This window comes from Pleomorphochaeta caudata (assembly GCF_055395745.1).
Genome location: NZ_AP042458.1, coordinates 2,998,920 through 3,056,590 on the forward strand (window position 1 = coordinate 2,998,920; position 57,671 = coordinate 3,056,590).

The following is a 57,671-nucleotide window of genomic DNA, read 5'->3' on the forward strand; positions in this document are numbered from 1 at the left end:
ATAACAAATAATTCAATTGATTTTTTACGGTATTTCATGGTAATAATATATTGAGTATAATATTTCCAAATAAATTTCAACTATCTTCTATCGATATTTTATATTTTAAGCACATTATAATATAATTCCATCACATTAAGATAGTAATGAAAAATAAGGAGTACAAATTGGATAACAAAAGAATAGTAATTTTAGGTGGAGGTTATGCTGGTGTTCATGCAGCAAAGAAACTCGCCAAAGGATTAAAAAAATTTAAAGATAGAGTAGAAATAACTCTTATCGACAGACATAAATACCATATTCTGATGACAGAATTACATGAAGTTGCTGGAAACAGAGTAGACGAAGATTCAGTTAAAATCTCTTTTGACAGAATTTTTGCTGGTAAACGTGTAAATGTTGTAAGAGATGAAATTCAAACTGTCGACTTTAAAGAACAAATCTTAAAAGGAAATAAAGCATCATACCCATATGACCAACTCATCATAGCATCCGGTGCTGAATCCACAGATTTCAATATTCCAGGTATTAAAGAACACGCTTTCACAGCTTGGGGCTTACAAGAAGTTCTTCGCATCAAACGTCATATTATGGATACAGTTAGAAGTGCAAGTTACATAAGTGACCCAGAAGAAAGAAAAGAAAAACTAACATTTGTAGTAGCAGGTGGTGGTTTTACTGGTGTAGAAATTACAGGTGAATTACTTGAATGGCTACCAATTCTTTGTGAAGAATATGGTGTTGATCATGATGAAGTAACCCTTATGAACATTGAAGCTTTAGGTAGTATTTTAAACATGCTTCCTGAAAAACCAAAAAATAAAGCTCTAGCATACATGAAAAAGAAAGGTGTTATTGTTAGAACTAACAGCCTTATCGTAAAAGCTGATGCCGATTCTATCACTTTAAAAGATGGTACTGTAATTAAAACACATACATTAGTTTGGACTTGTGGTATTAGAGGAACAACTTTCTGCCATAACTTAGAAATTACAGAAGGTAGAGTTCAACGTAAGCAAGTTGATGAATTCATGAAATGCCCAGATTATGATAATGTTTATCTAGCAGGGGATGGTGTTTGGTTTATGGAAAATAATCGCCCTCTTCCTCAAATTGTTGAAGCTGCTGAACAAACAGCATCTACAGCTGCTGATGGTATTATTAATGCTATTAGAAAAGAATTTGGTGCAAAAGTTAAACCTGTCAAACCTTACAAATCAAACTTCCATGGTTATATGGTAAGTATTGGTGGTAGATACGCAGTTTCCCATACTATGAACATGTCATTATCAGGATTTCCTGCAATGGCAATCAAACACCTAGTTAATATGTACTATCAAGCAGGAGTTTGTGGAATCAATGGTGCTTGGGGATATTTCAAACATGAAATCTTAAATATTAAAAATAGAAGATCTCTTATTGGTGGTTTTGCATCTTATAAACCTCAAGGTTATTGGTTTGCATTCTTAAGAATTTACTTAGGTGTTATGTGGTTAATTGAAGGTATTGGTAAGATCAAAGAAGGTTGGTTAACAGATACCACAGGATCTAAAGTTTACTGGGGTGCTCCAGCAGCTAATGCTGTAGGAGATGCTGTAAGCTCTGCTTCAACTGCTGTTGCTGAAACTGCAACTAAAGCTGTTGCTGCTGTAAGTTCTGCGTCAACCGCTGTTGCTGATGCAGCTGCTCAAACTGCTACTGCAGTTGGAGAGACTGTTCAACAATTTGCTCCACCACTACTAAAAGAACCATTAGCATTATTTACTTGGATGAATACACACCTTGTAGCTCAAGCTCCATACTTCTTCCAAATCATGATTACTTTAGCTGAATTTGGAATTGGTCTTGCATTAATTGGAGGACTTTTCACAGCACCTGCTGCAGTTGTTTCTTTAGGACTATCATTTATGTTCTTAATAGGAGCTATGGCTGGTAAAGAAATTATTTGGTATATGGCAGTATCTATTGTTATGATTGGTGGAGCTGGAAGAGCATTTGGTCTCGATTACTGGGTAATGCCTTGGATTAAGAAGATTTGGAACAAAATCCCATTTGTTAAAAAGCTATACATCTTCATGGATGAACCAGTTTATACAAAGAGACAAATGGAAAGAAAATTAGCTAAACATAAGGATATAACAATCTAATATGAGTGATTTTTGGAAAGATGAGCCATCGATTGAAGCAAAACTTCAAGAGGTGAGCTCACTAATATTAACTTCTATTGAACAATCAAATTACTTTATTAGAGACTTATTAATGGATAGAGTAACAAAAAGCGGGAAAATGATTCGTCCCGCACTTGTTATTATTGGTTCTAAGTTAGGAGAACAAGAAAGAGAAGAAGAAGCTTTAAGAGTAGCTAGTGTATTAGAAATGATTCACATTGCGTCCTTAATCCATGATGATATCATCGATGGAGCAAAAACTCGTAGAGGAATTGCAACTCTTAACTCTAGAGTTGGAACAAAACAAGCTGTTCTTGCTGGAGATTATATGCTAGCTAGAGCAATGAGTTTAATCAAAGGGGAAAGAGGTGATCTTGAAGCAAGTGTAGTTACAAATGCTTTTAGTCGTCTATGTGAAAGTGAATTAATCCAAGATGCTGATGTTGGTAACTTTTTAATTTCCTCATCTGAATACCTTCGCCGTATTGGTGGAAAAACAGCAGCTTTATTTGCCTTAAGTGCATATTCAGGTGCTGCAGTAACCTCTGGCGAAAAATATCAGCAACATCTATTACATAGAATAGGATATTGCTTAGGTATTGCTTTCCAAATTAAAGATGACATTCTTGATTATACAGGAAATGCCGATAAATTAGGCAAAGCAGTTGGCTTAGATGTTCAAGTTGGAATTCCAACCTACCCTCTAATTGCTGCATTAAAAATAGAATCTAATAGTAATTCAATAGAGAAGCCTTTATATGAATTAGTAAAGGAAAAAAAGTTATTATCTAAAAAAGAAAGTAAAAAAGTTGTTGAGTTAACACTCTCTTTAGGTGGAGTAGAAAAAGCAGAAGAATTAGCTCAAAAATATATTAATAGAGCATTTATAGATATTGCAAAACTCGACAATAAAGAAGTTCAAACATTACTAACTTCTTTATTTACTAAATTATCTTTTAGAAATACATAAATAAGATTATAGTTTATAAACTATATTAATTTAATAAACAGCTATTTTATATTCTTTTAAAGGAAATAAAATAGCTGATTTTTTATAAGAACATTAGGACAACACCAGTTACTGAAATTAATGTCCCACATATCTCTAAAATTCTTATATGCTTTTTCAAAAATATTAGTTCATATATCAATATAAAAATAGGACTTATTTGGACAATAGCAGTAACCAACCCTATTGGTGCATAATTAAATGAACTAAGTAATAAAGACATACCAATTATTGGACCACTTATTGCTGCTATTACTAATAGAGAAAAATACTTTTTATCTTTAAAACAGAGAAAATCGTTTTTAAATTCTTTTCTAAAGAATATTGCAAATATTGCAGCACCTAATAACCCACCAATCATTCTAATTGTATTAGTACTAATTGGACCTAAATTTGACATCGCACCTTTTGCTAAAATATTAGATGTTGCTTGAAATACTGCAGCTAAAAGAGCAAATATAACACCTTTTAGTTGATTTTTTTTCTTATTATTATCTACTTCTTTCTCTTTGGCTAAGATTAAAATAATAACCCCACTTAAAGTAATCAGAATAGAAATCATCTCTAAAACTGATAAAACCTCTGTAAAAAAGAAATATGAAAGAATAGAATTAAATATAGGATTTAATGTCATTATTACCATAGATTCTCTAGGTCCAATATTTGTAAAAGCCCAAAAAGAAAAAGAATCACAGAAAAAATATCCCAATAATCCAGATAATAAAAGAATTCCCCAATTAAATAGATTTGCCTGAACAAAGAAGTTTCCTTCAGTTAAAAGAGCAACTACTAATATAATTGGTACAGCTATCCAAAGCCTAACATGAACTGTAGCTCTGACTGATACTTTATTTCCTAAATATGAATAAATAATGGAATTTTCTGCATAAGCAATAGCTGTTATAATTGCAAATATTTGCCCTAATAATAAATTGGAATTCATCTAATATTCCCTGCACTTTTTTATGAATAATTAAACCTAGCACAATCCAATAATTATTACTATATAATATTTAATTATTAATATTTAAATAAAAGAAATAAAAAGCATCTGTAATGGAATAACTATAACTAATGATACAGTTGTGATAAACCAACCAGCATTAGCCAAATCTAAGTCTAAATCATAAATAGCTGGAGGCACTAATGCAATAAAACCAACGGGAACCGAAGATAAAATAAGAACTACTTTTAATGGAAGTCCATTATCGATATTATTAAAGCCCAATAAATAAGCAACAGAAGTTGCAACTACTGGCATTAAAATAAATTTAACCATTGCAATTAAAGCTGCAGGTTTTAAATAATTTTTTATTTTACTAAATTTCATTGCCATGCCTATTGAAGATAGCAACAATAAACTTCCAATAGGAATTATTACTGCATTTAATTGGCTATAAAAGGTTGGACGTGGAATTTTTAATAAATTCAAAATTAATCCAACTATAACACTAATTATTGCAACTAAAACATATGGATCTTTAATAATTTGAACAAATCTATTTTTTGTATCATCAGTTTTCATAGTTGAAGAAAAACTTTTTGCAACAGGAAACCATAAGGCATAATAAATAACTTGCTCAAATAATTTATATATAGGAACAAGTGCAAAAGCTTTTTCTCCTAAAAAAACAAATACAATTAGAGCACCAGTAGATCCAATATTACTCATACTACAACAACTAAAAAAAGCTCCAGCTTGTTTATTATTATATTTTAGTATCTTAGTAAGCAAAAGAGATGAAAAACCTCCAGCAAATAATGTAAGAACTCCAACTAAAGGTAAAAATACAATACTTAAATCATTAAAGGCAAAATCCCAAAGAGCGCCCACAGTAGAAATTGGAAATAAAACTAAAAGAGCAATAGCTTGAAGTATCCTTCTTTCTTTTGATAAAGTTTTATCAGCTTTAATAATACCTTTGAGTGTTAGTCTTTGAATTATATAACCTATAATCAACCCAAATGTAATAATGGATAAAGAAAATAATAATTTTGCCATCAAATCCTCGCTATTTAATTCTTTAGTATATAAAGAGTATTCTTATATATAATATTTAAAATATCAACAATGTTGATTAATATTTAATTAATTTGTTTCAACATTTGAGAAAATAAAAATTAGAAAATTTTAATCAAAAAAATAATTTTTTTAAGATTTTACTTGCCAAAGGCTATAAAACAGTTTAAAAGATTATAAATCAGTCTTAATTATCACTACTAAAATAAAAATCATGTAACTATTTATTGAAATATTTAATACTTAAATTATTTAAGTGTCGAATATTTATATTTTAATTAGGATAAGAAAAGGAGTTTATATGAATAGAGAAGAATTTACTCAAGCTGAAGAAGCAATGCTTAGGGAAATAGAAGAATACAATCAAGAAAAAGAAAAAATACGAATAATGCTTGGAAAATTAGGTGGGAAGAATTTTTCTAAGGTTGATGCTATTGTTAACATAGTTTTTCTTACTATTATCCTTAGTCTATTTACACTAGAAATGACTACTCATTTTTTACCACCATTTATATCCCTAGAAATAAGTGTTTTATTAGTATCTATAAAAATTGTATTTATGATGCATCATCAATATAAAACAAACCATTTCCAATTTTGGATTTTAAATACTATCGAGTTTAAAATTAATGCAATGCATTCTGAATTAAGAGCACTGGAAAGAAAAATCACAAATCAAGAATCTAAAAAAAATTAATGATTAGCAGCAAAAAAGGCATCTACTTTGATGCCTTTTTTAATTATAAGCTTTCACTTTTTATATAAAGAGCTCTCTCTAAATAATTAGTAGTTAAAATATCTACATTACTATTAATTAAATCTCTTATATTTTCTTCATTATCTACAGTCCAAGCATCAATAAAATAACCACTCTCATGTAATTTTTCTATTGTCTCTTTATCTAAGGCTAATGGCAAAACTCCAGGAGCTTTGCTCTTTTTTAAATCATAATTAGCTTGATCAACTAGAGAAGAATCAAGTTTTTCTAATTGGAAAGAAAATGGGCCAACATATTTTGTTCCAATTTTTTCTGCCTTATTAATTATTGCATTAGCTTTATCATCACTAGGCCCACTCATACATGCTTTATCTTTAATTAACAATAAAGCAGGAATTTTAGAATCAGATTTCATTACCTTAGAAATCGCTGATTTGGAGAAGCTTATTATAATGGTATTTTCATTCATTTCTGTTTTATATAACATATCTATCACATCATCGACAATTGTACTAACCTTTATCTCAAGAACAGCAATCATGTTATTTTCTTTTAAGAAAGTTAAAGTTTCAAATAGTGTCGGGATTTTTTCACCCTTATATTTTGGATCTTTCCAGCTACCGGCATCTAACGTAGATAAATAATCATAATTTAATTGATTAACTTTACCAAAACCATCAGTTGTTCTATTAACACTATCATCATGAATTACAACTAATACTCCATCTTTACTCTGATGAACATCAAACTCACAAGCATTTGCTCCAACATTTAATGCAGCTTTAAATGCACTTATTGTATTTTCCGGAGCAATCTCAGCATAACCTCTATGGGCTGCTATTAAAGTCCCATTATCCTTTACATATTCCTTTAAAAATTGTGAAGTGTTATCAACTTTTTCTGTATGACAACTTATAATTAACACAGAGATTAAAGCTAATATGCCAATAAAAAATGAATTAATTTTGTGGTGAGAATTCTGCACTACTATATCCTTAAATTTTAAAACTTTTATCAAACAAAATTATATTTTTTTAATAAATAGATTATAATAAAAGATTAAAATGGGATTATTCATATGTCAATGAATATCTATTTCTTTAATATAAAATAAGGAAATAAAACAAGTAAATAAATCAAAATTTTCTAGTTGTAAATTGATAAATAATTGATAACAAGAAACCAAATTAAAGCATCATGCTTTAACCTTTTGTTTCTTAAAATTTGTTTGCTTAAAAATTTCTCCAACAAATGTTGAACCCAAAATTAATAAAGCTCCTAGCCATTGTGCTATAGATAAACTCTCACCTAAAATAAAGAGACTTAATAGAATTCCAAATACAGGCTCAAGATAACTAAAAACAACTATATCAATAGATTTCATGTGATGATATGTTGAGAAATATAGATTATAAGCAATACCAGTGTGAACAACTCCTAAAATAATTGTCAAAACTAAAGCTCTCATATCTAAGGATACTAAATTTTCTACAAGACCTTGATTAATAATAAAAGGTAATAAAACTAAAGAAGCTGCACACATTTGAATAAAGGTTGCAGTATTACTTTCTAATTTAACTGACATTTTTCTATTCATTAGAACTATTATTGCATATAAAATCCCAGATACCCCGCTCATTAACAAGCCAGACATAGAACCACTATTTTCACTTGAATTACCAACTATCAAGATCAAACCAAGAAAAGCTACTCCAATAACAATTGTTTGAGTTATACTCCCCTTTTCTTTTAATACAAATGGCGCTAAAAGCATTACATAAACAGGGCACATATTATATACAATTACAGCTGATGCTATTGTTGTATGTTTATATCCATAAAATAAAGCAACCCAAGCTAGTGCTATAAGAGCTCCAGATATTGCATATAGCAAAACACTTTTTTTATCTAATTTTAATAAACTTTTTTTATTTGGAACTAATGTTATTAAAATGGGTAATGCAATAACAGATCTGCAAAAAGCAAGTTGTATTGAACTTAATGGGATATATCTAGTAAATAGCCCAATGCTTCCCCACAACATCATAACAATAATTAGTTTTATTTTGTTCAATTTTATAAACTCCAGAATTTTTATATTATAATAAATATTTAAGTTATAAATGTATTGTATAAAATTGAACAATAGGGATTAAGTTATAAAATCTTATCTAAATATTTTTGCGGGGTAACTCCATTCATTTTTTTAAACTCACGAATAAAGTGTGCTTGATCATAAAATCCTAATAAATCACAGATATCTAAAACACTAGTTCCATCAAGTAAATACTGCTTAGCTTTTGAAACTTTTAATTGCAACTGATAAGCCATAGGAGTCGTATTATATTGTTTTTTAAACTCTCTAATTATTTGGAATCGAGTTTTATTAAATTCTTTTTCTAACATATCTAAAGATAGTTTTTCTTTAAAATGGTTATCAATAAAATCTTTTACTACAAAAGCCTTATTTTTATTATCTTCAGGAGGAGTTTTAATCAAATCATTTAAACAAATCAATAAGTCAATTAATTTTTCTTCTCTTACACTTTCATTATCTTCAGAATTTATGTACTTTATAAATTTATCAATTATAATAGCATCATTTTTATCTATTTTTTCAGCAGTATTAAAATCTAAAAACTTTTCATAGAATATAGGCTTAATATAGAGCATATCAAAACCCCAATTCTCTAAATCATCTGGGGTACATAAATGACTAAGAAAAGGTGGAATAATTACACCATCACCTTTTTTAAAGGTTATTGTTTTCTCTCCTAAAACAACTGTAGTGCTACCCTCTCTAATAAAACCAATAGAAAGTTCATGATGCAAATGTTTTTTATCACATTGCTTAGTATTACTACAACTCTTTAGCTCCACACAACCATGAATAATTTCTAAAAAATCAACATATGTTTCTTTATTCATTTATACAACCTTTATGGCAATATCTATTATATCAATCAACGAATCTAAAATTACTACACTAAAATTATTTATAAAAATTAAATAACCACTTACTTCAAATATAACTATTAAATTAAGAAATCGTCCACAAATAACTTAGAAATAAATCATTTTATTGTAAAACTAATAAAGAATTAAACTAACATAATTCAATTATCAAAATTATTCAAAAAAGACAGTTATAAAAAAAATTTATAGCCCTTTTATTCTTCATTTATATTAATTTCATTGATTTAACACCTCTATCAATTAATATCTATTTTATCGATATATTATATCCGAATAATCTGTTTTACTATCATTCTCAACTATGCTATTTTGAAGTATCAATCGATTGAAGAAATGGCTAGGAGGTGAGATATGAATATTGGATTTTCTATAAATAACAATATTGAAAGATGCTCACAAGAAGATATTAATTTTTTTAAAGGGATTCCCGTTGCCAATATAGGTGATTGCATGAATAGAAACTCATGTCTAAGTGCTGAATTGATACCGGCGAATAAGAAAAAGCTATGCGGAAATGCATATACAATAAAATCTGTTGCAGGAGATAACTTACTTCTATACTATGCAATAGAAAATGCTCAAGAAAATGATGTATTAGTTTACAGTGCTGATGGCTATGATAATAGAGCTATTTGTGGGGAATTAATGTGTACTTGGGCAATGAAACGCAAACTTGGTGGAATAATCATAAATGGCGCTGTTAGAGATATTGATGCATTAAGTGAACTTGATTTTCCTGTTTACTATAAATCAGTTTCTCCAAATGGTCCTTATAAGAATGGCCCTGGTGAAGTAAATTCACCTCTTGCTATTAGAAATCAAGTAATTAACCCAGGAGACCTCATTGTTGGGGATTCTGATGGAATAATTTGCATACAACAAAAATACATTCCAGAGCTCAAAGAAAAAGTTCAACAAGTACTAAAAAAAGAAGAAAAAATCTTTGAAGGAATTATGAAAAACAATACTTTTGAAACCGATTGGGTTTATGAAATACTCAACAAAAATCAGATAACATATTAAGGAGGCTTCTGATGACATTTACTTTTGATGTAATACAAACTGCAGGTATAGCAGGTTTAGTTTTTTTTCTAGGAACATATATTAAGAATCGCGTTAATTTCTTTAAGAAATTTTTCATTCCAGCACCAGTTATTGGCGGTATTTTATGCTCATTTCTAATTTTCTTTATTGGATTTGCTGGTGTAAAAGTTAATTTTGATAAATCTCTTCAAAACTTCTTTATGGATATCTTCTTCACATGTATTGGTTTTACTTGTAGCTTTAGTGTTCTTAAAAAAAGTGGTAAACGTGGTGCTATATTAGCTGTTGTAGCAGTTCTATTTCTTATAATTCAAGATTTAGTTGGTGCTGGCCTTGCTGGTTTATTTGGTTTAAATAAATTGTTAGGTGTTGCAATGGGATCAATTTCAATGAGTGGTGGTGTTGGTAGTGCTGCTTCCTTCGGACCTTCTCTTGAACAACTTGGAGCTCAAGATGCAACTACTATTGGTGTTGCCGCTGCAACTTTTGGTTTATTATTAGGTTCATTAATTGGTGGCCCTGTTGCTAAAAAATTAATCTCAAAATATAACCTTAAATCTAGTGGTGAAGAAAACAAAGCTGAAGAAAAAGTTACACACGAATTAAGCATTAATCAAATCCTATTTACAACTATTTTAATTCTTGTTGCAGCTTTCTTAGGAACATATATTCATAAATTATTATTATTAACAACTCTTAACTTCCCATACTATGTAGGTAACCTATTTGGTGGTTTAGTTGTAAGAAATATTTATGATAACAGCAAATATCATTTAAGAACTGAAGAAGTTAAGCTAGTAAGTACAATTTCTTTAGATTTATTCTTATCTATGGCTTTAATGACTCTAAATATTAGTGCACTTGTTTCTTTAGCTATTCCAATGATTGTTATCTTAGTTACTCAAGCATTAGTAATGATTATTTATGCATATTTTGTAACTTTCAGAACTATGGGAAAAGACTACGATGCTGCTGTTATGGCTGCAGGACATTGTGGTGTAGGTCTTGGACAAACTCCAAATGCTATAGCTAACATGTCATCTGTTATTGAAGAAAATGGTCCAGCTCCAGAAGCTTGGTTTACTTTACCTGTAGTAACAGTTATTTTTATTAACATATTCAACCCTGTTATTATCACATTCTTCATGACACTATTTTCATAAGATTTAAATAAATAATATTTATTTCAATATACAATAGTTTTACTATTTTCCTGATTTGGCTAATACATAATATTAAATTCTATGTATTAGCCTTTTCTTCCATTTTTATCTGAAAATTAGGTTGCTCCATCCAAGGTTCAAAAACACAAATATCTTTTTGAGTTTTAACATATTCTTCTAACTGTTGAATAAAATTATTAAGTATAATATGTTTTTCATTTGAAATATTTCTATTTATTAGCATATAGCAATAACGTGGTGGAGGATTTACTTCTAAATGATAATAATTAATATCAATATATTGTTTTAATATAGTAATAACAGACATAGGAGCTAATGCCCACCTTTCTTTAGAATCTAAATATTGAGCTAACATTGAGCCGGTATTTACTTGTACATACTTTCTACAATCTGGATTAAAAAATCTATTATGCCAAAGTTGAAAATCAGGAGCCCATTCAAGATAAATCTCTTGCCTAGCATCTAATTTTTCAATTGGGTAATAATCATAATAATCACCACCAGTTTTACTAATTAAGTACATTAATTCTCTATAAATAGGTCTTGTAATTACATTTTCTTTTTTTATTTCTTTTAGAGTAAAGCCAATATCAACCTTATTTTCTGCTACCAAATTATAAATTTCATCAGAGTGGAATGTTTTAATATTTAATTGAATGTGTTCATTTCTATCAATATAATTTTTAAAGAATGGTACTAAAGTATAATTATTTACAGAGTCTACACTAGCAATAGATAAAATTTCTGTATTACAAAGTTTATTAAGATCTTTTGCTTCATTCTCTATTCTTAAAATTGCATAAGCCAGTTCAACAAATTTCTCCCCCATAGGAGTTAAAACTATTTGATGCATACCTTTTTTTCTAATAAATAATTTAGTTTCCAATTCATTTTCTAACTCTATCATTCGATTAGAAAGTGCAGATTGAGAAATATATAGTGTTTTAGTTGCTTTAGTTATTGAACCTTGTTTTACTATTTCTAAAAATGATTCTATTTGTATTGAATTCATTATTAACCATTCCCTATTTTATTAATTATATTAATATGACATTATCATAATAAAATTCAATAAAAAAGAGCAGACCTTCATCAAAGGGAAAAGTAGATATAATTTAAATTAAATAAAAATTTAGAAAATTAATAAAGTAAAACTTCATATATAGTATTTATCTCAATGCTTAATTTAAAAGATTTTTTACAGAGTCTCTTATTACAAGCTCTACATCTAATTTTATATTTGGTTTCTTAATTATCTCTTTTTTAATGAGTTTCATTAACATAGAAACTGCAATACGACCTTTATCACTAGAATTTTGATGAATAGTTGTTAAATGTGGTTGAATTATTCGAGAAAAAATGTTGTCGTCAAAACCTGTAACTGAAATATCATCTGGAATTTTTAATCCATGATCTTGTAAATAGTTTACAGCTTCAGCAGCATAATAATCAGAAGAAAAAATTAATGCTGTATATGGCATTTCTCGTTTAGCAATCTGAGAATAAATATTGTATCTTTCACTTTTTTCTTTTGATAAGAAAATTCTATTGCCTCCATTAAAATCAATATTATTGTCTTTTAATGCTCTCTGACAACCTTTAAATCTAAGCGAATCAGTACCAGATACAAACGTATCATTTGTAAAGAATATTACATCCTTATGTCCCATAGATATTAAATACTCAGTGATTAAATAACCACCTTCTTCATCTTTAAGCCCAACATTATGATAAATATTCTCATTAAAATCAAAATGTGAATCAATAAAAACTACAGGAGTTTCGACACTATTATTAATTATTGGAGCAATCTTCTCGGGAACCCATATAAGAATAAGTCCTGCGAGCTTCCAAGTTTTTGCTAACCTTATTACTTCTTCTTCACTATTTGTTGTTTGTAACATAAGGAAATAGCCCATTGCATGGATAGATTCTTCAATAGCTCCAATTACTGCGGATGAAAAAGGATCTTCTAGTACTGTTTCATTCCAACGAGGCTCCATAAACATAATAACACCAATTATTCTTGAATCATTTCGACCTAGAATCATTGCCCCCATATTAGGAGTGTAATTACAACTTTTAATATAGCTTTCCACTTTTTTTCTAGTTTCATCAGAGACTTTAGAATAGTTTTTATGAATAACATTAGTAACTGTTGTTGGACTAACACCCGCTTTTTTAGCTATTTCTTTAATAGTTGACATCATTTTACCTTATAAAATTATTATTTATATATTTATCTTTTATACAATAATAATAAAGAAGAAGAAAGATATACTTTCTTCTTCTTGTGAATTAATTAATTTAAGTAGCCGAGCCATTTATTTTGAATAGTAATCATTCTATCTACTAACTCATCAAGATTAGAAGCTTTATTTACAACAGGATTAGCTAATAATGCTTGAATAACATATTTTTTGCTTTTGTTTATTATTGCTTCAGCAGTTAAATCATAAACACCAGAATATGATCTAAGTAATGCTAAATAACCTTTTGGAATATTATCAAATTTAATTCCATTAACTCCATCTTTATTAATAATAGCTGGAACTTCGATAACAACCCATGAAGGTAAATCTTCAATTAATCCATTATTTGGAATATTTACAGCAGCCTCTTCATATCCAGAATTAGATTCAATTCCATCTATAATTGGAATAACTCTTTCTGTAGTTTCCATTTTTATTTCTGAGAAAACACGTTTTGATAGAATAGTTCTGTAATAATCATAGAAATCTAAAATTCCTCTATGATCAACAATATCCCAAGCCCAACCTAAATATTCACCAAAATGACTATCTACAGTTATTGGAAGAAGATTATAATTCTTTAACATTAATCTAGCTATATGACGATCTGCCCAAGTATAATTACTTTCTTTTTTACTAATTTCTTTTGAAAATTTTTCTTCAGATTGTAATTTCCCTGTAGCTAAATATTCATCATAAATATCACTATAGCCAGGTTCTTTTTCAAAGAATGCATTTGCTTTTTCTAAAACTTCTGGATATAAATCTTTTCCAGTCTTTTTATCTTTTAATTCTATCATACAACTAAAGTGATTTAATCCAGCTGCTCTAAAATGTAAATCATTAATATTCTTATCAAGCATAGGAGGAAGCCATTTATTTAACCAGCCAATTTCATGGCACATACCAATAAATTTAGCTTCTGGATAAACTCTATGTACAGCAGTACAAATTGCAGTCATTGGATTTGAAAAATTAAACACATAAGCATTTGGACAGATTTCCATTACATCTTTCATAATTTCAAGTATTACTGGAATAATTCTTAATGAATGAAATACCCCACCAGGACCGCCATTTTCTCCATATACTTGATTAATTCCATATTGTAGAGGGACTTTCCAATCTTGATCCCATAATTCAAATCTATTACCAACTTCAATTGAAGATATAACATAATCAGCATCCTTTAACGCTAATCTTCTATCAGTTGTTGCTGTGACTTTATTTGTTAGAGAATGTTCTTTAATAAAGTTTTGAGTATTTTCTAAAACAGAATCTAAGGCTTTTTGGTTAATATCTAATAAAGTAACCTCACAACCCTTTAAAACGGAACTGTTAAAAATATCCCCGAGCATACCATAACCGAACTGGACGGAACCAGCACCTATTAAAACAATTTTCATATAATTGTCTCCTTTAAATTATTTAATTGACCCTTCTACCATTCCTTTAATAATATATCGTTGAGCAAATAAATAAAGAACGATAATTGGCAGCATGGCAATAAGAGTGGATGTCAAGATTAAATCCCATTGCTTCAAATAAGCCCCAGCAAATGCTGTTACTGCAATAGGAATAGTTTGAACTATACCATTAGATCCTAAAATTAAAACTGGAAGCAAATAGTCATTCCAAATCCAAATTCCATTTAGAATCAATACTGTAATAATAATGGGTTGAAGTAAAGGGAATATAATTATAAAGAATATTCTACCCCTAGGACATCCATCAATCGTTGCAGCTTCTTCAAGTTCATATGGAATACTTTTAATAAACCCATGAAATATAAAGATTGATAATGGAGCTCCAAACCCCAAATATGCAAAAACGATACCTGGAACAGAACCTAATAACCTAAAGTTTAAAAATGTTCCAAGAATTCTTAACCAACGGACTAAAGGATACATTAGAACCTGGAATGGAATTACCATAGCTGATACAAAAATCATAAAGATAATTGTTGCCCAAGCAGTTTTATTTCTCACTAAAACCCAAGCAGCCATAGATGAAAAAATTGCTAAAACTAATATTGAGAAAAATGTAATGACTGTACTATCAACAAAAGCTCCTAAGTAATCTACCGTTGAATTATTAAATATTAATGAAATATTTACAAATAATTGTTTCCATGAGGAAGGCCTTGCTATTGCATTAAATATAATTTCTTTCGAGGTTTTTGCAGAATTTATTACTACTAAAACAAAAGGAATTATAAATAAAATAAATAAAAAGATTGTAAATATTTCTAGAAATACTAAACCATATTTATGTAATATATATTTGTTTTTATTTGTAATTGGTTTGCTCACATTTCCACCTCTTTTCTCTTATTTATTGAAACTTGTAGTAAAGAAACAATAAGAAGAACTATAAAAAGAATTACAGCCTTAGCCTGTGCTTCTGCCATTTGATTTGCTGCTGCAGTATTAAAAATATTCATAGCAAGCAATTCACTAGCTTTAACTGGAGCTCCTAAAAATCTTGTTGCTGGACCACCATTTGTTAAAGTTAAGTTCATATCAAATTGTTTAAAAGAAGTAGTCAATGTTAAGAACAACGAAATTGTAAATGCATTCGCCATCATAGGAATAAGAATTTTAAATACTCTTGTTGGATATTTTGCTCCATCAACATCAGCAGCTTCCATAAGTGAAGCAGGGATGCTTTGAATAGCAGCTACAAATATTAACATAATATAGCCTGAATATTGCCAGGTATTAACTACAGCCATAGTCCAAATAACAGTATTTGCTTGACTCAAAAAAGATGTTTCAAGAAATTTAATAGACAAGGCTGAACCTAAATCAACTAAAATATTGTTAAAAATAAATTGCCAAATATAACCTAAAACAATTCCTCCAATTAAATAAGGTACGAAAAAACCAGCTCTATAAAAATTTCTTCTTGGGATTTTACTAGTTACTACTAAAGATAGTACAAAACTAACAATATTAACAAAGATTACATTTATAAAAGTAAAAAGAATTGTTATAAGAAAAGAATAAATAAAATTTGGATTGTGAAATAGAAACTTAAAGTTAGCGAACCCAACAAAATTAATATCATTACTAATTCCATTCCAATCTGTCATTGAATAATAAAGACCAAAGAAAAATGGGATAATAATAACCATCACGAAAGCAAATACGGTTGGTGCTAAAAAAAGCACATTGATAAAACGATTTTGTTTCATTAATTACAACTCCTGTTTTCATTTAGAAAGTAACTCCTGTAGAAGATTCTACAAGAGTTACTTAAACGTGTGCTTATTTTAGATTTGCAACAGCGTTATTCATATCACTAATAAATTGATCTACATTGTCTGGATTTTGAGCAAATAAATCGAAGATTGGTCCAAAAATATTTTGACCAGCACCATCAGGAAGCATTCCAAAGAATACACCATAGTTGCCACCCTTAGCATTTGCAGCCATTAAAGCTTGGCTAAGTTGTCCAGAAGGTTCAAGTGTAACAGATTTGAAAGCAGGAATCATTCCAGCTTCATTTACCATATATTCATTACCTTCTTTAGTCATAGCAATTGAAGTTAAGAATTCTTTTGCTGCTTCTTGGTTAGGACTTTGAGAATTTACTACATACCAGCTTGGAGCAAATAAGAATAAACCTGTTTCTTCAGTATCTAAGAATGCATGAGGAGCATAACCAACTTTGAAATCAACACCCAATTGTGCTAAGTTAGGATCTACCCAGTTACCTTGATGTAAGAAAGCTGTTTTACCTTGAGCAAATGATCCAACTTGATCATCATAACTACCATTTAACAAGATTTGTTGATCTGCATATTTAAATAATAATTGAAGATATTTTGTGTATTGCATAAATCTTTCTTGATCTAATTCACCATTAAGAGCTTTGTCAATAATTGATGTATCATCAAAATCAAGACCACCGCCCCAATATACAGCTAAGTTATGTTGAGCAGCTACCCACCACATTCCGCCTGCTACAGAAGCAGCCATTGCTACAGGAGCATCAATTCCTAATTCAGCTTTTTTAGAATCTAAAAGTTTGAAAGCTTTTTCATATGCAGCTCTAGTTGTAAGAGTAGCAGGGTCAATTCCTGCTTTTGCTAAAATATCAGCATTATATGCTAAACCATAACCTTCGATTGAAACAGGGAAACCAACTACTTTACCATTAGCTTTAAATGCTAAATCAGTATCACTAACCCAAGGTTGATCACTTAAATCTGCAATATAATCTTTCCAAATATCATAACCGCCTTGACCTTCAATAACAAAGATATCTGGCATTTGACCTGATTGTAATTTTGCTTTTAAAGCTCCACCGTAATCTCCACCACCCCCAAGTGTTTCGACTTTTACAGTTACGCCATCATGTGCAGCAGAATACTCTGCAGCATAAGCATCAATAGCATCTTTGATTTCAACTTTTAATTGAAACATGTTAACAGTAGTATCTTTTGATTCCTCAGTAGTTCCTGAACCAAAAACGTTGCCAGCAGTCATTAAAGCAAACACTATTGTGCATACAATAACTTTTGAAAATACTTTTTTCATTTTTACCTCTTTTTTGTTTGTATTTTTTGTTGCAAGTAGAAAATATATTAGTAGGTGTTGCGCAACACTAATTTTATTATAACACTAATAAACTAGATGTCAATGAAATAAGTTTTCTAATTTATTTACCTAATATATTGGAAACAAAAATGTACAAAAATATGAAATTACTTGGATTATGTAATTTATAAGACTAATAAGAACATCAATTTACACTTAAAAATAAATTAAATATTATAAATTCTATTAAAGAAAATTTTTCATATAAAAAAAATTCATTTATAAATTAATAATAAGCATTAGCAACGCCATATAATGCCTGGTCATGAATAAACCCCTCATATTCCAATTGCTCAATTAATTCTTTTTGAGAAAAAGAATAACAATCAAGGTATGTCTTAGCTGATAAAATTGCCTGCTCATTCCAATCTGCTCCACAATGATTAGCTCCATAAGTAGCATCAGAAGTTGAGAACCCTTCATATTCTAATTGTTCAACTAAACCTAAATAAGAAAAAGCAGCATATCGTAAATAACTCTTAGCCTTATCAACTACTTGTTCTGATGAATCAATATATACTTGATTTACACCATAAATAGCTTGAGCTTCAGTGAATCCTTCATATTCAAGTTGTTCAATCAAACCTTGCCTAGAAAAAGAAGTAAATTCTAAATATGATTTAGCTGAGAATTCTGCTTGTTCGTTCCAATCTGCCCCACAATTATCCACACCATAAGTTGCCTCAGAAATAGTAAATCCTTCATATTCTAATTGATCTATTAACCCTGTGTAAGAAAACGACATAAAATTTAAATATGCCTTAGCACTTTTGAGAGCATTACTTTGACCGATTGTTTCAGCATAAAGTGATGATAAAAATACCAAATAAATTAATATAAAGATAAAAAATTTTTTTGCTTTTCTATTCATTTCAATCCCCCCAATAATAAAATTTTATTTACATTCTAATATTATTATATTAGCTAACTATCAGTTTGTATATAAATTTTAATTTTAATCATTAGGTCTTTTAGAATTAATAGAACGAAAGTTTATTATAAACAGACTCAAGTCCATAATAAATTTCGCTACTAAAAACAGCAGCGAAAAATTAGTTTATTTATTATAAAATTTTATTTTTTAAATCTCAACAACCTTTATCATGTTGGTTCTTCCAGGAGAACCAACAGGAACACCTGCTGTAATAACAATTTTATCCCCTTCTTGAATGTATCCAATAGTTTGAAGATATCTTGGTGCAATTTCAAAAAGTTCATCTAGAGACGTTAAAGCAGGAATTAATATTGGTGAGACTCCCCAAGAGAGTGCTAAACGTTGAACTGTTTCTTTTATTGGACTGTATGCAATAATTGGAACAGCTGGTCTATATTTAGATATAAGACGAGCAGTACCACCAGAATGAGTAAAACAAGTAATATATGAAGCTTTTATTTCCATAGCAAGTTCACGTGTTGCAACACCTACTGCTTCAGTTGTGCTTTTCTTTCTATTAATTTCAATATCTTCCTGGTTCAATCTTTGATCTAATACAATTCTATGATAAGTAAGGCTTGCTTCAGTATAAGTAATTATTCTCTTCATAATCTTTACAGCTCTAAGTGGATAATCTCCAGCAGCTGTCTCTCCAGATAACATAACTGCACTAGTTCCATCCAATATAGCATTAGCAACATCTCCAGCTTCAGCACGAGTAGGTCTAGGATTAGTAATCATTGATTCAAGCATTTGAGTTGCAGTAATTACTGGAATACCTACAATATTACATTCTCTTATCAATGTTTTTTGGATTACAGGGACTTCCTCAGCAGAGGTTTCTACTCCAAGATCTCCTCTAGCAATCATAACAACACTAGTTTCTGTGATAATATTTGCTATATCAGTTACGGCTTCAGGTTTTTCAATCTTTGATATAATAGGTATTTCACGACCATATTTTTTATACATGAATTTCTTCAATGCTATAACATCTTGAGCACTTCTAACAAAGGATAGAGCAACAAAATCAAGATTATTTTTAAAGGCAAAATCTAGGTCTTTTTCATCCTTCTTTGTATAAGAAGAAAGGTGCTTTAAAGCTGCTTTTGGTAAGTTTACACCTTTTCTAGGTTTAACAGTTCCTCCATCAACAACTTCGGTGGTAATAACTTTTTTATCAATATCAATAACTCTTAAAGCAATAAGGCCATCATCGATTAGAATTCTATCCCCATTGGATATTTCTTCGTGTAGGTATGGATAATCAATACTAATTAATTCTCTATTTCCAACACAAGTGTCTGTGGTGATTTTTAAAGTTTCTCCTTCATTTACTTGAAAGGAGTCAACTTCAAGTTGTCCAATACGAATTTTTGGACCTTGTAAATCCTGAAAAATAGCTACAGGAATATCTAACTCTTCTGAAACTTGGCGTGTCCAATCAACAGTTCTCTGATGTTCTTCATGATCTCCATGACTAAAATTGAGCCTTATAACTCTTGCCCCGCATTTGATGATATCACGTATCATCTCATAACTTCGTGAAGCAGGTCCTATGGTTGCAACAATCTTAGCATTAGTTGTGTTATCTTTCATATATCACCTCTTATATATATGATATGGCATATATTTTTCATAAACAAGAAGTTTTTCTGAGAAAACCTATAAGATATTTATCATAAATATGAAAATTTTTATTTTTCAAATATTAGTATAATGTTTTATTAGACCCATTTTAACTTTCTAAAAATAAATAATTGGATGAAAAATAAAACTATCAATATTGCACAAACTATTATAAAAGCAAAAGGAAAAGTAGAACCAGGTATTCCATTAACATTTATCCCAAGTAATCCAGTTATAAAACTAAGTGGCAAAAATATTACAGAAATTATTGAAAGTCTATAAAGTATCTTATTAGTATTTCTTGCTAATAAAGTTTCTATTTCATCAAGCGCTATCATAGTTCTCTCTCTAGCGACTTCTAACTCTTCAACATATCTAGTTATTTTATCTGCATTGTCAATTAAATTAGCTTTCTCTTTTATAGAAAAGATATTGTTCTTTTGTGAGAGTTGAAATAATACTTCTTTTTGAGGATACAAATATCTCTTTAATTTAATAATCTGTTTTCTGACCTGACTAGATATTTCATCATTGGTAAGTTGTTTTTCAAAAACATTATCTTCAATGTCTTCTACTAAATCATTTATATTTGTAACAGACTCTGAAATTCGATTAGAAATTTTATCTATTAATCTAATTAATAATTCATTAGAACTAGTAGGTGCATTATTATCTAATATTTCATTTTCTAAATCTCTTATAGCTTTAACATTTTTTTTAAAAACAGTTATAACTCTATTTGATTCAATCCAAATTCTAAGAGAAACCATATCATCAGGTTCTTCTTTCGGATTTAAATTAATTGCACGAAGGATTAATAACAATCCATTGTTATGCTCAAAATACCTAACCCTAGTATCATTGGCTAATAAAGAAGATGCAACTATATCATCAACATTAGCCCTTTCTTTTAAAAATGTATTATTAGATATTAAATTCTGGTCTAAATTTATCCAGATAAAACTATCTTTGAAATTATTAATATCATTTATTTCAATCTTATTATAATCATTTTTTTTTGAAATTGAATATGCAAAATTATTTTCCATCATTTTTACCTCACTCCTATACTATGGGATATAAATCTTGAATAGGAAAGAAAAAAAACTTTAATTACAATAATTAGTATCCTTTTTTATTGTTATAGTTATTCAAATCTAGTGTTTATATATTTACTTCCACTTATATACAATTTCGACTATAGTCGAAATAATTAGCTTTTTATATATTATTTCGATTATAATCGAAACAGCCATTGATTTCTGAAAGTTTATCGATGCAACAATTCATAAATTTATAACATTTTTCAAAAATTAAATTATTGTAAAAATATTGATGAGTGTAAACTATTTTTTATTCCAACTATCAACATAAGTTTTAATCTAAAATAGAATTTAAATGACTTATAAAAAGGAATAACACAATGAAAAGAACTATAACTTTACTCATAACATTAATCTTAACAACAACTACAATTTTCGCAGCATCTGCAAATATTAATTTAAAAAATACTATTGAAGAAACTTCAGTTGTTTATAAACTATTCTATAATAATGATATGATTGATAATGAAGAAAAATCTTATGAAATTAATATATTACAACCATTAACTGAAGGTGGAAACACAAACCCATTTTTAATTTATGCTTCAAGTAATATGAATAAAGATTTATCAATAAATGTTAATGTTGTCCCAGATTCTTTTAAAACAACTATTAATAATAAATCTAAAATAATCAATTCTAATATTACCCCTACAGTTTTCTCCCCTTTAGCATATGACACGCTTTCCGCAGGAAAACACGAAAATGAAATAGTTTATGTATTTATATTATCTTGGAATGGGAATAAAGATTTAGTAGCTGGGGATTATGTAAGTAATGTAAATATTGAATATTCAATAAACTAATTTTATTTTAACAGAACTTTGAACATCTTATAGATAATCATTAGATAATTTGTGAAATTTTTCTATATTTTCACAGCCTTTTCAAATATAAAGTATTGCTTAATAAATATTATTACATAGTTAAAATTAATAATTCAAAATATGTTTTATCTTTAGAGCATTATAACTTTAGCCAAAATGGAATAATTCATAAAAATTTAATTGACTTTTTATTGAAAGAAAAATGAAAAAACTAAAAAATAATTTATTTATTGGCTTAAATAATTTTTATTATAAGATGTAGCTATTCCTTCTAATAAAGAATCAATATTAATGGAATATTGACTTATATTCATTCCAACAGCAATACAATCAATTGCAAAACCTGCAATACAAGCATATCCTGCCCAATCAGGAAAAGTTATATTTTCTGGATCAGAATCATTAGAAGTTATATAAGGCATAAAAAGTAATGGAAACCCGATTCCAATCATGATTAAACTTTTTTTATTAATATTATTAAATTGTTTTACTTCTTTTAATAAAGTTTCCATTAATATTTCAGTATTTCTATCTAAATAGGTTTTATCAAGTGCATCATAAAATTCTTTTACCTGTTTTGTTCTTGTATATCCTACATTAAATTCCATATTATAAACTTTCCCTTTATAGACATAACGTTGAGGAATATATTTCCCTTTAGTTGGCCTTGGATAATATTGAATTAAATTATATGAAGAAGTTGATTTTTGTTGAATTTCTTTATCTACATCTACTTGTTTTTTAAAAGAAGCTATTGAAGAAATATCATATAAAGATGAAGTACCATCTTGTTTTTGAAACTTTATTGTCCCATCCTCTTCATATGACAATATATCACCAACTAATACAGATCCATCTTTTAAAATTATTAAATCTGAACTGAATACAGCACTAGAAATAAATAATAAAAATAAAATTAATGTAATTACTCGTTTTCCTATCATAAAATAATTATAACACATATAATAATTGTTAGAAAAGTAATTTTTATTAAAAGACTTTTAACAAAATAAAAATAGAAATAATAAAAACAATCTTTCTCACCTTATAAAATCGTCATAACATATAAAAAAACGGTTAAAAAATCTCTAATAAAAATATTAACTCTAAAAATAAAGTATCTATTATTATAATTATTTATTTATTAACCAATTTTGAGATTCTTCTTTTATATTTACTAAATTTGAATAAAGTCCCTTTTCTTTCATTAATTTTTTATGAGGGCCTTGTTGTACAATTTTACCATCATCTATAACTATAATATTATCTGCATTTTTAATTGTATTAAGCTTATGAGCAATCATTACAATTGTTTTATTTTGAGTTAATTCATCTATAGCAGATTGTAACAACAACTCATTCTCAGAATCAATATTGGAGGTTGCTTCATCTAATATAACAATTGGAGCATCTTTCAAAATTGCTCGGGCAATAGATATTCTCTGTTTTTCCCCTCCTGATAAAGTTGATCCCCCTTCTCCTATAAAAGTAGAATAACTATTGGGAAGTTTATTTATAAATTGATCACAACAGGCTTTTTTTGCAGCTTCAACTACTTCAACATGAGAGGCCGTTGGCTTTGCAAATTTTATATTGTTTTCTATTGTATCAGCAAATAAGAATACATCTTGAAAAACAATACTCATTTGATTCATTAAAGACTTTAAAGTATAAGATTTTATATCACATTCCCCAATTTTAATTATCCCTTTATCTACATCCCAAAACCTAGCTATTAAATTACACAAAGTTGTCTTTCCAGATCCACTAAGGCCTACAATTGCAGTTGTTGTTTTGTCATAAAAATTTACTGAGATATCTTTTAATATTGATTTTTTATTATATGAAAAAAATACATTTTCAAACGAAATATCATGCTTTATTGGTGCTAAATCTTCCCCATCTTCACCTAACTCATCAATAACATCAAGTTCATTAGCTCTATCGATTGAGCTACTTACTAGTCTCAACAAAGCCATCTTGCTACCAACTGATTCTATTTGTGAAAATACAATAAAAGACAAAATAATTGACATAATTGATAAAGATAAATTAAAACTTCCATTTAAATAAAATTTGATGGATATAATCATAATTAAAACACTAAAAATATTTATTATAATCTTTTGAACAATATTATATGGAGTAAAAAGCTTTTCCATATCTAAACAACTTTTTCGATTTATTTCAATTTCATTTATAATTTTCTTATCACCAACTCTAGTGATATTAAATGATTTTATGACACTCATCCCATTAACATGTTCTAAAAAAGCTTCAACTAGTCTAGTATCCGAGTCATGTCTCTTATCTGCTAAACTCACTGATTTTTTTTCCATTGATGCTGCAACAAATAAATATAGGACAAACCCTATTAAAATAATAATGGCAATCCTATAATCTAAGATGAATACACTTAGTACTAGAACAACTGAATTTATAAATCCTGATAATATAGTTACTAAAACCATTGGTGCAGAATTTTCTACATTATCCAAAACAGTAGTAGCTACAGCTGTAATTTGAGACAAGCTTTTATCATTAAAATAACCTAATGGGATGCGCTTTAATTTATCACCAATAAATATACGCTTGTTTGCTGTCATAAAATATCCCGCATGAGTTTGATTTAGTTGGGCAAAATAATTCATAATTGTTCTACCTAAAATACTACTAATCAATAATAATGATATTAAAATAACCTTTGAATAATTAAAGTCTAAGTTTATTATTATATTAATAACAAGATATATAGAAATAATTTGAAACATATAAAAAATTGAAAATATAAATTCAAATATTATAGATTTTTTAATTTGTTTTTGTTCTGATTTTGCAAAAACCCAAATTTTCATCAAAGCTTCTATCATCTTATTTATCCTTTTCTCTCTATATGTGATTCCCACATTTTTCTATATAATTTATTAGTCTTTAATAAATCGTTATGTGTTCCACGTCCAACTAAAGTTCCATTATTAATTACAAAAATTTGATTAGCTTTAACTATAGTAGAAAGTCTATGAGCGATTATTAAAACAGATTTTTTCTTAATTAAATTACCTATCGCTTTTTGAATTATTGCTTCATTTTCTGAATCAATATACGCTGTAGCTTCATCCAAAATGATAATAGGGGCATTTTTTATCATTGCCCTAGCTATAGAGATACGTTGTCTCTCACCACCTGAAAGGTGTGATCCAAAACTACCAACCATAGTATCATAACCATTCTCCAAATTTTTTATAAAAAAATCACATCCAGAATCTATTGCCGCTTGCTCAACCTGTGCATCAGTTGCTAAGAGATTCCCCATTCTTATATTTTCTTTTATTGTTGTATTGAATAAAAAATTGTCTTGAGAAACATATGCAAATAAATCATATATTTGGGTTAAAGGAATATCTTTTATATTTATACCGCCAATAGTAATGGCACCTTTCTCAACATCCCAAAAGCCTCCAATCAATTTAGCAATAGTAGACTTTCCTCCTCCGCTTGGACCTACAAAAGCTGTGGTTGTCCCATATGGAATATCTAAACTAATATCATGTAAAATTTCTAAATTTTTTAAATATCCAAAAGTAATATTTTTTATTGAAATATCTAAATTAGGTAACAATATTTCTTCTTTCTTATGTAATTGTTCTGGAGAATTTAAAATTAAATCTATCTCATCAATAATTGTTTTAACTCGTGAAAAAGTATCAATAAAATTTAAAGCCTCTAATAAAGGCCCTGCAATACCTAAAGATAAAATTATAGACATGATAAATGTATAAATAGATAAACTTCCACTATTATAAAATATTAGACCAATTGGAAGCACAAAAAGCATAGTTGTTGGTGCGAAATTTTTTGATAGGGACATAGGTAATTGACAACTCTTCATCCAATCATAATAGTATTGAGCAGTATCTAAAATCCTATGTTTATATTGTGTATAAGATTTTTCATTCTGATTAAAAGCTTTTATAACTTCAATACCATTTATATATTCAACTATACTAGAATTCATTAATTGCGTTTTCTCTACTGATTTGTAATATTTTTTAGAATAATCTTTCATTACAAATTTTAAAAAAAACAAACCAATTGGAATTGATAATACAGATATTATTGCCATCTTCCAATCTAAAATTATTAAATAAATTATTATTAAAATTGGTCCTAATATATTCGAAATCATTTCAGGTAACATATGAGCTATAGGAGGTTCAATACTTTCTACTTGATCAATCACTATTTGCTTAAATTTTCCACTTGGAATATTTTGAATACTTCCTAAAGACATTTTTGGCAATTTTTCTATTACTTGTAATCTAATATTTTGTATTATTTTAAATGCTGATTTATGTGATAAAGAAAGAGATAATGAATACAAAATAGTTTTAAGGATATATCCCAAAAAAGCTATTAAACACCAGTTCATATAAAAGTTAATATTATGATTATCTAATAACAAATTTATAATAATTTGTGCAACACAATAATAAGGTAAAATTCCAAAAATAACGGCTATAACTGCAATAAATATAGATAAGATTAATCTAGTGTGTTCATTTTTTGCAAACTGCCATAATCTCTTAAGATAATTTTTACTCATCAATATCTCCTAATTCAATTTGTTTCTAGATGGAATTCTTTTTATAGGAGATACTGAGACAACACCACTATGACAATATATTTCTGCTTCAACACCATAAACAAGTGCCAAATTTTCTTCAGTTAATATCTCATTAGCACTTCCTTGAGAATGAATCATACCATCCTTCATTAAAACTAAATTATCAGCATATCTAGATGCCATATTTAAATCATGTATTACCATAATTACTGAAATATCATGCGTTTTTACTAAATTCTTTAAAAGTTCCATCACCTCTAATTGATGTGAAATATCTAAAGCTGAGGTAGGCTCATCTAAGAGCAAAAGTTTAGGCTCTTGAGCTAAAGCCCTTGCAATAATTACTCTTTGCTGTTGCCCCCCAGATAATTCATTAAAGGAGCGCATTGCTAAATCTTCTAATTCTAAATGCCTAATAACATTTGCAGTAACCTCAATATCTTTATCACTACTATGCCAAGAATAATAAGGCTTTCGCCCCATTAAAACTGTGTCAAAAACAGTATCAGCAAATAACTGTTCATTATTCTGAGAAACATATCCAATTAGTTTTGCTTTTTCTACTCTATTTAAATTTGTTATACTTTTATTATCTAAGAAAATACAATCATTTTGTGTAGGCAATAACCCTTCAATACATTTTACTAATGTACTTTTCCCACTTCCATTAGGACCCAATACACATAAAAATTCTTTATGATTTGAATTAAAATCAACATTTTTCAATACATCTTTTCCTGGATATGAAAATGATAAATTTTTCACTGTTAATCTCATACAGACCCCGCCTTCCCTTTAAGTATTAAATAAACAAATAAAGGAACTCCTAAGAAAGCTGTTACAGACCCTACCGGAAGAATTACAGGAGATATAATAGTTCTTGCAACAGTATCAGCTAAAACCAATAAAACAGCCCCAACTAATCCAGAAGCTGGAACAAGAATTCTATTATCATTCCCAACTATCATTCTAACGATATGAGGAGCAACAAGGCCAATAAAACCTATAGTTCCTGTAAAACTTACAATCCCAGCTACCATAATTGAACTAACAAACATAGTAAAAATTCTTGTACCTTGGACATTTATTCCTAAGCTTTTTGCACTCGCATCACCAGTATTCATAACATTTAAATCACCGGATTTATAAATTAATAAAATTTCACCAACAAATACTAAAGGGGTTGCTATTTTTATTTTTGACCAATCAGCTTTCCCTAAATCACCTACAGTCCAAAAAACAGCAGACTTAACTGCTTCAGAATTTCCAAAATATTGTATTATAGTTGTCATCGCTTGAAAGAAAAACATTAATGCCAAACCGGTTAAAACCATTGTACCAGGCGTTGAATTTTTCATAGAAGAGATTAATAGAATAAGTCCCGCAGAGATTATAGAGAATATAAAAGCATTTCCAATAATTAAATATTCACCAGCAAAAAAACCTACTCCAAAAACAATTGCAAGAGATGCCCCAAATCCAGCTGCTGAAGAAATACCCAACATATATGGATCAGCTAATGGGTTCTTCAAGACAACTTGCATTACAGCACCTGTTGAACCTAATGTAATGCCTGTTAACACACCCATAATTATCCTAGGCAATCTTATTTTCCAAATAATTACTTCAACATGATTTGCCGAAATATCACTATTCACAAATGGGAATATTTTATTAAATACTGTTTTATATACATCAAAAAATCTAATATCTGCTGAACCAAAATCAATTGACAATCCAACTAATAATATTACTAAAGGAATTAAGATAACTATAAAAAGTCTTTTTTTAGTCTTATTTTTATTATATAAGTCAATTATATGCTTATTTTTATCTATTATTTCATCTATTTCTTTCATTTTTTCCATTCATTTATTCATAAATAAAATGTTAGAATAGTTGTTTTACAGACTATTCTAACAAATAAAATCTGTATTGCTACTTTAACTCTTCAAAAAAGACACCCTGCTTATTTAGATCATAATCTAAGCCTTGAAATCTTGTTATATATTCTTGTTGCATTTTTATTGGATCAATATCTTCAAACAATTCTGGATGGAAATATTTTGCTAAATATGAAATTCCAATGAACCAAGAATCCTCAAAAATATCACCATAAATCATAGAAACATTTTTAGTTTTTACAGCACTAGTTTCAGAAAGGGCTGATTGATGAATAATATTATTTAATGTTTTTTCAGCCATTAATTTATCATTTACACTATAGCCCATAGTTGGATTATCATCTGTTATATAATATTCTCTAACTATTGAATTTGGATTTTGCTCAATTAACCATTCTGGATCAACAGTAATCCAATCTCCTGCCAAATCTCCAGAAATACTCTTACCGCCAGCTCTAGAAATCATGTTCGTTCTTTCATTATCTTTACCAAAAGTTCCATATGGTGGTGGTGAAGACATACCATATTCTCCGCCATAAAACATAAATACTTTTTTATAATCTTCTTGTGATAAGTTTGAGACTTTTTCATCTATCTCATTAAGATATTTATTTATCCAAGTAATATATTCTTCAGCTTCTTTTTCTTTCCCTAAAATAGTGGCAAACATCTCAATATCATCTAATGTATCAAAAGGGATTTGTACCACTGGATATTCATTTTTTATAGTATCACTTAACTTTCCATAAAAAGTATTTTTTATGAATATAACATCTGGATCTAATTCTACAATTTTCTCAGCATCAACACCTTCTTGGGAATCACTTACTAAAGGTAATTTACTGAAATTTGGATAAAATGAAGGATTAGTATATGTATACCAAGTTGAAGAAACAATTTTTTCATCAGCATCAATAGCTCTTAAACAAGAATACAATTCTCCCATTCCTAAAGATATTATCTTATTTACGGGCTTTTTAATTGTAACTTTATTTCCTCCATCATCAATTATTGTTATAGCTTCATCAGTATTTGAAACTAACCAATCAGGATTATCTCCATTACTATTTTGTGAATCTACTACAGGTTCAAGAGGATCCTTAGGCACTTCTTTTGTGCCATTTGCATAGATAAGACTACTTCCACAAATAAAGAGAAGTAGGAAAATTAATATATTTTTTCTTTTCATAAATATAACTCTCCTATATTGATAATTTTTTTTTAACTTTTTAAAATAAATCTGTTAGACTTGGCTAATAATTTAGAAAAGGAGAATAATTTATACAATACAAAATAAAAAAATATGACTAAATACCGTATAAAAACGTCCAATTACCGTATTTTAAAAAATATTTTTTTTTATTTTATATATAAAATGTTAATCATGATTAATAATACTTATAATAACTTTTTAAATGAAATTAATTTCATTCCAATAAATGGATACAATCCTTTTGGTCCTAATGGGAAATGTTATGAATTACCAAAAAAATTAGGGAAAGGAATATTTTGGATTTACAATCCTAATGATATGTTTGATATAAAAATACATGATTTTTATTATTATGAAAATCAAATATTTAATAATGATTTACCAGAAGGACTTTCAGTTACTTATTATGAATCAATATCGGGAGAAGAATTATTCCCTTATAAAAAATTTTCCTCAAATGTTGTTAGAACTCACATAGGAGGAAAGAGTTCATTTAAAGCACTAATTCATAAAAATATTCCAATTCGATGTGTTGGTATAGAAATAAAACCTTCATATTATAACGACTATTTAAAAAAAAATTATCCCGGAGAATTTGACAATCTTGAAGAAATATTTAAATCATTTGAAGATACTTCAAATTTTCCAACCATGATAAATTTATTAAATCAATTAAAAAATTATAAAGGAAAAGGATCTAGTGCTAAATTATTCTACGAATCAAAAATCATTGAAGCGATATCTTTAATGGTTGAATATCATAAAAATCACAATAAAACTAAAATTACATTATCAAATATTGATAAAGAAATAATATTTAATTTAAATATGTATATAAAAGATCATTATACCTATAATTTAAATCAAAGTTTATTAACACAAATAGCAGGTATGTGTAGCACAAAATTAAAAAGAACTTTCAAAGCTATTAATGGTTGCACAATAACAGAATATATTCAAAATTGCAGAATAAGTAGAGCTGAACATTTATTACAATCTACAGATTTAACAATAAATCAAATTTCAAGTGCAGTAGGATATAAAAATGCAAGTTATTTTTCAGAATTATTTAAAAGAGAAACTGGGATAACTCCTATGGAATATAAAAAAAATAATTTTAAATAAAAATTTTGATTTGATGATAGATTAAAGTCCTTATGATTTTCAAAAATATAGTTTATTATATTTATTACTTAAAAGAACAAGAACTCAAATAAATAATAAAAAACAATTCATTGCATTAATAATCAGTTCCTATTATATTTTGATGTATATCTTTGTAGGAGTAATAAATGAAACATTCAGGCTCATGTCTTTGTAAACATATTAAATTTGAAATTGAGGGAGAATTTGAAGATTTCTATCTTTGTCATTGCTCTCGTTGTAGAAAAGATACTGGCTCAGCTCATGCTTCTAATTTATTTTCTTCTTCAGCAAAAATCAAATGGATTTCTGGAGAAGAGGATGTAAAAACCTATAGAGTTGAAGGAACAAATCATTCAAAGAGCTTTTGTCCTCACTGTGGATCAGCTCTTCCTACATTACAAATGAATGGAGATTTATTAGTAGTTCCAGCGGGATCATTAGATACAGATCCACATATTACTCCAAAAGGTCATATCTTCATGGATAGTAGAGCACCATGGGATAACCACTTAGAGAAGGTTACTAAATATCCAAATCAACCTACCCCTTCAAAAAAAGAGTAATCATTTATTAATTAAATTTTAAAATGTAATTTAAGCTCATTATCTATTTGTTTCAATTGTTAGTATTGACTAATTTTTAATATTTATTACTATTGTTTATGTAAGCTAAAGAAAAAAATCCTTAACTTAACAAGGAGTCAATAATGAATGAAAAGCAATTTACAAGAATGAAAAATGATCTAGGTTTTATCGCTGCATTGGATCAAAGTGGTGGTAGCACCCCTAAAGCTTTAAAAGCTTATGGTATTGATGAAAGTCAATATAAAAATGAAACAGAAATGTTTGACCTTGTTCAAGAGATGAGAAGTCGTATTATAACTAGTAAAGTCTTTACTTCAGAGCATATATTAGCTGCAATATTATTTAAAAATACTATGGAAAGAAAGATTGATGGGCTTTATACAGCAGATTATCTTTGGGGAAAAAAAGGAATTGTACCAATACTTAAAATAGATAATGGGTTAGATGTTGAAAAAGATAATGTTCAATTAATGAAACCTATTCCAGAATTAGATAGCCTATTAGAAAAAGCAAAAGAAAGAAATATATTTGGAACAAAAATGAGATCTGTTATCCATGAAGCTAATGAAAAAGGTATTAAACAAATTGTAGAACAGCAATTTGAATTTGGACTTAGAATTTTTGAAGCCGGATTTGTTCCTATTATAGAACCTGAAGTTGATATAAATAGTAGCACTAAAAAAGAAGCGGAAGTTCTTCTAATTAAAGAAATTGAAAACCAATTAGCAAAGTTAGATGAGTCAGTTAAAATCATGCTTAAAGTTACAATTCCAACAGAAGTTGGTGCTTATAGCAAATTGATGGAAGATCCTAGAATTATTAGAATCGTTGCTTTATCAGGAGGATACAGTCGTGATGAAGCTAATAAATTATTAGAACAAAATCCAAATCTTATTGCAAGTTTTTCAAGAGCTTTGCTATCTGATTTATCAGCACAACAACCTCAAGAAGAATTTGATTTGGCACTATCAGATGCTATAGAGAAAATCTATAATGCATCAGTAAAAAAGAATTTATAAGATTTAAAACTATATAAATTCAAAGATAAAACAGTCTTTTATGGTAAAATATTTATCATAGAGACTGTTTTTTAATTGCTAGGAGAAAAAAGAAATAACAGATTTTTTTCTCTTTCCTAATATAATTTTTAATCATCTGCTGGTAGTCTATCATCTTCCCATGGAGTATACAAATCATAATATATATAGGTTGGATCTGTAGTTGAATTATTTGATATACCAGGATTATCATCCTTAATAATATATGGATGAATACCATTACCATATAAAGGATAATAATAAACTCCACCTTCTTTATTTTTTGTAACAGTATTATTTTTAAAGTCTCCACTATAATGCCATAAAATAAGACCCAACAAAGAATTCCCATTAATAATATTATTACTTACTTGGCCATATGAATGATATATTTCAACTGAAGCATCATCTCTATTTCCTGCAGCTAAGGTTCCATTATCTAATATTTGATTATTAATAAATTTACCGGGATCCCCTACTCTAGAAATGCTTATACTTACTTTTTCTCTATTATTTTGAATAATATTACCAGAAACTTCACCATCTGCATTTTGTATTAATATATTACAATCAGCTATATTATTTTGAATAACATTATCTCTAAAAAAAGCTCCTTCACTTAGATTTTTAATATTCATCCAAACTTTTTTTTCACTACCTTGTATAATATTATCAGAAATAATGGATCCACTTGTTATATTATCCTCAACATAAAGACTTGCATAATAAGCATAATCATCAAAAGTATTTCCTTTTATTTCTGAGTTATCTATTAAATCTATCTCTATTCCGCTAGCATTAGTAAACTCGTTATAATTCAATTTAGAATCAATAAATTCATCTATAATTATTGTTTTTTCTGGAGGAGTAGTATTATTTATTATATTTTCGCTTATCTCAAAATCTTTTAAGTCATCTGCTTGTATAAATATTCTTCCACCAGTTTTTTCATTTTTACTTATCTGACCACTATAAATTACTGGATAGCCTATGAAATAGCCATACGGCAATTTTATACTTGCATAATCTATTGCCCCATCAGTAAATTTATTGTCTATAATTTCAATGTTATAAGTATCTAAATCTTCAACAATATCAGGATATGGCATAGTACAAATTACTGTATAATCACTAGAATACGATCCTCCATTTAATTGAAATCCTTCTATTCTAGTATTTGGATACATATATACTGTTGCAGCTATAATTGAATTAGGACTCCCAGTTAAGGTTAAATCATTCCACAAATAAATAGAATTTGGATTACCTTGTCCACCTGTATAATATCCATCAGGGACATCAATTGTAGCTATATCATCCTTATAAACATCAATTATTTTTTGTAAATCTGTTAAACTAGTAATTATTTCAATAGAAGACTCTGCTTTATTACCCATATAATCTTCAACTAACAATTTAACAGTATAATTACCCTCTTGAGTATATTGATGTGTAATACTACTTGTATAATCATTTGAATTAACATTTTGCTCAACAGTAGTACCATCACCAAAGTCCCAGGTAAACTTCAATCCATTAAATATAAAACTTGTATTAGGCTTTGCATAAAAGCTTATATCTACAGGAACAAATCCCGCTTTTATTGAATAATATATTTCTGCATTAAAATCACTTGAATCAGGAACATCCTCTATTTCACTATGATCTTCATACTCATCTTCAAGATCTTCTTTATCAAATAATTTTGGTAGAGTTGAGTCTTTATCAACACTCTCTTTTTCTGTCTCATTTGCTTGATGTAAATCATTCCAATCATCTACAAATTGATTAAAGGATTGTTCAAGATCTTTATATTTTTGACCTGCAATATCTTCAATACCATCATATAAATCTTCCCAGTATTGTAATCCTTGTTCAGTCCAATCAAAATCTGCATATTCCCAACTAATTATATCTTTAGGAATATTATAATCACCATTTAAAAGAATCCCATCTAAATTATCAGGATTAACATCATCAGGTGTTGTTTCTCTAAGTTTTTTATTACTTTTTTTTATTCCATCATCTCTTATATCAATATAAGTTGTATATCCATCAGAACTAGTTCCAATAATAGCTAATGCTTTTTCTGCTCTATTTGAACCTGTAAATCCACCAACCCCACCTAATACTAAAGAAACATAGGAATTATATTGAGTTACAGTCTTTACGGTTGGTGGGATATCTTCTTCATCAACAGCTAAATTAAGCACATTACCTGCAAAAGTTATAACTGCACTTGAATTTTCTATAACTGTCTTAGCAGTTTTTACTTTGCTAATAAAACCTGTTGCAGCAGCTGCTGTGGTAGTAGCAGTTGTTGTAGCCGCTCCAAAAGCTCCTAATGGAGTAGCTAATGCTAATGTTGCATTAATCTTACCTGAGGTATCTCTTACAGTTTCATAAAACTCAATTTGTTTTGTGTATTGTTCAACATCAACACCATCTACTTCTGCATTGAATTCGGAAGATACTTGAGAACATAAAAATCGAAGCCTCGCCATATCAACACCAGTTTTTCTAGAAATATCTTGAAGCGAAAACGTTGTTTTATATGTTGGATCTAAATACATTTCAACAAGGCGCCTTGCATAAGCACTATCACTCATCCCTCCAATTTTTGCAGTTACAAATGTTTTAGCTGTTATATTTTTTTCAGCTTCGGTAATAGCTGGTTGAAAGACTGTTTCATTCCAAATCTCCATTTCTTTACAGAAATCAATAAAATCATCTATTTCTTTTATTGCAGCGTCATTTAATTCTACTATTTTTGCTTTGCTAGTAATGTAAGGATCAGAGAATAATGCACTATTAACTAAAGTATTTACCCTATTATATCTTAGAGCATATTCGTACAAGTACTCATTTAAATCATCATCAAATTCATTAACAAAATCCAAAATTTCTGGGGGAGTCGCTAAAAGAGGAATATCAATAATCTCAGTATCATCATCTATGTCATTAATATCACTTACATCCCCCATCGGGCAGGATATCAATAACAAGATAAAAGGAAGAATTAATAGAGATATCAAATGTTTCTTCATAAAACTTTCCCCTACTATAACAAATTCATTATATATTATACCACTGATATTTCACACATACAACAAAAAGTGAATAATATTTTTTTATCTATTTAGAAATTAATTGAAATATAAACTAAAATTCCATAGATATTTTGAATATGTTTGGTTGCAATAAATATTACAAGCATTAATAAAGTTAGATTTAGCCTTTACACATTTATTGTATTAATTTATAAAACTATTAATTTGTTATCTATTAAAAATAATATTAAAATTTATTCAAACCTCAAATTTCTCTATTAAACAATATAGTTTTCTATGGTAAAATATTTTCTTGTTATTATCATTTTTCCAGACGTTGTAAATAACAATTCAAATATTATTAAATTGAGTTAAAAGATATTATATAAAAAGGAAACTAAAAATGAAAAAAATAATATATTGCATCCTATTATTAATTTTAAATCTAAACGCTCAATTATATGCTTCAGGCTCACAAGAAATAATTTATTATGAAAATGAAGTATCAAATCGTACAGATGAAGTTTCTTTAGCATTAAAAAATATAGCAGAAGCTCATGTGTTATCAAATGGATTATTGGATATATATATTATTCCTTGGTCTAGTGAAACATATTTGAATGGTACCTATTCTGAAATGAAAGCTCAGAGATATACTGATTCACAAATAAAACAAAAAACTTTTAACACCATTAGAGTTTTAGATGATTGTAATAATGTAGAAAAAAATTTAAAGTTCCTTATGATAATAAATCTAAATACTAAAGATAAAAATTATCATGATGAATCTTACACAATAGATAATAATTTTTTTAAATACATTTTTTTAGATAATGATAATGGTGATTTTTTGAGAGTTACAAACTATTCTTCAAATAATAACTGTATAATTGATAAATCAAATAATCAAATAGGTATAATTTTTAATTTCGTGCCTAATAAAGATTTCAATAGTTTAGATACTTTTTTTAGAAACACAAAAAATCTAAAATTATCAATAAACAAATTTGGATTAAGTAACCAGTCAATTACTTATAAATATCCTATAAATTCTATTTTTAATAATTTTCCAAATTGCACAAAAAATATATTAAACCAACTTAGATCTGAATTAAAAATAAATTTTATTTATTCAGAAACAGCTACACTACAAAATCAAAAATTATACTCAAAAATAAATAAACCTGAAGATCCCACAAAAGAGGGATATATTTTTAAAGGCTGGTATAAAGATAGAAATTTTTCTCAAATATGGGATTTTAATAATGATTTAATTCATAATGATTTGAATCTATATGCTAAATGGGAACCCAAAAAATATTCGATTGAAATTCAAAAATCAAAAAATATTATTCAAAAACTAGAAATAAGTTATAATCAAACAATTGACTCAAAATTAATTACTCCAATAAACGGTTATAGTCTTGAAGGTCTTTATAAAGATCCAAATTTTATTTACAAATGGGATTTGAATTTCAATAAAATATACAATAATCAAAAACTATATGCAAAATGGATTAAAGGTATAAATTTTAGAATCTCTAATGGGTCTAAACCTCAATCTTTAGATCCTGCAAAAGTTCAAAGTGTTCCAGAACACAGAATTTTAATGGCTTTATTTGAAGGATTAACATCTATTGATCTTAAAACAGCTAAACCAATTCCTGGTTTAGCAAAATCTTGGGAAGCAAACGAAGATGGTACTCAATATACATTCCACTTAAGACATGCTACTTGGTCTGATGGTGTTCCTATCACAGCTCAAGATATTGTTTGGTCTTGGTTAAGAGAATTAGATCCAGCAACAGCAGCTCCATATGCATGGTATCCCTGTATGTTCTTAAAGGGGGCTCAATCTTATAATTATGGCACAGGGAGTGCAGCAGATGTTGGAATCCGTGCACTTGACGATTACACTTTTCAAATGGACTTAGTCGGACCTCTTCCATATATAATTGATGCTCTAGAACACTATTCATTCTCTGTTGTTCCTAAACATGCAATTGAAAAATATGGCGATCAATGGACACAACCTGAAAACTTCGTAGGTAACGGTCCTTTCGTATTAAAAGAAAGAATTCCACAATCAAAGATTGTTTGTGTTCCTAATCCAAACTACTGGGATGCAGACTCTGTAAAGATTGATACATTAGAATACTTAGCATCAGACGATGACAATACTAACTACAACATGTACTTAGATGGTCAAATCGACTGGTTAACTAACGTACCTACAGATAAATTAAGTTCTGCTTCTATGAGAGATGACTACAAAGCTTCTCCTCAATTAGCAACTTACTACTATGTATTCCAAACACAAAAAGCTCCTTTAGACAATGTTAACTTAAGAAAAGCTATTTCTTATGCTATCGATCGTGAAGCTTTAGTTGAAGGTGTTACAAAAGCTGGTCAAATTCCTGCTTGGGGTATTGTACCTCCAATGGCTGGTTACGAAGCTCTTGAATTCCCAGAAGAAATCACAATCGATGGAACAACATACGATAACAGAGAAGATGCTGCTAGAGCTTACTTAGCAAAAGCTGGTTATCCTAATGGTATCGGATGTCCTACATTAGAAATTTTATATAACACAAGTGAAGGCCACAAACAAATTGCTGAATTCATTCAACAAGAAGTTAAGAACAAATTAAATGTTAATGTTGAACTAGTTAACAAGGAATGGGGAACTTACCTAACAGATAGAAATGCTGGTAACTTCGAAATTTCTAGAGCTGGTTGGGTTGGTGACTACCAAGATCCTAATACATTCTTAGATATGTTCTTACCTGGTTCTGCAATGAACGGCGGTAAATACGCAAATGACACATATGCATTATTCGTAAAAGAAGCAGCAACTATTTCTGACCCTGTTGAAAGACTTTGTGTATTAAGAACAGCTGAAGATATTATGGTTAATGAAGATGCTGCTATCTTACCTCTATACTACTATGTAACTCAAAACATGATTGATACAAGTGTATGGGGCGGTTGGCATACAAATACAATGGATTATCATCCATTAAAAGATATATATAAGAAACACTAATATAAAAAGACATAAAGCTTTTGATCAATTTTCCATACAATTAAAAATAAATATAATAAAATAAAATTTATAGCCTTATTGTACAACTCTCAAAACAAAGGAAAAACAAATTATTTTATAGAAATTAAACTGACTTTAAAGTACTTTTTCTAGGGATGATTTTTGATTGAAGAGTTATTATTTCATCCCTACTATTATCATTTTCAATAATTTCTTTTAATTTATATGCGCCCATCAAGCCCATTTCTTCAAGAGGAATATCAAAAGTTGAAATCGAAGGACGCCAGAAACTTGAAAAATCTCTATTATCAAATCCTAAAACTTTAACATCATTGGGAACAGATAATCCAAAATCTAAAATTGCATTTATTGCACCAGCTGCGATATAATCATTTTCACAAAATATCCCATCAATAGTTTTATCTTGTTTTAATAATTCAGTTGTTGCATTGTAACCATGATTTGCATCATATTCTCCAAAACATATTTTATTATTAGTTAAATTAATTTCTGATTCTTTTAATCTTTCATTAAACCCTAATAGACGAGTGATTGCTGAAAGTCTATCCTTTGGCCCTGCAATAACTGCTGGATTTCTTACACCACAACTAATTAAGTGCTCAGCAGCTTGAAGTCCCCCTGTTTTATTATCAATAACAATAGAAGGAATACCTTCAATCCTTGTATTTATAGATACTAAAGGTTTCGAAGTAATAAAAGAAGATATATCATCGTTTAAAGATCGTGGTATATGATGACAAAATAATATACCACTAACATTATGAGCTTTTAAAAAATCAAAAGCCTTTTTAAAATCACCATCAAATTCAATGGCTGAGACATATAAAAGTGAATATTGTCCCCCTCTTAATCCAGTTTCAATACCTTTAACAATTTTATTAACAAAAGATTCCGTTATATCAATTGCCAAACAACCTATAATACCTGAATTATTACTTTTCATTCTTGAAGCATTCCAAGAAGGTACATAATCTAACTCTTCAATTGCTTTTAATATTCTTTCTTTTGTTTTTGCACTTACAGGCCTTTTGCCATTAATAGCATGAGAAACTGTAGCTGGAGCTACTCCAGCTTTTTTTGCTACATCTAATATAGTTACAGTTTCTTTCATATATAGTTCCTTTTAAATCAGTTCTATTTTTTCACAATATCACTAATCATATCTTTTAGCATATTACCATATTTATAATACATACCATTATTATAGTCAAAGTGTAAATGAGGTTCTATAGAGAACAATCCTTTATACCCATGTGATAAAATATCTCTAATCATTAATTTAAGATCACAATCTCCCATACCTGGATAGGTATGAACAGTTTCTCCATTTACTATTTTACAATCTTTTATATGAAAATGCACGATTTTTTCTAAAGCAACATAATAAAATCTCCAACTTTCTTCAATTGATTTCTTATGACCAATAGGATTCCCTGGATCTAAAATTACTTTGAGAGATGGAGAATCAACTTCACTTAACAATTCCTCTAAATTTTCTGGAGATTCACTTGCCCAACCATCACAAATTTCCATACCTAAAATAATATTATTATCTTCAGCAATCTTTGTTAGTTCAGAAATCCTTCTAATAACTTCTTTTCTCCAATCTTCATTGCTATAATTATCATTTGGATAACTCATTATTCGAATCAAATTAGTATCCAATTTTTTCATACGACTTATAGATCTTTTTAAATCATTGATATCTTCTTCAAAAGGATGTGAAATCTTTCTCGCCCAATTTGCAATCTCAGAGCCAAAACCTGCACAACCCATATTATTTTCATCTAATTGAGCATAAACTTTATCAAAAGCTTTATCACTCAATTTTGTAATATTAACCTTATCAATACTTCTTAATTCAATTGAATTAAATTTTAATCTTTTATGTAATTCAATTTGGCCATTTAATGAAGAATCTCCTTCATCAGCTATACCTGTTAATCTATTTAATAATTGATCCATAAACTACTCCCAGTTAATAATAATTGCTAAATGCTTATTTCTATCGTCAATTAACAAATGATAAGCATCCTCAATTTTATCTATTGTAATATAATCAGTAATAAATAAATCTACTTTTAATTGGCCTTGTTCTATAAAAGACAATACATGTTCTCCAAACATTTTTTGATTTAATTTACCTTTAAATTTTTCAAATCTGTTTTCATGTGCCCCAATAATATTGATAAACTTTCTATGAATATCTCTATAAGGATTAATTGAAACAAGACCTCTAGTTGAACCGATAAGAATTACTTCTCCTCTTAGATTTACAATATCCAAAGCATCATTTAATACTCTTGGAACACCAGTTGCTTCAACCACAGTATCAAAACCTTTATTATTAGTTATTCTTTTTATTTCTTCTTTGAAATTAGGATCTAAAGGATTAACGGTATTTAAATTACATTTTTTTGCTAATTCTAATCTTTCAGGAGACAAATCTGCTACAGTTACTTCTCGTTTTGTTACTAATCTAAATAATTGAGCACAAATATTACCTATTAAACCACCCCCATAAACTAAAACATGACCTTCTTTTTTTTCACTAGCTGCAACGGCTGTATAACTTATTTGACCAAATCTAGTAAATAAAGATGTTTCAATATTTTTTTTATCATTTATTTTAAAATATAAATCATTTTTTGAGTCAACAATAGAAAAATCACTATGTGGTTTATAATGCATAATTATATCCCCAACATTATATGAACAGTCTCCATTAATTTCTACAATTTCACCAACACTTGAATATCCTGCGGCTATAGGATATTTTGCCCAAGCAACTCCAGGTTCTGAAAATCCAACATGTGTTTTACAAAATAAAGCTAATTCCGTACCTGGACTGATCAATGATTTTAAATTTTTTACAATAAAAGAATTTTCTTTTATTTCTTCACTTACCTCAATAATTTCTGCTTTTTCTTTTGCAGTAAAATATACCTCTTTTCTTTTCATAAAATCCTATAAATTAATTATTATAGGCTCTCCTTTTATTATATTTTCTAAATTAATTGATTTTATTATTCCCCCAAATCTGTCTCTAAAAACAAATTTTCTGCCATTTAAATTTGTACCTTGAGTTTCCAATACAAATTCAATTTTATTTTTAAATACTTTATATCGATATAAATTAAACTTTTTATAAGTTAATTTAGTTTCTCCATCATCTTCAAAGTATATACCTTCTCTATATCCTTCTAAGATTGGATAAATATTAAAATTAACTTTTTCAAATAAGGCTGTCTTTAATTTTGTAACATTAGTAGTTGGGATAAGAGAACCCTCTCTTACAAAATATTTATTATTTCCTAATTTACATTCTATTTCCAAAGTTTGACCACCTTGAAAAAAAACACCTTCAGGGCTATACCAATTTGTTGTATTTGGAAGATATACCGTTTGACTATTTTTTCTTTCCTCAGTAAATAATACTTTTAAAATATCATCACCATACATACAATTAACATCATCAATTCTACAATTATTATCTCCAATAAACTCAAGTTTTAAGGATCTATCCATTGGAGAACCATTTACAACAGCTTTATAGGCAGTTGTATAGGTATAAGGAATAAAATTATAATGTGTCTTTATTAAATGTTTTATTTTGTCTAAAGAATCAATATAAGTCCAAGGTTCTGTTGGATTATCATCTTCTCTCCAAGAATGTATTACAAAACGTGGTTGGAATACTGCACTCTCACAAGCTCTAACCAACAATTCTTCAGTTGGTCTCTCTCCAAAAAAACCTCCTAAATCATGACCATAAAAAGGTAATCCACTTAATGCCATAGAAATACTCTGATATTGATTAAATTTAAGAGATTTCCAATCACTGCAATTATCGCCACTCCAGGTTCGAGCATATTTTTGAATGCCACTATAACCACTTCTAGAATAATTCCAAGCTCTTTTATTTGGGAAAACTTCATTAAAAGTTTCAAAAGCGGCTTCACTCATCAAAATCGGAAGGACTGTCTTAATTTTACTGCTAGGAATTTCAATATCTTCTATTTCAAATTCATTATTATCATTCCAAATTCCACTACAACCATAATCAAAATATTGTTTTTTTAATTCACTCTTCCACCAAGCTTTTGCATTCTCATTTGAAAAATCTATTAAAGAAGCATTTCCACCCCAATAAAATTCAACATAAGGATTTCCATTTTCATCTTTAATAAAATAACCTTTTTTTGCTAAGTCATCATACCATGGATGGGTAGTAAGAATACCAGGTTTGATATTCATAATTAAATTATATCCACGATTAGACAAAGCTTGTAAATATTCTTTATAATTTGGAAATTTTTCTTTATTCCATAAAAAAGCGTATCTTTTACCATCTTTTGCTTTTAAATACCCAGAAGATACATACATCCCTTCACAAGGAATATCATATTTCTCGATTGTTTCAAAATATTTTAGTATTCTTTCTTGTGCATCGTCACTTTCTACATAATTCATTGAAGAACCTAAAAAACCAAAACTAAATAATGGGGGGAAATTTGGGAATCCTGTGATAACATAATATTTTCTTAAAATATCTTTATAATCTTCTCCATCAATTACAAAATATGAAAAAGGACCACCATCAATTTTTATAGAGTAAAAGAAAGGACTTTCTTTACCAAAATCCATATAATCAATATCACATTCATCAAAGAAAAACCCTGTGAATTTTTTATTATTTTCTTTTATAAAAAATGGAATTGATTTGTAAAGCGGATCTGAAATTTCAGCATCATAACCTAAACTATCTTTATTATAGAATCTAAACAGTTTATTACGTCTATCAATAATACCACTTTTATCCCCTAATCCATAAAAATGATCATTCATATCCAATGGAAAATTAAACTTACCAAAAAGATTTGCTTTTAAGTTATTGCCGACACATCTTAATTGATAACTTGGAATAACAGTATCACTTGAGCCTAAAACTCCTCCATGGATGATTTCATTATTTTTATAAACAGATATATTTGCACTTAATTTATTTATAATTATATTTATTTTATCTAATTTAACATCAAATATTTCAGTACTTTCATCTATAGTAAAATCTATTGATGGAGTTAAAGAATTATTTGACAAATAGCTACTCCATTTTTCTAATAATGGATCAATTGGAATATCATTAAATATATAATTAAAATGAAAAATATTTTCTTCAAATATACTTAATTCAAGTTTTCCATTTTCACATTCAAAATATATTTTATTTTCTTCAATATAATATTTTGTAATTTTTTTTAGAAATCTTTTCATACTATCCTTTTACCGCCCCTGTTGTAATGCCACTCATAAAATATCTTTGAAATATCAAGAAAACGACTATAACAGGAATTATCGAAATAGTAGTCATCGCTAATAAATTTGACCAATTAATTTGTAATTGCCCAACAAAATTAGCAAGAGCTTGTTGAAGCGTTTGTTTATCATTGTCTGTAATAACTATTAATGGCCATAGATAATCATTCCATCTCCACATAAAAGAAAAGATAGCTATTGTTGCAACAATTGGTTTGCTCAAAGGAATTATAATTGTCCTAAATATAAAAAATTCCTTTGCTCCATCAATTCTAGCTGATTCAATCATTGAATTTGGTAAATTAACCATATATTGTCTAGCTAAAAAAATACCTGTGGGAGTTGCTGCTGGAGGAATAATAATACCCCAAAGACTATTTAACATACCCAACCTTTTTAATTGTAAAAAAATTGGAATCATTATTACTTGCAAAGGAATCATTAAAGTTCCAATCATTATTGAAAAAATTAAATTCCTTCCAGGGAAAATATACTTTGCTAGTGCATAACCACACATAATATTTATCAATACAGTCATAACAGTTGAAACAACAGCAACAAATAAAGTATTCGAAAAATATGTTATAAAACTACCATGCTTTAAGGCTTCTATATAATTCAAAATAGTCCAATTTTTTGGTAAAAAAGTCATTGGAATTTTGAACAATTCACTTTGAGGCTTAAAAGATGAAAGAAAAACCCAAACTACAGGAAATAAACAAAACATAGCTAAAAAAATAACTATAATATGTTGCAGAACTAATGAAAGAGAATATTTTTTATTCAACTGAGCCCTCCTTTCCTGTTACTTTAAATTGAATTAATGTAAATATTGCTATAACAGCCATTAATATAATTGACATAGAAGAAGCATAACCAAATCTATCTTCAATAAAAGCAACTTGATAAACCTGTTGAACAACAAATTTAGTAGCATAACCAGGGCCACCTTTTGTCATTGTTACTATCAATTCATAAGCTTTAAAAGATTGAATTGTTGCAAGAACTAATACAACTAGAATTGTACTCTTTAACATTGGTAGCGTAATTTTCCTGAAACTTTGAATGGAAGATGCTCCATCTATTCTAGCAGCTTCATACAATTCAATTGGGATTGCTTGAAGGCCTGCAATAAATATAATCATATAATATCCTGATTGAGCCCAAACTGTAACTATTATTACACTTAGCATTGCTATTGAACCATTAGTAAGCCAACCAATTGGATTATTCCCTGTTGCTCTTAATACATAATTAAGAATTCCCATTTCATCTCCTAGAATAAACCTCCAAGCGATACCAACAGCAATTAGACTAATTAAAGCAGGAATATAAAAGGTTGCTCTAAAAGCTTTCTCACCTTTTATCTTATTTCTTGATAATAACAATGCTAAGAATAATGAACTTACAAGTAAACAAGCGACAGTACAAACTGAATATACCAAAGTATTTTTAAAAGTAATCCAAAATACTTCATCACTAAATAAATTTCTAAAATTATCTAATCCTATAAACTCTTTAGCAGTAAAAATACCCCATTGCATAAAACTCAATCTAAGGCCTTGAAAAGCTGGTATAATAATAAATATTCCAAAAATTAATAAGTTTGGTAACATGAATAAAATAGGGGCCAAAGTTTGTTGAAAATTCCCATTTTGAGACTTTTTTTTCATAAATTTTACCTTTTCAATTATAATAATGTCTCCTAAATTAATAGGAGACAAAATCCTATTTTAGTATTTTTCTGCTTCTTTATTTATATTTAAAGTAGCTTTTTCTGCACTAATATTACCTAATAATACTTGTACTATTTGTTCTCTAATATATGAATATACTTTATTAACTGCATCATTTTTCCATTCAATTGCAGTAAATGCTGGTGTAACTTTTAAGTCTTCAGCAAATACTTCAAAGTCTTCTTTATTTGATGCATAAGGAACATCTGTATCAATCCTTGATGATAGATTAAATGTATCTGCACAATATTTTTCATTACTTTCTTTTGTGCTAAATGCAGCCATTAAATCCATAGCAGCTTTTTTATTTTTGCTATCTTTAAATGAAGCTATAAATTTACCACCAGGAACTGAAGATCTAATTTCACCTATTGGAGTATTTACAACACACCATTTGAAATCAGTGATATTTTTATTATATGTATTTATATTCCAACTACCACCAATATGACAGGCTACTAAACCAGCTTGGAATAGCTCTGCAGGATTCTCACTACCCAGCCAAACACTAGAAGGGATTAAACCTTCTTTATGTAATCTAGCAAATCTTTCGATAGCAGCAATTGCTCCATCATTATGAAAATCAACTTTAGTTTGATCCGAATTCATCATTCTTCCACCATGTTCATAAATAAGTGTTGAAAAACGATGTGGAGAAAAATCTAATGCTAGACCATATTCCATATTTGGATTTGCAGCAATAACTTTTTTAACTGCATCTTCCCATTGATCCCATGTCCAAGTTTTACTTAATTCTTTAACATCAATACCAGCTTTTTCCCAAGCACTTAAATTTACAAGCATACCATTTGCTGTAGCTTCAGTTGGATAAGCTAATAATTCACCATCAGTATTTTTAGCAAAAGCAATTGAACCTGGCATAAATGAAGCCTCAATAGCATCAATATCATCAACATAAGAATTAATTGGTTCAAGACTTGAACCTAAAGAAGCTAAGTGATTATTTGTAACACGAGCAATATCTGGTGGATTGCCACCACTAATCATTAGTTTTAATTTCTGTTCATATTCTTGGAAAGCAACCACTTGCATATCAACTTTAACATTTGGGTTTTCTGCTAAATAACCTTTAATTGTATCTAAAAATACATCTGATTCATTAGCATCATTAAACCACATAACGGATAAAGTGACATCATCTTTTGCTGCTGGTTCGCTAGCACCTTGTGCAAATATTACGTTCATACATAATAAAATTGATATCATCAATAATGATAATTTTTTCATTTTCAACCTCCTATGATTGCAAAAACAAAATTTTTGTCAAATAATAGCAAAACGTTTTACTAAGCTTATAATAAACCTCGCTATATAATAAGTCAAATAAAAAATTTGAACTTTTTTACCTCAATATTTTTAATCTTTATAAAGAAATACTACCAACTAAATTATCAACAGATTTAGTTTTCTTATAAAATCTAGGCATCTTATCTACTAAAGTTTTTTTATCCATAAATTCATCATTTTCACTTAATGGTAATTCTATTAATTGCTTATATAAGGCACTTTTATAAATTGCGCTTATTATTTCTAAAGCTTTATAACCATCTTGAGCACTTACAATTAGATCTTCTTTTTCTTCAATTGCATTTATAAAATTTTCTAATTGAGCACTATGTCCTTCAGCTTTAATTTCTTCCATACTTTCAAACATTTTATTAAAAAATTGTTCAGCTTCTTTATCTTCTACTGGAAAACCATTATCTAATTGTTTCATACATTTCACACTCCACGGAATAGATATTGAAGCTTTTTCGCATTGAATATAAAATTCTTGCTTTTCATCATGATCATTTAAAGAAACTCCTAACTGAGCAATTGAATCTTTAAATTCTATAATCGATAAACTCGTATCTTCAACTTCAGAATTGGTATGAATATAATTTTTTATCATAGAATAAACACTAACAGGATTGCCTAATAACCAACCCATAATGTCTATTTGATGGACGCTATGATTTAAAGTGCACCCTCCACCCTCTTTTTCCCAAGTTCCTCTCCACCACAAGTCATAATAATTATTACCTCTATACCACATAGAATTAACCCTAGTATAAATAATTTTTCCAAAAACATTATTTTCCAACATTTTCTTGATTTTCATAGTATCTTTTCTAAATCTATTTTGAGAGACAATTGATAACAAAGCTGAACTGTTATTCATTGAATTAATCATTTCTTTAGCTTCAATTAAAGAAGCTGCCATTGGTTTTTCACAAATTACATTTTTATTATGTTTTAAAAAATCACATGCAACTAACTTATGAACTGATGGAGGTAAACATATTGAAACAACATCAATATCATCCCTATCTAATAATTTTTTATAATCATCAACAACTTCACAGTCTAACAAATTTTTTTCTTTAAATTCTTTTGCTTTATCAATAAATATATCGCAAATGGCTTTTATCTCACATCTATCGTTTAAATATAAATAACCTTCTAAATGGTTAATCGCAATATTACCAACACCAATTATGGCTACTCCATGTTTCATATAATTTCTCCTTTCTTCGTGAGTATAACATCAAAACAAAAACTATGCAAATATTTTGTCAAATTGTTTTGCTATACAAAAAATAAGCTTTTAATACACAATTTACAAAAAAATTGTTAAAAATAAGGAAAAATAAAAAAATCCTTGTCGTATGAAAAAAGTTGACATACTATCTTGATTTATAGCTTTAAAAAACAAAATTAATCAAAAAAATATTTTTTTTAAACTTATTTAAATCACAGTATCAAATTAAAAAGGAAATAAAAAATGAAAGAAATTTTTCAAAAAAAAGATGGACAAAATTATGCACCAAAAGCAATGAAAACTGATAAAGTATGCAACCCAGGAGAATTTATTGTTGGCGCTGATAGATTAGACCATGGACATATTTATGGCATGTGTAATGGACTTAAAGAAGCTGGAGCTACAATTGGATATGTATATGATAGTGATCCTAAAAAAGTAGACCAATTTATTAAAACATACCCTGAAGCTAAAATCATTAATAGTGAAGAAGAATTAATTGCAATAAAAGAAATTAATCTTATTGTAACTTCAGCAATTGCTAATGAAAGATATCTTATTGGTTTAAAAGCACTTGATTCAGGGAAATACTTTTTTAGTGATAAATGCCCTATGACAACACAAAAACAAGTTGATTTAGCTAGAGCCAAAGTCAAAGAGACTGGTCTAAAATGGTTCGTTTATTATAGTGAAAGGATTCATGTTGAATCTGCAATTTTTGCTGGTGATTTAATAAAAGCTGGTCGGATTGGTAAAGTTATTTCAATTAAAGGCTGGGGGCCTCACAGAATTGGGTTAGCCAAAAGACCTTCATGGTTTTATAAAAAAGAACAATATGGTGGCATTTTAACTGATATTGGATCCCATCAATTAGAACAAGCTTTATATTATGCAGGAGCAAAAAATGCTACCTATATATCTAGTAGAATTGGGAATCTAAATCATCCAGAGCATCCTGGGTTAGAAGATTATGGTGATGCAACTTTTATTACTGATAATAATATTCCTTGTTATATAAGTGTTGATTGGTTTACTCCAGATGGATTATGTACTTGGGGAGATGGAAGAATGATTATTTCTGGAACTAAAGGCTACATAGAAATCCGAAAATACTGTGATGTTGCATGTGATAAAGAAAGCGATCATGTTATTGTAGTTGATGAATCTGATGAACAGCATTATAAAGTTTTTGGGAAAGTGGGCTTTCCTTTCTTTGGAAATTTAATTAAAGAATGCCGAGGTGAAAACATTATTGCTATGGATCAAGAACATATATTTAGATCCATAGAATTAGCAATAGAAGCTGAGAATAAAGCTATTAATTTAACAAAATAAAATCCAATAATCATAAAAGAGCCATTTTGAGGATTTAAAATAAATCAAATGGCTTTTTACATGCTATAATTATAATTCAATATTTAACATATATTAAAATTAGAACGAATAAGCAAGTAAAAAAAGACGTTCTAAATATCTCTCTAGTTTAGAATTTGATATGAGTAAAACAATCAATTATTATTTAAAACAAGTTATTCAAGATGAAGGTTTACTTTTTAAAGTTATTCTAAAAAAAATTATAGAAGCATCCCAAAAGATCTAGATGAAACAAATAATATTGAAAATTTAATAGGACATTTTAATTCAGTAGCAAAATTAATGAATAAAAGAATTCTTAGCATACATAGAGCAGTTAATATTTAAAAAGGTATTACTTTTATGCAATCGAAAATACATTTAAAACTATAAAAAGAGCCTAACTATTAAATTTAGGCTCTTTATTAATTGTTAACTAAACTGTTTTTTTGTATCAAGTAAAACGATATTAGATTTAGGATTATATCTAACACCAATACTCAAAATTTTAGTCTGTTCAAAATAAAAATTATTAATAATAGATCTTCCGTAATGATAATTAGCTTCAAGAGACATTGTTTGATTTAGTTCTTGATTAATTTTTATATCATGTTCTCTTTCCCAAGGTGCGTCTTCATCAAACCAAACAGAACTACCATTTTCGATGTTATATTTAACTTTACCTTGCTCATAAAAACGCACATTATAGGCTAAAGTAGTATTTCCTAACTTTTTAAATATAGGATAACTTAATTCGACTCCAACATATACAATTCTATCTTGATAGCTATCTGGATAATCATTTGTATCAGGTCTTTTCCAATGTGGGGCGAACATTTTTGGTCTTAAAAAATCTATATCTCTTGGAGGATATAATAATTCTCCATATACTCTAATATTCTTAGTAGGTTCTATTGAAAGACCAATACAACGATCATTCATGCGCAAAAATTTATATAACACATTAAAGTCAGAATATGGTGGATTATCACCATATGGTTTTTGAACCAATTTTAACATCATATCACCATAGTGAGAACAATGATGATTTAAACCAAATCGCATAGATACTTTATCAGCTACTCTAAAAGAAAATCCTAAGAAATATATTGAATCATAGCTAAAAATACCATCAAAAGCCCCAGTATAAAAATTATGCGCTAAGCCCTGCATAGTTACATCAAATGCAATTGGACTTAAAAAAGAATCAAAATCAAAAGTACTTCTACCTAAAGATAAAGTTTCGCCTATTTTTAAATTGAACATGGAACCGGGAGGATCCAACTCGCCATTAAAATCATAAACTTCAATTACATAGTCATTTCTACCTTCTTCTTCATTCCATTTAAAATCATTTTGCAAAATTCTAGTTGGAAAACCTTCTGAGAAAGAAGAATAATTTACTGAAAATTCAGGACAACTTTTATCTGCCAAATACCCTTTATGAATTGGATCAAGTGATAATATTTCAAATTTATAATTTAAATTTGCAAATAACGAAGTAGTGATAAAAATAAGCAAAAATATGCTAGTAAATAATTTTTTTTTCACGACAAGAACCCCTATTTATATATTTATTTGTTAAGATATAATAATTTATACTCCAAACTATTATATTTGCAGTACCATTATGTGATGTACTGTTATTGGTAATTGAAAACTCATCACAAATATGGCCTCATTCTAAAATGATTAAAAAACTCTTAGAAAACAAAAGTTATCAGAAATTTTAAATTAAAAAATGATCAAGAATATAAAATAATAATCATAGGTACCGCTAAACATAAAGTAAAAATGATTAATCTTTTAATTAATAAATATCTAGGGAATAATTTACTAATTGATTATTCAATAGCTTATAAATTATTGAACTATTAGTTTTAAATTAAAAACAAAATAGCCCTATCAACAAATTAGTCAGATCAATTAAACATGACTAATTTTTCTTATTTTTTAGTCACGTATTCTAAACATGACTAGATTTTTATATAATTAAGCCATCATGTTTAACCTTGACTAATTTTCATATTTTTTAACTATTTTTTACAATACTTAGAGTTATTTCTAAATTATGTTAAAAAAAATCTATAAAAAAAGTTATTGACAAACTTATTAAAAGACTTATAATAAGTTATAACATTAAAAGGAGTTTATATGTTAAACATTGGATTTGCATTTAATTTCAATATTCAAAGATGTGAAATTGAAGTTGGAGCAGAAAATGAAATTATTCAAAAAGGCTATAGACCTTTGTTAGATTTATTTAAAAAGTATGGAATAAAATCAAATTGTTTTGTTTCTGGTTATAGTACTGAAGTGATAAGAGAAAAAGATCCTGATTTTATCGAAGAAATAAAAAAAACAAATGGTAAATATATTAGTTTAGGAACTTATACTTACACTCACCCTATCCCACAGCTTTTATTAAAAGAAGAATTTTCTAAACAAATAGAAATAGGTAAACAATGGGATAAGAATATTTTAGATACCGATACAAAAGGGTTTTTACCCCCTGAATTTGCTTATAGTAATGAAATGGCAAACATATTAATAGACAATGGTATTGAATGGTTTATAGCTTTAGCTTCTCAAATTGAATTAAGTTATGATGAACTAGGTATAAAAATAGATCCATACTTACCTTGCAAAGTAAAAGTTGACGAAAAAAAAGAAATTATTGCTGTTCCCGCTGCTTATCAATTACCTGATACTCCAGCAAGATTCTTTAAATTAATGATGAAAGGACAATTAGCCGTAGATATAGTTATTGAAGGTATAAAAAAATTCCATCAAGAACACCCAAATGGCTTATTACTCTTTAAACGGGATGCTGAAACAATCTTTATCGATGAATTTAATAGTGGCTTTGATAAAACTAAAGAGGTAATGGATGAATTCTTAAGTAAATTAAGCAAATTAGATTTTATCAAATCTGTATTTATTGAAGAAATGCTACAAAATCTTTCTAATGTTCCAGAAATTGAATTACCTGATTATTTAGGAAATACAAAAATTGAAACTTTTACTGAAGGAGCTGCTGAACATATTTGGAACTTAACTAAAGAAGTAAGAGAAAAAATATTAACTGCAGAAAAAAATTCTGTAAATCCAAAAATCATTCAAGAAGCATGGAGGCATTTATTATTATCACATAATTCAGATGGAAGAATTGGATATTGGTTCTCAAAATGGAATCCGGGTGAACATGTTGTTGCTCCGTCTAGAAGACAATTCTGTCTTGACCATCTAAAAGATGCTTTAAGTTTATTGGAATAAAATATGTTATCATTTTTTGACGTCGAAAAAATCAAATTATTAAATAAAGAAGAATGTAATTTTTCAAAAAAAGAAAATAACTATCTTAAAAATTTAGAAAACTACTTAAGTTTCAATTTGGCAGTTGATGTTAAAAAATTTAAGAGCATCAGTTTTAATAATGATTTCTCAATTGATAATATTAATGAATTTATTAGTAGATTCGGTTGGAAATTACAAGGTACTGATGGAGTTAGAGCTATTAGTGAAAACAATAGCTCTAAAGATAGAGAAGCTTTATCACTTTTTATAAAAGATAAAAAAATCACTCCTGGGTTTTGTTTTAATTATACTTTAGCAATATTAAAATTATTTGAAATAAATAATATTAATTTATCTAAAATATTTATTGGAGAAGATGGAAGAGAATTGTTAGTTAATGCAGGGCTTAAGAGAAGTATTACTAAAGCCCTGCTAATAAAAAATGTTGTTGTTGAAGATTTAAAAGTTGTGCCAACACCTCTTTTAGCAGCAAGTTCACTGATGAATGATACTTTAGCAATAATGATAACCGCTTCTCACAACCCCGCTTCTTATAATGGAATAAAAGTCTTTTATAAAGGTAAAAAACTTTATCCATTTGGAGTTTTAGGCGAATACAATTTATCAAAGATATTTTTAGATTTTATTTTTGGTAATATATGTTATAATTATTCAATTTTAGGGAAATTAAAGGACTCCTCAGACTACGCTAAAATTATTTTTAATAAAATCTTTTCAAACATTGATAAGGATAAATTATTAAAAAATCTAGAGAATAAAATCCTTCTAATTGACAGTGCTAACGGAGCATATAGTGAATATATTATAAATTATTTAAACAACATAAAAACTATTGAATATAAAGAAATAGCTTGCGACTTAGGAACTACTTTAATTAATGAAAAATCTGGTGTTGCTTTATTAGAAAATTTACCACTAGAAATAAATTATGATAATAATTATCCACCATCAATAATGAGTTTGTTTAATATAGGCCGAGAATCAAAGAAAAAAGTCTTTATGATAGTTTTAGATGGCGATGGAGATAGATGTTTTTTATTAGAATATAAAACTGAAACTGATTCAATATTAATACTAAACGGAGACCAACTTGCTTATTCATTATCTAGTCAAACTAATAATGGACAACTTACTACTACAATTGAAAGTGATTTTGAATTATGTCGTTCAATAAAAATTAACTATAAAATTGATGCAAAAATTACTTGTGTAGGAGATAGATGGTTAACTTATCAATTGGAAAAAGTAACCCCTCAATTCATTGGAACAGAGAGATCTGGACATATAATTTCTCCTCATATTATAGATGAAAAACCCTTATTAACTGGTAATGGATTTTACACTGCACTAAAAGTTTTATCAAATAAAATTGAAACCTTCGAACCTGGATTCAATAATAAAATTAGCATAATGGGATATCCCTTAGACTTATTTTATAGGGATTCAAAAAATTGGTTTGAAATTAAAAAATTAATTGAAACTGAGTTTATAAAATTTAAACTTCTGGAGAGAAAGTTTAATAATGAAATTGATTTATTATATTTTGACATTTTTGATTTTATGAAAATACAAATTGGTTGGATTTATGTTAGAAAATCTGGCACAGAACCAAAATTATCAATTGGTATATCTTCAATCAAAAATCAAAAAAAATATTTGAGAGAGATAATTAATAATTTGGAGTTTAATATAAAAGACTTCACTTAATTATAATGGAGGAAAAAAATGAGAAAAAAATTTTTACTAACGTTAATTTGTATTTTTATGAGCATATTCACTATGCCATTATTTGCAAATGGTCAAGAAGAAAGTAATTCTAGCTCTGAAGATGTTACAGAAATTGTTTATTGGCAATACTTTTATGAAACCAAAAAAAATCTTATGGATGATTTAATCGCTGAATTTGAAGCTGCAAATCCTGATATTAAAGTTGTACAACAAACTTTCCCATATGAAAATTATAATACTAAAGTTGCTACTTCTGTTCCAACAGGAAAGGGCCCTAATGTAATTAATTTATTTTATGGATGGCTACCAACTTACATGGCAGCTGGGTATTTACAACCTCTACCAGAAAATGAATTCCCTACTAGTGGAATAGAAGATAATTTCTTCCCATTAGTTAAGGCAGCTAAATTTGATGGACAATACTATGCTATTCCTACAGCAGTTAGATCATTAGCCTTATTCTGGAATAAAGATTTATTCAGAGAAGCTGGATTAGATCCTAATAGCCCACCTACTACTCTAGAAGAAACTGTAAAATTGGCTAAAGAATTAACAAAATTTGATAAAAATGGTAATTATGTTCAAGAAGGTTTTGGTCTACAGCTTAATGGACAAATCCATCATTGGATTAGAGAAATACTAATTAGACAATTTGGAGGGGCTCCTTATTCTGAAGATGGACAAATGGTTACTTATAATAACCAAGCTGGTTATGATGCATTTAAATTTGCAACAGATTTACAATTAAAAGAAAAAATTGGTATGCCAATGTTCATGACTGATGATGTTACTGCATTTAAAGCTGGAGCATTAGCTATGGATATCGATGGCTCATTTAGATTAGGAACTTATGATAAACTAGAAGATTTAGATTATGGTGTTACTACTATTCCAACTTATAATGGAATTGATTCTAACTTTGCATCATTCTGGGCAAATGGTATTACTAGTTTTACAAGTGGAAAAGAATTAGAAGCTTCTGCTAAGTTCTTGAAATTTTTAACTAGTGATGAAGTCATGGAAAGATGGTTAGCTAATGTTGGTGAATTACCTGCTAAGCCTTCTGTAGCAATGCAAGACAAATATATAAATGATCCAAAATATGGTCCTTTCCTAAAAGGTTTAACTAATGCTCATGCTACAATGTTCTATGATGAAAACGCTCAAAGACAAGTTTGGCTTGATGCTTGGGATCAAGTTGTAATTAATAATATGTCTATAAAAGAAGCTGTTGATACAGCTGCAGAACAAGAACAAGCAATCCTTGATAAGCATTTTAATAATTAGTTTGTATTACTAGTTGTTGTAACTTAGTTTTACAACAACTAGATATTACTTATCACAATAAATAGTTTATTTACTGATATTTTAAAGCAAAAATGCCAAGTAAACATCAAAAAGGTAATAAATGAAAAAAAAATATAGTTTAGAAAAAAGGAAAGAGGCTTGGGCATATGCTTTTTTGGCAGTTCCCATATTATTTTATGTAACAATAAGACTATATCCAACAATAAATGCTTTTTATTTAGCCTTTACTGACTGGGATATTGTTTCTTCTGATGTAACTTTTATTGGATTACAAAATTTTAAAGAATTATTTGAGGATACTGTATTTTTTAAAACTTTAGGAAATACCTTTAAATACGTAATAATTGGATTACCAATTAGCCTCTTATTAGGTTTTATTTTAGCATATAACATTGATAAATCTACCAGATGTGGAAGTATTTTTAAAACAGTATTTTTTATGCCATACATAACTTCAATGGTTGCTGTAGCTTGGGTTTGGAGATGGTTTTTCCAACCAGCACCTGTAGGTGTTTTTAATAATATCTTATCATTTATTGGATTACCAAACCAAGAATTCTTAAGATCTGTTTCTCAAGCTCCATTATGTATAATAACAACTACAGTTTGGGCAGATTTGGGATTCCAAATGATAATTTATCTAGCTGGAATTAAAGGAATTTCAAAACAATATTATGAAGCAGCAGAAATTGATGGCGCAAATAATTTTCAAACCTTAGTAAAAATAACATTACCCTTATTAAAACCAACTTTTATTTTTTTATTAATCACGGGAACAATAAGATACTTAAGAATTTTTACTCAAGTTTTAAATATGACATCTCAAGGAGATGGTGGCCCATTAAATGCTACAAAACCTTTAGTTTTATATATTTATAATACAGCATTCAATAGTTTCAGAATGGGATATGCTGCGGCAATGACGGTTATTTTATTTTTAATAATTTTAATAATAACGTTGATTCAATTGAGGGTTAGTAAAAGTGAAATCTAATAAAAAAATAAATACAATTAGAATAATACTTCTTTTTTGTTTTGGTATACTTATGCTTTTCCCTTTCGTATGGATGATTGCTACATCACTTAAACAAGGAAGAGAAGTTTATAGCTTATCTTTACTCGCAAAAAAACCATCATTTAATAATTACTTAAGATTATTTGAAAATAGTAGTTTCCCTATTTGGTTTTTAAATTCAGTTATTAGTGGAGCTTGGGTTACCCTATCTGTTTTATTTTTTGATTCATTAGTTGGATATACTTTTGCAAAATTT

47 protein-coding genes (2 of these 47 cut by a window edge) are annotated in these 57,671 nt (G+C 28.2%); 16 read left to right on the forward strand and 31 right to left on the reverse strand.

Annotation, left to right across the window (positions count from 1 at the left end):
• Positions 1-38, reverse strand: partial view of an FAD:protein FMN transferase gene (locus ACZ5RS_RS13785; RefSeq protein WP_464636405.1) — the beginning only. It extends 1,024 nt beyond the left edge of the window; only the first 38 of its 1,062 coding nucleotides appear in the window; its start codon is at positions 36-38; its stop codon lies beyond the left edge, outside the window.
• 129 nt (positions 39-167) lie between these two features.
• On the opposite strand from ACZ5RS_RS13785, the gene ACZ5RS_RS13790 reads away from it, so the two are divergent.
• Positions 168-2,147: an FAD-dependent oxidoreductase gene (locus ACZ5RS_RS13790; protein WP_464636407.1), complete on the forward strand. Its 1,980-nt coding sequence runs from the start codon at positions 168-170 to the stop codon at positions 2,145-2,147.
• Position 2,148: 1 nt separating this feature from the next.
• Entirely contained in the window at positions 2,149-3,138 is a 990-nt protein-coding gene (locus tag ACZ5RS_RS13795) for a polyprenyl synthetase family protein (RefSeq protein ID WP_464636409.1), read from the forward strand.
• Positions 3,139-3,220: 82 nt separating this feature from the next.
• On the opposite strand, the gene ACZ5RS_RS13800 is transcribed toward ACZ5RS_RS13795, so the two are convergent.
• The gene (locus tag ACZ5RS_RS13800; RefSeq protein WP_464636410.1) at positions 3,221-4,120 is read right to left on the reverse strand and encodes a DMT family transporter; all 900 of its coding nucleotides are present in this window, start codon (positions 4,118-4,120) and stop codon (positions 3,221-3,223) included.
• An 84-nt stretch (positions 4,121-4,204) separates the two neighbouring features.
• Positions 4,205-5,179 carry an AEC family transporter gene (locus ACZ5RS_RS13805; protein WP_464636412.1) on the reverse strand — a complete coding sequence of 325 codons (975 nt, stop codon included), beginning with the start codon at positions 5,177-5,179 and terminating at the stop codon, positions 4,205-4,207.
• Positions 5,180-5,498: 319 nt separating this feature from the next.
• On the opposite strand from ACZ5RS_RS13805, the gene ACZ5RS_RS13810 reads away from it, so the two are divergent.
• Positions 5,499-5,894: a hypothetical protein gene (locus ACZ5RS_RS13810; protein ID WP_464636414.1), complete on the forward strand. Its 396-nt coding sequence runs from the start codon at positions 5,499-5,501 to the stop codon at positions 5,892-5,894.
• A 43-nt stretch (positions 5,895-5,937) separates the two neighbouring features.
• Here ACZ5RS_RS13810 and ACZ5RS_RS13815 read toward each other — a convergent pair whose 3' ends face one another.
• The 3 genes from ACZ5RS_RS13815 to ACZ5RS_RS13825 form a co-directional block, all read right to left on the reverse strand.
• On the reverse strand, positions 5,938-6,900 hold the full coding sequence (locus tag ACZ5RS_RS13815) for a glycerophosphodiester phosphodiesterase (RefSeq protein WP_464636416.1): 963 nt from the start codon (positions 6,898-6,900) through the stop codon (positions 5,938-5,940).
• A gap of 210 nt (positions 6,901-7,110) precedes the next feature.
• A complete protein-coding gene (locus ACZ5RS_RS13820) occupies positions 7,111-7,989 on the reverse strand; it encodes a DMT family transporter (protein ID WP_464636417.1) in 879 nt (292 codons plus the stop codon).
• 83 nt (positions 7,990-8,072) lie between these two features.
• On the reverse strand, positions 8,073-8,843 hold the full coding sequence (locus ACZ5RS_RS13825) for a helix-turn-helix domain-containing protein (RefSeq protein WP_464636418.1): 771 nt from the start codon (positions 8,841-8,843) through the stop codon (positions 8,073-8,075).
• Positions 8,844-9,242: 399 nt separating this feature from the next.
• Here ACZ5RS_RS13825 and ACZ5RS_RS13830 point away from each other — a divergent pair, with 399 nt between their 5' ends.
• Together ACZ5RS_RS13830 and gltS are read left to right on the forward strand one after the other, a co-directional pair.
• Positions 9,243-9,914 carry an RraA family protein gene (locus ACZ5RS_RS13830; protein WP_464636420.1) on the forward strand — a complete coding sequence of 224 codons (672 nt, stop codon included), beginning with the start codon at positions 9,243-9,245 and terminating at the stop codon, positions 9,912-9,914.
• Positions 9,915-9,925: 11 nt separating this feature from the next.
• A complete protein-coding gene (gltS, locus tag ACZ5RS_RS13835) occupies positions 9,926-11,098 on the forward strand; it encodes a sodium/glutamate symporter (protein WP_464636421.1) in 1,173 nt (390 codons plus the stop codon).
• 79 nt (positions 11,099-11,177) lie between these two features.
• Here gltS and ACZ5RS_RS13840 read toward each other — a convergent pair whose 3' ends face one another.
• From ACZ5RS_RS13840 to ACZ5RS_RS13880, 9 genes are all read right to left on the reverse strand, one after another.
• The gene (locus ACZ5RS_RS13840; protein WP_464636423.1) at positions 11,178-12,131 is read right to left on the reverse strand and encodes a LysR family transcriptional regulator; all 954 of its coding nucleotides are present in this window, start codon (positions 12,129-12,131) and stop codon (positions 11,178-11,180) included.
• Between the two features lie 169 nt (positions 12,132-12,300).
• Complete coding sequence (locus ACZ5RS_RS13845; protein ID WP_464636425.1) at positions 12,301-13,326, reverse strand: LacI family DNA-binding transcriptional regulator; 1,026 nt, start codon at positions 13,324-13,326, stop codon at positions 12,301-12,303.
• Positions 13,327-13,421: 95 nt separating this feature from the next.
• Complete coding sequence (locus tag ACZ5RS_RS13850) at positions 13,422-14,777, reverse strand: family 4 glycosyl hydrolase (protein ID WP_464636426.1); 1,356 nt, start codon at positions 14,775-14,777, stop codon at positions 13,422-13,424.
• A gap of 18 nt (positions 14,778-14,795) precedes the next feature.
• Positions 14,796-15,683 carry a carbohydrate ABC transporter permease gene (locus tag ACZ5RS_RS13855; protein WP_464636428.1) on the reverse strand — a complete coding sequence of 296 codons (888 nt, stop codon included), beginning with the start codon at positions 15,681-15,683 and terminating at the stop codon, positions 14,796-14,798.
• The gene (locus tag ACZ5RS_RS13860; RefSeq protein WP_464636430.1) at positions 15,680-16,567 is read right to left on the reverse strand and encodes a carbohydrate ABC transporter permease; all 888 of its coding nucleotides are present in this window, start codon (positions 16,565-16,567) and stop codon (positions 15,680-15,682) included. Before ACZ5RS_RS13860 ends, ACZ5RS_RS13855 begins: the two co-directional genes overlap by 4 nt.
• Positions 16,568-16,640: 73 nt before the next feature.
• Entirely contained in the window at positions 16,641-17,915 is a 1,275-nt protein-coding gene (locus ACZ5RS_RS13865; protein WP_464636431.1) for an ABC transporter substrate-binding protein, read from the reverse strand.
• 286 nt (positions 17,916-18,201) lie between these two features.
• Positions 18,202-18,846: an Ltp family lipoprotein gene (locus ACZ5RS_RS13870; protein ID WP_464636433.1), complete on the reverse strand. Its 645-nt coding sequence runs from the start codon at positions 18,844-18,846 to the stop codon at positions 18,202-18,204.
• Positions 18,847-19,056: 210 nt separating this feature from the next.
• On the reverse strand, positions 19,057-20,508 hold the full coding sequence (gene pyk, locus ACZ5RS_RS13875) for a pyruvate kinase (protein ID WP_464636435.1): 1,452 nt from the start codon (positions 20,506-20,508) through the stop codon (positions 19,057-19,059).
• A gap of 128 nt (positions 20,509-20,636) precedes the next feature.
• Positions 20,637-21,590 (reverse strand): CorA family divalent cation transporter, encoded by a 954-nt coding sequence (locus ACZ5RS_RS13880; protein ID WP_464636437.1) that lies wholly within the window; start codon positions 21,588-21,590, stop codon positions 20,637-20,639.
• Positions 21,591-21,961: 371 nt separating this feature from the next.
• Here ACZ5RS_RS13880 and ACZ5RS_RS13885 point away from each other — a divergent pair, with 371 nt between their 5' ends.
• A complete protein-coding gene (locus ACZ5RS_RS13885) occupies positions 21,962-22,447 on the forward strand; it encodes a hypothetical protein (RefSeq protein WP_464636439.1) in 486 nt (161 codons plus the stop codon).
• Positions 22,448-22,695: 248 nt separating this feature from the next.
• On the opposite strand, the gene ACZ5RS_RS13890 is transcribed toward ACZ5RS_RS13885, so the two are convergent.
• The 6 genes from ACZ5RS_RS13890 to ACZ5RS_RS13915 form a co-directional block, all read right to left on the reverse strand.
• Positions 22,696-23,412 (reverse strand): hypothetical protein, encoded by a 717-nt coding sequence (locus ACZ5RS_RS13890; protein WP_464636440.1) that lies wholly within the window; start codon positions 23,410-23,412, stop codon positions 22,696-22,698.
• 189 nt (positions 23,413-23,601) lie between these two features.
• Positions 23,602-25,338, reverse strand: a complete 1,737-nt coding sequence (locus ACZ5RS_RS13895; RefSeq protein WP_464636442.1) for an ABC transporter ATP-binding protein — start codon at positions 25,336-25,338, stop codon at positions 23,602-23,604.
• A 5-nt stretch (positions 25,339-25,343) separates the two neighbouring features.
• Complete coding sequence (locus ACZ5RS_RS13900) at positions 25,344-27,071, reverse strand: ABC transporter ATP-binding protein (protein ID WP_464636444.1); 1,728 nt, start codon at positions 27,069-27,071, stop codon at positions 25,344-25,346.
• Between the two features lie 9 nt (positions 27,072-27,080).
• Positions 27,081-27,869, reverse strand: a complete 789-nt coding sequence (locus ACZ5RS_RS13905; protein WP_464636446.1) for an ABC transporter ATP-binding protein — start codon at positions 27,867-27,869, stop codon at positions 27,081-27,083.
• Positions 27,866-28,960 (reverse strand): FecCD family ABC transporter permease, encoded by a 1,095-nt coding sequence (locus tag ACZ5RS_RS13910; RefSeq protein WP_464636447.1) that lies wholly within the window; start codon positions 28,958-28,960, stop codon positions 27,866-27,868. The genes ACZ5RS_RS13905 and ACZ5RS_RS13910 overlap by 4 nt, the downstream gene beginning before the upstream one ends.
• Positions 28,961-29,030: 70 nt before the next feature.
• The gene (locus ACZ5RS_RS13915) at positions 29,031-30,185 is read right to left on the reverse strand and encodes an ABC transporter substrate-binding protein (RefSeq protein ID WP_464636449.1); all 1,155 of its coding nucleotides are present in this window, start codon (positions 30,183-30,185) and stop codon (positions 29,031-29,033) included.
• Positions 30,186-30,371: 186 nt separating this feature from the next.
• On the opposite strand from ACZ5RS_RS13915, the gene ACZ5RS_RS13920 reads away from it, so the two are divergent.
• The 3 genes from ACZ5RS_RS13920 (at position 30,372) to ACZ5RS_RS13930 (ending at position 32,958) form a co-directional block, all read left to right on the forward strand.
• Positions 30,372-31,334 (forward strand): AraC family transcriptional regulator, encoded by a 963-nt coding sequence (locus tag ACZ5RS_RS13920; protein WP_464636451.1) that lies wholly within the window; start codon positions 30,372-30,374, stop codon positions 31,332-31,334.
• A 167-nt stretch (positions 31,335-31,501) separates the two neighbouring features.
• A complete protein-coding gene (locus ACZ5RS_RS13925) occupies positions 31,502-31,918 on the forward strand; it encodes a GFA family protein (protein ID WP_464636452.1) in 417 nt (138 codons plus the stop codon).
• A 143-nt stretch (positions 31,919-32,061) separates the two neighbouring features.
• A complete protein-coding gene (locus ACZ5RS_RS13930) occupies positions 32,062-32,958 on the forward strand; it encodes a fructose bisphosphate aldolase (protein ID WP_464636454.1) in 897 nt (298 codons plus the stop codon).
• A 128-nt stretch (positions 32,959-33,086) separates the two neighbouring features.
• On the opposite strand, the gene ACZ5RS_RS13935 is transcribed toward ACZ5RS_RS13930, so the two are convergent.
• Positions 33,087-36,023: a PKD domain-containing protein gene (locus ACZ5RS_RS13935; RefSeq protein WP_464636456.1), complete on the reverse strand. Its 2,937-nt coding sequence runs from the start codon at positions 36,021-36,023 to the stop codon at positions 33,087-33,089.
• Between the two features lie 406 nt (positions 36,024-36,429).
• Between ACZ5RS_RS13935 and ACZ5RS_RS13940 the strand changes: the two genes are divergently transcribed.
• A complete protein-coding gene (locus ACZ5RS_RS13940) occupies positions 36,430-39,072 on the forward strand; it encodes an ABC transporter substrate-binding protein (RefSeq protein ID WP_464636457.1) in 2,643 nt (880 codons plus the stop codon).
• Positions 39,073-39,196: 124 nt separating this feature from the next.
• Here ACZ5RS_RS13940 and ACZ5RS_RS13945 read toward each other — a convergent pair whose 3' ends face one another.
• The 8 genes from ACZ5RS_RS13945 to ACZ5RS_RS13980 form a co-directional block, all read right to left on the reverse strand.
• On the reverse strand, positions 39,197-40,204 hold the full coding sequence (locus ACZ5RS_RS13945; protein ID WP_464636459.1) for a LacI family DNA-binding transcriptional regulator: 1,008 nt from the start codon (positions 40,202-40,204) through the stop codon (positions 39,197-39,199).
• A 23-nt stretch (positions 40,205-40,227) separates the two neighbouring features.
• Entirely contained in the window at positions 40,228-41,058 is an 831-nt protein-coding gene (locus ACZ5RS_RS13950) for a sugar phosphate isomerase/epimerase family protein (protein ID WP_464636461.1), read from the reverse strand.
• Between the two features lie 3 nt (positions 41,059-41,061).
• Complete coding sequence (locus tag ACZ5RS_RS13955; RefSeq protein ID WP_464636462.1) at positions 41,062-42,054, reverse strand: zinc-dependent alcohol dehydrogenase; 993 nt, start codon at positions 42,052-42,054, stop codon at positions 41,062-41,064.
• Between the two features lie 6 nt (positions 42,055-42,060).
• Positions 42,061-44,370, reverse strand: a complete 2,310-nt coding sequence (locus ACZ5RS_RS13960) for a TIM-barrel domain-containing protein (RefSeq protein ID WP_464636464.1) — start codon at positions 44,368-44,370, stop codon at positions 42,061-42,063.
• 1 nt (position 44,371) lies between these two features.
• On the reverse strand, positions 44,372-45,199 hold the full coding sequence (locus ACZ5RS_RS13965; RefSeq protein WP_464636466.1) for a carbohydrate ABC transporter permease: 828 nt from the start codon (positions 45,197-45,199) through the stop codon (positions 44,372-44,374).
• Positions 45,192-46,085 (reverse strand): carbohydrate ABC transporter permease, encoded by an 894-nt coding sequence (locus ACZ5RS_RS13970; RefSeq protein ID WP_464636468.1) that lies wholly within the window; start codon positions 46,083-46,085, stop codon positions 45,192-45,194. The genes ACZ5RS_RS13965 and ACZ5RS_RS13970 overlap by 8 nt, the downstream gene beginning before the upstream one ends.
• A gap of 60 nt (positions 46,086-46,145) precedes the next feature.
• The gene (locus ACZ5RS_RS13975; RefSeq protein ID WP_464636469.1) at positions 46,146-47,396 is read right to left on the reverse strand and encodes an ABC transporter substrate-binding protein; all 1,251 of its coding nucleotides are present in this window, start codon (positions 47,394-47,396) and stop codon (positions 46,146-46,148) included.
• A gap of 136 nt (positions 47,397-47,532) precedes the next feature.
• Positions 47,533-48,669, reverse strand: coding sequence for a Gfo/Idh/MocA family protein (locus ACZ5RS_RS13980; RefSeq protein ID WP_464636471.1), 1,137 nt, complete (start codon positions 48,667-48,669; stop codon positions 47,533-47,535).
• Between the two features lie 267 nt (positions 48,670-48,936).
• Here ACZ5RS_RS13980 and ACZ5RS_RS13985 point away from each other — a divergent pair, with 267 nt between their 5' ends.
• Positions 48,937-50,028, forward strand: a complete 1,092-nt coding sequence (locus ACZ5RS_RS13985) for a Gfo/Idh/MocA family protein (RefSeq protein ID WP_464636473.1) — start codon at positions 48,937-48,939, stop codon at positions 50,026-50,028.
• A gap of 450 nt (positions 50,029-50,478) precedes the next feature.
• Here ACZ5RS_RS13985 and ACZ5RS_RS13990 read toward each other — a convergent pair whose 3' ends face one another.
• Entirely contained in the window at positions 50,479-51,597 is a 1,119-nt protein-coding gene (locus ACZ5RS_RS13990; RefSeq protein ID WP_464636474.1) for a hypothetical protein, read from the reverse strand.
• A 603-nt stretch (positions 51,598-52,200) separates the two neighbouring features.
• Here ACZ5RS_RS13990 and ACZ5RS_RS13995 point away from each other — a divergent pair.
• The 5 genes from ACZ5RS_RS13995 to ACZ5RS_RS14015 all read left to right on the forward strand — a co-directional run.
• Entirely contained in the window at positions 52,201-53,322 is a 1,122-nt protein-coding gene (locus ACZ5RS_RS13995) for a polysaccharide deacetylase family protein (RefSeq protein WP_464636476.1), read from the forward strand.
• Positions 53,323-53,325: 3 nt separating this feature from the next.
• Positions 53,326-55,071, forward strand: a complete 1,746-nt coding sequence (locus ACZ5RS_RS14000) for a phosphohexomutase domain-containing protein (protein ID WP_464636478.1) — start codon at positions 53,326-53,328, stop codon at positions 55,069-55,071.
• A gap of 18 nt (positions 55,072-55,089) precedes the next feature.
• On the forward strand, positions 55,090-56,379 hold the full coding sequence (locus tag ACZ5RS_RS14005) for an extracellular solute-binding protein (protein ID WP_464636479.1): 1,290 nt from the start codon (positions 55,090-55,092) through the stop codon (positions 56,377-56,379).
• A gap of 121 nt (positions 56,380-56,500) precedes the next feature.
• A complete protein-coding gene (locus ACZ5RS_RS14010) occupies positions 56,501-57,394 on the forward strand; it encodes a carbohydrate ABC transporter permease (RefSeq protein WP_464636481.1) in 894 nt (297 codons plus the stop codon).
• Positions 57,384-57,671, forward strand: partial view of a carbohydrate ABC transporter permease gene (locus tag ACZ5RS_RS14015; RefSeq protein ID WP_464636483.1) — the start only. It continues 531 nt past the right edge of the window; 288 of the gene's 819 nt are visible here — the first part of the coding sequence; the start codon lies at positions 57,384-57,386; its stop codon lies beyond the right edge, outside the window. The genes ACZ5RS_RS14010 and ACZ5RS_RS14015 overlap by 11 nt, the downstream gene beginning before the upstream one ends.

What these genes read in the sequence shown, in the direction of transcription:
- gltS (WP_464636421.1), top strand. Translation starts at nt 9,926, where the DNA reads ATGACATTTACTTTTGATGTAATACAAACTGCAGGTATAGCAGGTTTA.
- ACZ5RS_RS13890 (WP_464636440.1), bottom strand. Translation starts at nt 23,412, where the DNA reads ATGATAGGAAAACGAGTAATTACATTAATTTTATTTTTATTATTTATT.
- ACZ5RS_RS13955 (WP_464636462.1), bottom strand. Translation starts at nt 42,054, where the DNA reads ATGAAAAGAAAAGAGGTATATTTTACTGCAAAAGAAAAAGCAGAAATT.
- ACZ5RS_RS13995 (WP_464636476.1), top strand. Translation starts at nt 52,201, where the DNA reads ATGTTAAACATTGGATTTGCATTTAATTTCAATATTCAAAGATGTGAA.
- ACZ5RS_RS13930 (WP_464636454.1), top strand. Translation starts at nt 32,062, where the DNA reads ATGAATGAAAAGCAATTTACAAGAATGAAAAATGATCTAGGTTTTATC.
- ACZ5RS_RS14005 (WP_464636479.1), top strand. Translation starts at nt 55,090, where the DNA reads ATGAGAAAAAAATTTTTACTAACGTTAATTTGTATTTTTATGAGCATA.
- ACZ5RS_RS13810 (WP_464636414.1), top strand. Translation starts at nt 5,499, where the DNA reads ATGAATAGAGAAGAATTTACTCAAGCTGAAGAAGCAATGCTTAGGGAA.
- ACZ5RS_RS13845 (WP_464636425.1), bottom strand. Translation starts at nt 13,326, where the DNA reads ATGTCAACTATTAAAGAAATAGCTAAAAAAGCGGGTGTTAGTCCAACA.
- ACZ5RS_RS13980 (WP_464636471.1), bottom strand. Translation starts at nt 48,669, where the DNA reads ATGAAACATGGAGTAGCCATAATTGGTGTTGGTAATATTGCGATTAAC.
- ACZ5RS_RS13800 (WP_464636410.1), bottom strand. Translation starts at nt 4,120, where the DNA reads ATGAATTCCAATTTATTATTAGGGCAAATATTTGCAATTATAACAGCT.
- ACZ5RS_RS14000 (WP_464636478.1), top strand. Translation starts at nt 53,326, where the DNA reads ATGTTATCATTTTTTGACGTCGAAAAAATCAAATTATTAAATAAAGAA.
- ACZ5RS_RS13945 (WP_464636459.1), bottom strand. Translation starts at nt 40,204, where the DNA reads ATGAAAGAAACTGTAACTATATTAGATGTAGCAAAAAAAGCTGGAGTA.
- ACZ5RS_RS13915 (WP_464636449.1), bottom strand. Translation starts at nt 30,185, where the DNA reads ATGAAAAGAAAAAATATATTAATTTTCCTACTTCTCTTTATTTGTGGA.
- ACZ5RS_RS13840 (WP_464636423.1), bottom strand. Translation starts at nt 12,131, where the DNA reads ATGAATTCAATACAAATAGAATCATTTTTAGAAATAGTAAAACAAGGT.
- ACZ5RS_RS13795 (WP_464636409.1), top strand. Translation starts at nt 2,149, where the DNA reads ATGAGTGATTTTTGGAAAGATGAGCCATCGATTGAAGCAAAACTTCAA.
- ACZ5RS_RS13860 (WP_464636430.1), bottom strand. Translation starts at nt 16,567, where the DNA reads ATGAAACAAAATCGTTTTATCAATGTGCTTTTTTTAGCACCAACCGTA.
- ACZ5RS_RS13960 (WP_464636464.1), bottom strand. Translation starts at nt 44,370, where the DNA reads ATGAAAAGATTTCTAAAAAAAATTACAAAATATTATATTGAAGAAAAT.
- ACZ5RS_RS13870 (WP_464636433.1), bottom strand. Translation starts at nt 18,846, where the DNA reads ATGAATAGAAAAGCAAAAAAATTTTTTATCTTTATATTAATTTATTTG.
- ACZ5RS_RS13865 (WP_464636431.1), bottom strand. Translation starts at nt 17,915, where the DNA reads ATGAAAAAAGTATTTTCAAAAGTTATTGTATGCACAATAGTGTTTGCT.
- ACZ5RS_RS13880 (WP_464636437.1), bottom strand. Translation starts at nt 21,590, where the DNA reads ATGATGGAAAATAATTTTGCATATTCAATTTCAAAAAAAAATGATTAT.
- ACZ5RS_RS13975 (WP_464636469.1), bottom strand. Translation starts at nt 47,396, where the DNA reads ATGAAAAAATTATCATTATTGATGATATCAATTTTATTATGTATGAAC.
- ACZ5RS_RS13985 (WP_464636473.1), top strand. Translation starts at nt 48,937, where the DNA reads ATGAAAGAAATTTTTCAAAAAAAAGATGGACAAAATTATGCACCAAAA.
- ACZ5RS_RS13850 (WP_464636426.1), bottom strand. Translation starts at nt 14,777, where the DNA reads ATGAAAATTGTTTTAATAGGTGCTGGTTCCGTCCAGTTCGGTTATGGT.
- ACZ5RS_RS13935 (WP_464636456.1), bottom strand. Translation starts at nt 36,023, where the DNA reads ATGAAGAAACATTTGATATCTCTATTAATTCTTCCTTTTATCTTGTTA.
- ACZ5RS_RS13805 (WP_464636412.1), bottom strand. Translation starts at nt 5,179, where the DNA reads ATGGCAAAATTATTATTTTCTTTATCCATTATTACATTTGGGTTGATT.
- ACZ5RS_RS13950 (WP_464636461.1), bottom strand. Translation starts at nt 41,058, where the DNA reads ATGGATCAATTATTAAATAGATTAACAGGTATAGCTGATGAAGGAGAT.
- ACZ5RS_RS13895 (WP_464636442.1), bottom strand. Translation starts at nt 25,338, where the DNA reads ATGATAGAAGCTTTGATGAAAATTTGGGTTTTTGCAAAATCAGAACAA.
- ACZ5RS_RS13825 (WP_464636418.1), bottom strand. Translation starts at nt 8,843, where the DNA reads ATGAATAAAGAAACATATGTTGATTTTTTAGAAATTATTCATGGTTGT.
- ACZ5RS_RS13940 (WP_464636457.1), top strand. Translation starts at nt 36,430, where the DNA reads ATGAAAAAAATAATATATTGCATCCTATTATTAATTTTAAATCTAAAC.
- pyk (WP_464636435.1), bottom strand. Translation starts at nt 20,508, where the DNA reads ATGAAAGATAACACAACTAATGCTAAGATTGTTGCAACCATAGGACCT.
- ACZ5RS_RS13900 (WP_464636444.1), bottom strand. Translation starts at nt 27,071, where the DNA reads ATGAGTAAAAATTATCTTAAGAGATTATGGCAGTTTGCAAAAAATGAA.
- ACZ5RS_RS13905 (WP_464636446.1), bottom strand. Translation starts at nt 27,869, where the DNA reads ATGAGATTAACAGTGAAAAATTTATCATTTTCATATCCAGGAAAAGAT.
- ACZ5RS_RS13970 (WP_464636468.1), bottom strand. Translation starts at nt 46,085, where the DNA reads ATGAAAAAAAAGTCTCAAAATGGGAATTTTCAACAAACTTTGGCCCCT.
- ACZ5RS_RS13925 (WP_464636452.1), top strand. Translation starts at nt 31,502, where the DNA reads ATGAAACATTCAGGCTCATGTCTTTGTAAACATATTAAATTTGAAATT.
- ACZ5RS_RS13910 (WP_464636447.1), bottom strand. Translation starts at nt 28,960, where the DNA reads ATGGAAAAAATGAAAGAAATAGATGAAATAATAGATAAAAATAAGCAT.
- ACZ5RS_RS14010 (WP_464636481.1), top strand. Translation starts at nt 56,501, where the DNA reads ATGAAAAAAAAATATAGTTTAGAAAAAAGGAAAGAGGCTTGGGCATAT.
- ACZ5RS_RS13830 (WP_464636420.1), top strand. Translation starts at nt 9,243, where the DNA reads ATGAATATTGGATTTTCTATAAATAACAATATTGAAAGATGCTCACAA.
- ACZ5RS_RS13920 (WP_464636451.1), top strand. Translation starts at nt 30,372, where the DNA reads ATGTTAATCATGATTAATAATACTTATAATAACTTTTTAAATGAAATT.
- ACZ5RS_RS13885 (WP_464636439.1), top strand. Translation starts at nt 21,962, where the DNA reads ATGAAAAGAACTATAACTTTACTCATAACATTAATCTTAACAACAACT.